Origin of the sequence: Granulicoccus phenolivorans DSM 17626 = NBRC 107789 = JCM 15570 (genome assembly GCF_000423085.1) — a bacterium.
Classification (GTDB): Bacteria; Actinomycetota; Actinomycetes; order Propionibacteriales; family Propionibacteriaceae; genus Granulicoccus; species Granulicoccus phenolivorans.
Window position 1 is genome coordinate 1 of record NZ_AUHH01000013.1, and the last position, 56503, is coordinate 56503.

55 protein-coding genes and 1 tRNA gene (1 of these 56 cut by a window edge) are annotated in these 56503 nt (G+C 69.1%); 38 read left to right on the forward strand and 18 right to left on the reverse strand.

Annotation, left to right across the window (positions count from 1 at the left end; all coding sequences use genetic code 11):
* The first annotated feature begins 424 nt into the window (after positions 1-424).
* From G531_RS0106690 to serA, 7 genes are all read left to right on the forward strand, one after another.
* Positions 425-1930, forward strand: a complete 1506-nt coding sequence (locus tag G531_RS0106690; RefSeq protein WP_026926653.1) for an ABC transporter substrate-binding protein — start codon at positions 425-427, stop codon at positions 1928-1930.
* Positions 1931-1937: 7 nt separating this feature from the next.
* Positions 1938-2957 (forward strand): ABC transporter permease, encoded by a 1020-nt coding sequence (locus tag G531_RS0106695; protein ID WP_081683895.1) that lies wholly within the window; start codon positions 1938-1940, stop codon positions 2955-2957.
* Entirely contained in the window at positions 2954-3766 is an 813-nt protein-coding gene (locus G531_RS0106700) for an ABC transporter permease (protein ID WP_026926655.1), read from the forward strand. The genes G531_RS0106695 and G531_RS0106700 overlap by 4 nt, the downstream gene beginning before the upstream one ends.
* Positions 3763-4617 (forward strand): ABC transporter ATP-binding protein, encoded by an 855-nt coding sequence (locus G531_RS20980; protein ID WP_035758012.1) that lies wholly within the window; start codon positions 3763-3765, stop codon positions 4615-4617. The genes G531_RS0106700 and G531_RS20980 overlap by 4 nt, the downstream gene beginning before the upstream one ends.
* Positions 4614-5441 (forward strand): ABC transporter ATP-binding protein, encoded by an 828-nt coding sequence (locus G531_RS0106710; protein ID WP_051215162.1) that lies wholly within the window; start codon positions 4614-4616, stop codon positions 5439-5441. The genes G531_RS20980 and G531_RS0106710 overlap by 4 nt, the downstream gene beginning before the upstream one ends.
* Before the next feature lie 28 nt (positions 5442-5469).
* The gene (locus G531_RS24415; RefSeq protein ID WP_162143153.1) at positions 5470-6114 is read left to right on the forward strand and encodes an alpha/beta fold hydrolase; all 645 of its coding nucleotides are present in this window, start codon (positions 5470-5472) and stop codon (positions 6112-6114) included.
* Between the two features lie 96 nt (positions 6115-6210).
* Positions 6211-7413, forward strand: coding sequence for a phosphoglycerate dehydrogenase (gene serA / locus G531_RS0106720; RefSeq protein WP_026926657.1), 1203 nt, complete (start codon positions 6211-6213; stop codon positions 7411-7413).
* Between the two features lie 81 nt (positions 7414-7494).
* Here serA and G531_RS20990 read toward each other — a convergent pair whose 3' ends face one another.
* The 4 genes from G531_RS20990 to G531_RS20995 are packed head-to-tail and all read right to left on the reverse strand — an operon-like array spanning position 7495 to position 11295.
* Positions 7495-8319: an inositol monophosphatase family protein gene (locus tag G531_RS20990; RefSeq protein ID WP_051215164.1), complete on the reverse strand. Its 825-nt coding sequence runs from the start codon at positions 8317-8319 to the stop codon at positions 7495-7497.
* Positions 8316-9359 carry a ribosome small subunit-dependent GTPase A gene (rsgA, locus tag G531_RS0106730; RefSeq protein WP_081683897.1) on the reverse strand — a complete coding sequence of 348 codons (1044 nt, stop codon included), beginning with the start codon at positions 9357-9359 and terminating at the stop codon, positions 8316-8318. The genes G531_RS20990 and rsgA overlap by 4 nt, the downstream gene beginning before the upstream one ends.
* Positions 9356-10717 (reverse strand): 3-phosphoshikimate 1-carboxyvinyltransferase, encoded by a 1362-nt coding sequence (gene aroA, locus G531_RS0106735; protein WP_035758015.1) that lies wholly within the window; start codon positions 10715-10717, stop codon positions 9356-9358. The genes rsgA and aroA overlap by 4 nt, the downstream gene beginning before the upstream one ends.
* Positions 10717-11295 carry a DoxX family membrane protein gene (locus G531_RS20995; protein WP_051215165.1) on the reverse strand — a complete coding sequence of 193 codons (579 nt, stop codon included), beginning with the start codon at positions 11293-11295 and terminating at the stop codon, positions 10717-10719. Before G531_RS20995 ends, aroA begins: the two co-directional genes overlap by 1 nt.
* A 97-nt stretch (positions 11296-11392) precedes the next feature.
* On the opposite strand from G531_RS20995, the gene G531_RS0106745 reads away from it, so the two are divergent.
* From G531_RS0106745 to rsrA, 3 genes are all read left to right on the forward strand, one after another.
* Complete coding sequence (locus G531_RS0106745) at positions 11393-12136, forward strand: SOS response-associated peptidase (protein ID WP_026926660.1); 744 nt, start codon at positions 11393-11395, stop codon at positions 12134-12136.
* Between the two features lie 143 nt (positions 12137-12279).
* Positions 12280-12954 carry a sigma-70 family RNA polymerase sigma factor gene (locus G531_RS0106750; RefSeq protein ID WP_035758018.1) on the forward strand — a complete coding sequence of 225 codons (675 nt, stop codon included), beginning with the start codon at positions 12280-12282 and terminating at the stop codon, positions 12952-12954.
* A complete protein-coding gene (rsrA, locus tag G531_RS0106755; protein WP_026926662.1) occupies positions 12951-13205 on the forward strand; it encodes a mycothiol system anti-sigma-R factor in 255 nt (84 codons plus the stop codon). Before G531_RS0106750 ends, rsrA begins: the two co-directional genes overlap by 4 nt.
* Positions 13206-13278: 73 nt before the next feature.
* Here the strand turns inward: rsrA and G531_RS27085 are convergent, their stop codons facing one another.
* On the reverse strand, positions 13279-13353 hold the full coding sequence (locus tag G531_RS27085) for a 50S ribosomal protein bL37 (protein WP_369797015.1): 75 nt from the start codon (positions 13351-13353) through the stop codon (positions 13279-13281).
* 186 nt (positions 13354-13539) lie between these two features.
* Here G531_RS27085 and G531_RS21005 point away from each other — a divergent pair, with 186 nt between their 5' ends.
* Positions 13540-15054, forward strand: a complete 1515-nt coding sequence (locus G531_RS21005; protein WP_051215166.1) for a sensor histidine kinase — start codon at positions 13540-13542, stop codon at positions 15052-15054.
* 88 nt (positions 15055-15142) lie between these two features.
* Here the strand turns inward: G531_RS21005 and G531_RS0106770 are convergent, their stop codons facing one another.
* On the reverse strand, positions 15143-15394 hold the full coding sequence (locus G531_RS0106770; protein WP_026926663.1) for a WhiB family transcriptional regulator: 252 nt from the start codon (positions 15392-15394) through the stop codon (positions 15143-15145).
* Positions 15395-15557: 163 nt separating this feature from the next.
* Between G531_RS0106770 and G531_RS21010 the strand changes: the two genes are divergently transcribed.
* Complete coding sequence (locus G531_RS21010) at positions 15558-15977, forward strand: hypothetical protein (protein ID WP_145978688.1); 420 nt, start codon at positions 15558-15560, stop codon at positions 15975-15977.
* 140 nt (positions 15978-16117) lie between these two features.
* Here G531_RS21010 and G531_RS0106780 read toward each other — a convergent pair whose 3' ends face one another.
* The 3 genes from G531_RS0106780 to G531_RS0106790 form a co-directional block, all read right to left on the reverse strand.
* Positions 16118-16297 (reverse strand): DUF6104 family protein, encoded by a 180-nt coding sequence (locus G531_RS0106780; protein WP_026926664.1) that lies wholly within the window; start codon positions 16295-16297, stop codon positions 16118-16120.
* A 26-nt stretch (positions 16298-16323) separates the two neighbouring features.
* Positions 16324-20127 carry a multifunctional oxoglutarate decarboxylase/oxoglutarate dehydrogenase thiamine pyrophosphate-binding subunit/dihydrolipoyllysine-residue succinyltransferase subunit gene (locus tag G531_RS0106785; RefSeq protein WP_026926665.1) on the reverse strand — a complete coding sequence of 1268 codons (3804 nt, stop codon included), beginning with the start codon at positions 20125-20127 and terminating at the stop codon, positions 16324-16326.
* 247 nt (positions 20128-20374) lie between these two features.
* Positions 20375-20446, reverse strand: a tRNA-Arg gene (locus tag G531_RS0106790).
* 121 nt (positions 20447-20567) lie between these two features.
* Between G531_RS0106790 and lysA the strand changes: the two genes are divergently transcribed.
* The 4 genes from lysA (at position 20568) to rho (ending at position 27044) form a co-directional block, all read left to right on the forward strand.
* Positions 20568-21968, forward strand: coding sequence for a diaminopimelate decarboxylase (gene lysA / locus G531_RS0106795; protein WP_026926666.1), 1401 nt, complete (start codon positions 20568-20570; stop codon positions 21966-21968).
* A 139-nt stretch (positions 21969-22107) separates the two neighbouring features.
* Positions 22108-23442, forward strand: a complete 1335-nt coding sequence (locus G531_RS0106800; RefSeq protein ID WP_081683898.1) for a homoserine dehydrogenase — start codon at positions 22108-22110, stop codon at positions 23440-23442.
* Positions 23442-24404 (forward strand): homoserine kinase, encoded by a 963-nt coding sequence (thrB, locus tag G531_RS0106805; RefSeq protein ID WP_081683899.1) that lies wholly within the window; start codon positions 23442-23444, stop codon positions 24402-24404. The genes G531_RS0106800 and thrB overlap by 1 nt, the downstream gene beginning before the upstream one ends.
* A gap of 453 nt (positions 24405-24857) precedes the next feature.
* Positions 24858-27044, forward strand: a complete 2187-nt coding sequence (rho, locus tag G531_RS0106810; RefSeq protein ID WP_026926669.1) for a transcription termination factor Rho — start codon at positions 24858-24860, stop codon at positions 27042-27044.
* A 101-nt stretch (positions 27045-27145) separates the two neighbouring features.
* Here rho and G531_RS21015 read toward each other — a convergent pair whose 3' ends face one another.
* Entirely contained in the window at positions 27146-29152 is a 2007-nt protein-coding gene (locus G531_RS21015) for a DUF6541 family protein (protein WP_035758025.1), read from the reverse strand.
* Positions 29153-29351: 199 nt separating this feature from the next.
* On the opposite strand from G531_RS21015, the gene rpmE reads away from it, so the two are divergent.
* From rpmE to G531_RS0106895, 16 genes are all read left to right on the forward strand, one after another.
* The gene (rpmE, locus tag G531_RS0106820) at positions 29352-29600 is read left to right on the forward strand and encodes a 50S ribosomal protein L31 (protein ID WP_026926670.1); all 249 of its coding nucleotides are present in this window, start codon (positions 29352-29354) and stop codon (positions 29598-29600) included.
* Entirely contained in the window at positions 29601-30674 is a 1074-nt protein-coding gene (gene prfA, locus G531_RS0106825) for a peptide chain release factor 1 (RefSeq protein ID WP_026926671.1), read from the forward strand.
* Positions 30667-31584 carry a peptide chain release factor N(5)-glutamine methyltransferase gene (prmC, locus tag G531_RS0106830; RefSeq protein WP_245630485.1) on the forward strand — a complete coding sequence of 306 codons (918 nt, stop codon included), beginning with the start codon at positions 30667-30669 and terminating at the stop codon, positions 31582-31584. The genes prfA and prmC overlap by 8 nt, the downstream gene beginning before the upstream one ends.
* 67 nt (positions 31585-31651) lie before the next feature.
* The gene (locus G531_RS21020) at positions 31652-32644 is read left to right on the forward strand and encodes an L-threonylcarbamoyladenylate synthase (protein WP_051215169.1); all 993 of its coding nucleotides are present in this window, start codon (positions 31652-31654) and stop codon (positions 32642-32644) included.
* A 9-nt stretch (positions 32645-32653) separates the two neighbouring features.
* On the forward strand, positions 32654-33811 hold the full coding sequence (locus G531_RS21025) for an MraY family glycosyltransferase (RefSeq protein WP_145978691.1): 1158 nt from the start codon (positions 32654-32656) through the stop codon (positions 33809-33811).
* A gap of 215 nt (positions 33812-34026) precedes the next feature.
* The gene (locus G531_RS0106845) at positions 34027-34563 is read left to right on the forward strand and encodes a Cg1360 family ATP-synthase-associated protein (RefSeq protein ID WP_026926673.1); all 537 of its coding nucleotides are present in this window, start codon (positions 34027-34029) and stop codon (positions 34561-34563) included.
* An 80-nt stretch (positions 34564-34643) separates the two neighbouring features.
* On the forward strand, positions 34644-34922 hold the full coding sequence (locus G531_RS26415; protein WP_035758028.1) for an AtpZ/AtpI family protein: 279 nt from the start codon (positions 34644-34646) through the stop codon (positions 34920-34922).
* Positions 34885-35730 carry a F0F1 ATP synthase subunit A gene (gene atpB, locus G531_RS0106855; protein ID WP_373277312.1) on the forward strand — a complete coding sequence of 282 codons (846 nt, stop codon included), beginning with the start codon at positions 34885-34887 and terminating at the stop codon, positions 35728-35730. The genes G531_RS26415 and atpB overlap by 38 nt, the downstream gene beginning before the upstream one ends.
* A 76-nt stretch (positions 35731-35806) precedes the next feature.
* Positions 35807-36019 (forward strand): ATP synthase F0 subunit C, encoded by a 213-nt coding sequence (gene atpE, locus G531_RS0106860; protein ID WP_145978700.1) that lies wholly within the window; start codon positions 35807-35809, stop codon positions 36017-36019.
* A 7-nt stretch (positions 36020-36026) separates the two neighbouring features.
* Entirely contained in the window at positions 36027-36575 is a 549-nt protein-coding gene (locus G531_RS0106865) for a F0F1 ATP synthase subunit B (RefSeq protein WP_035758033.1), read from the forward strand.
* Positions 36572-37378 (forward strand): F0F1 ATP synthase subunit delta, encoded by an 807-nt coding sequence (locus G531_RS0106870; RefSeq protein ID WP_051215170.1) that lies wholly within the window; start codon positions 36572-36574, stop codon positions 37376-37378. The genes G531_RS0106865 and G531_RS0106870 overlap by 4 nt, the downstream gene beginning before the upstream one ends.
* A 42-nt stretch (positions 37379-37420) precedes the next feature.
* Positions 37421-39055 (forward strand): F0F1 ATP synthase subunit alpha, encoded by a 1635-nt coding sequence (gene atpA / locus G531_RS0106875; RefSeq protein WP_026926678.1) that lies wholly within the window; start codon positions 37421-37423, stop codon positions 39053-39055.
* Positions 39056-39059: 4 nt separating this feature from the next.
* Positions 39060-39959 (forward strand): F0F1 ATP synthase subunit gamma, encoded by a 900-nt coding sequence (locus G531_RS0106880; RefSeq protein ID WP_026926679.1) that lies wholly within the window; start codon positions 39060-39062, stop codon positions 39957-39959.
* Between the two features lie 17 nt (positions 39960-39976).
* The gene (gene atpD, locus G531_RS0106885) at positions 39977-41425 is read left to right on the forward strand and encodes a F0F1 ATP synthase subunit beta (protein WP_026926680.1); all 1449 of its coding nucleotides are present in this window, start codon (positions 39977-39979) and stop codon (positions 41423-41425) included.
* Positions 41426-41427: 2 nt separating this feature from the next.
* Complete coding sequence (locus G531_RS0106890) at positions 41428-41850, forward strand: F0F1 ATP synthase subunit epsilon (protein WP_026926681.1); 423 nt, start codon at positions 41428-41430, stop codon at positions 41848-41850.
* Between the two features lie 150 nt (positions 41851-42000).
* Complete coding sequence (locus G531_RS0106895) at positions 42001-42459, forward strand: DUF2550 domain-containing protein (protein WP_051215171.1); 459 nt, start codon at positions 42001-42003, stop codon at positions 42457-42459.
* A gap of 13 nt (positions 42460-42472) precedes the next feature.
* Here G531_RS0106895 and G531_RS21035 read toward each other — a convergent pair whose 3' ends face one another.
* On the reverse strand, positions 42473-43171 hold the full coding sequence (locus G531_RS21035; RefSeq protein ID WP_081683900.1) for a cob(I)yrinic acid a,c-diamide adenosyltransferase: 699 nt from the start codon (positions 43169-43171) through the stop codon (positions 42473-42475).
* Between the two features lie 44 nt (positions 43172-43215).
* Between G531_RS21035 and G531_RS21040 the strand changes: the two genes are divergently transcribed.
* Positions 43216-43878, forward strand: coding sequence for a peptidylprolyl isomerase (locus tag G531_RS21040; protein WP_081683901.1), 663 nt, complete (start codon positions 43216-43218; stop codon positions 43876-43878).
* Between the two features lie 1476 nt (positions 43879-45354).
* Here the strand turns inward: G531_RS21040 and G531_RS0106925 are convergent.
* The 3 genes from G531_RS0106925 to G531_RS26095 all read right to left on the reverse strand — a co-directional run bounded on the left by G531_RS0106925 (position 45355) and on the right by G531_RS26095 (position 48704).
* Positions 45355-46122, reverse strand: a complete 768-nt coding sequence (locus tag G531_RS0106925; RefSeq protein WP_051215173.1) for an alpha/beta fold hydrolase — start codon at positions 46120-46122, stop codon at positions 45355-45357.
* Between the two features lie 362 nt (positions 46123-46484).
* Complete coding sequence (locus G531_RS21045; RefSeq protein WP_081683904.1) at positions 46485-47687, reverse strand: 3-hydroxyacyl-CoA dehydrogenase; 1203 nt, start codon at positions 47685-47687, stop codon at positions 46485-46487.
* 78 nt (positions 47688-47765) lie between these two features.
* On the reverse strand, positions 47766-48704 hold the full coding sequence (locus G531_RS26095) for a DUF1501 domain-containing protein (RefSeq protein ID WP_051215175.1): 939 nt from the start codon (positions 48702-48704) through the stop codon (positions 47766-47768).
* A gap of 96 nt (positions 48705-48800) precedes the next feature.
* Between G531_RS26095 and G531_RS26100 the strand changes: the two genes are divergently transcribed.
* Positions 48801-49340: a hypothetical protein gene (locus G531_RS26100; protein WP_026926684.1), complete on the forward strand. Its 540-nt coding sequence runs from the start codon at positions 48801-48803 to the stop codon at positions 49338-49340.
* A 69-nt stretch (positions 49341-49409) separates the two neighbouring features.
* Complete coding sequence (nucS, locus tag G531_RS0106945; RefSeq protein ID WP_026926685.1) at positions 49410-50120, forward strand: endonuclease NucS; 711 nt, start codon at positions 49410-49412, stop codon at positions 50118-50120.
* Between the two features lie 68 nt (positions 50121-50188).
* On the opposite strand, the gene G531_RS21055 is transcribed toward nucS, so the two are convergent.
* From G531_RS21055 to mce, 3 genes are all read right to left on the reverse strand, one after another.
* A complete protein-coding gene (locus G531_RS21055) occupies positions 50189-51592 on the reverse strand; it encodes an AI-2E family transporter (protein ID WP_051215176.1) in 1404 nt (467 codons plus the stop codon).
* The gene (locus G531_RS0106955; protein ID WP_026926686.1) at positions 51589-52848 is read right to left on the reverse strand and encodes a DivIVA domain-containing protein; all 1260 of its coding nucleotides are present in this window, start codon (positions 52846-52848) and stop codon (positions 51589-51591) included. Before G531_RS0106955 ends, G531_RS21055 begins: the two co-directional genes overlap by 4 nt.
* A 101-nt stretch (positions 52849-52949) precedes the next feature.
* Entirely contained in the window at positions 52950-53399 is a 450-nt protein-coding gene (gene mce / locus G531_RS0106960) for a methylmalonyl-CoA epimerase (protein WP_026926687.1), read from the reverse strand.
* Between the two features lie 228 nt (positions 53400-53627).
* Between mce and G531_RS26275 the strand changes: the two genes are divergently transcribed.
* From G531_RS26275 to G531_RS21060, 3 genes are read left to right on the forward strand one after another with little or no spacing between them, the layout of a single operon-like run.
* A complete protein-coding gene (locus G531_RS26275) occupies positions 53628-53786 on the forward strand; it encodes a hypothetical protein (protein WP_169515873.1) in 159 nt (52 codons plus the stop codon).
* A 9-nt stretch (positions 53787-53795) separates the two neighbouring features.
* Positions 53796-54329 carry a PH domain-containing protein gene (locus tag G531_RS0106970; RefSeq protein WP_026926688.1) on the forward strand — a complete coding sequence of 178 codons (534 nt, stop codon included), beginning with the start codon at positions 53796-53798 and terminating at the stop codon, positions 54327-54329.
* On the forward strand, positions 54326-55531 hold the full coding sequence (locus G531_RS21060) for a DUF6716 putative glycosyltransferase (RefSeq protein WP_051215177.1): 1206 nt from the start codon (positions 54326-54328) through the stop codon (positions 55529-55531). The genes G531_RS0106970 and G531_RS21060 overlap by 4 nt, the downstream gene beginning before the upstream one ends.
* Positions 55532-55541: 10 nt before the next feature.
* On the opposite strand, the gene G531_RS21065 is transcribed toward G531_RS21060, so the two are convergent.
* Positions 55542-56503, reverse strand: the 3' portion of a protein-coding gene (locus tag G531_RS21065) for an acylneuraminate cytidylyltransferase (protein ID WP_081683907.1). 289 nt of this gene lie beyond the right edge of the window; the window shows 962 of its 1251 coding nt (coding positions 290-1251); the start codon falls outside the window, past its right edge — the gene reads right to left on this strand; its stop codon occupies positions 55542-55544.

A 56503-nucleotide genomic window follows, 5' to 3' on the forward strand; every position in this document is an offset into this window, starting at 1 on the left:
GAAAACCATGTGAGGCACGACCCCCACCATCCGGGGGAAAACCACGTGAGGCACGACCCCCACCATCCGGGGACTTGCATGTGAGGCACCACGATCGACGCGTTGACTCAGCCACCATGTCCGCGTGGGGTGCTTCGTTGCCTCAGCTCAGAGTGCCCGCGTGTGGGGGCTCCCGGAGCTGTTTCGGGGGATCGAGCTGCGGTTCGGTCAGGCAGCGTCACCGTTGGGTGGGCAGCTTCGGTGCGCCGTGACGCTGGGTTTCCCAGGGTGACGTTGGGTGGGGTGAACGCGAGCGGTTCACGGTTTCCCACCGATGGTGCGTCGCCCGGATTTCGATACGGGTGAGTAGCCCGCCAGTGGCGCAGATCACGCATTAGACTCCTTCCCCGATGGCGTCAGATCGGCGCTGGAGGGGGATTCACCTATGAAGCGTCGGGTACGCAATGCGCTGCTGGCGGTACTGACACTGGCCATGCTGGCGGCCACCGGCTGCACCAGCGGGACTCAGAGTCAGCAGGGTGCACAGCGGCAGCTGGTGATCGGGGCCACGGCGTCCCCGCCCACGATGGACCCCACGGCCAATGATGCCGCCGCCATCCCCCAGGTCCTGCTGTACAACGTGTACGAGACCCTGGTGAAGATGGACAGCACCGGCCAGTTGCGTCCGCTGCTGGCCCAGCGCTGGGACCTGTCCACCGATCGGCTCACCTACACCTTCCTGCTGGATCCGGGCGCGAAGTTCGCCTCGGGGCGTCCGGTGACCGCGGCCGACGTCGTCTGGAGCATCCAGCGGGCCAAGAACGATGTCGCCAGCACGACGATCAAGCGCCAGATGGCCCTGGTGGAGTCCGCGACCGCGACCGGCGAGCGGACGGTGGAGGTGAAGCTCACCCGGCCCAGCAACGGCTGGCTGTTCGACATGTCCTCCACCGCCGGCATCGTGATCGATTCCCAGGCCCAGGTCGACCTGGCCAGCCAGCCCGCCGGTTCCGGCCCGTTCAAGCTCAAGCAGTGGACCCAGGGCAGCGCGGTGACCCTGGAGCAGAACACCAACTACTGGGGCACCCCGGGACGCTTCAGCGAGGTCACCTTCCGCTACTTCAGCGATGCCAACGCGATGAATGCGGCGATGCTGTCCGGCGACCTCGACATCATTTCCAACGTGGCGGCGCCGGCCTCGCTGAACCAGTTCAACGACCGGTCGCGCTACAACGTGATCGAGGGCACCACCAACGCTGAGGTGGTGCTGTCGATGAACAACACCGCCCCGCACCTGAACGACGTGCGGGTCCGCCAGGCCATCCGGTACGCGATCGACCGCAAGGCGCTGCGCGACACCGTCTGGGCGGGCAAGGGGACCCTGATCGGCTCGATGGTGCCGCCGACCGACCCGTGGTACGAGGACCTCAGCGGTGAGTACGCCTTCAACCCCGACAAGGCCCGGCAGTTGCTGCAGGAGGCCGGGGCGACCGGGATCACTCTGCGGCTGCGACTCCCGAGCCTGCCGTACGCCACCGCCGCCGGTCCGTTCGTGGCCAGCCAGCTCAAGGACGTCGGGATCAATGTGGTGATCGACCAGCTCGAGTTCCCGGCCAGCTGGATCGACACGGTGCTCACCAAGGGTGACTACGACATGTCGATCGTGGCGCACGTCGAGCCGCGCGACATCGTCCGCTTCGCCAACCCCGATTACTATTTCCACTACCAGTCGGAGAAGTTCCGCACCCTGATCGCCGAGGCCGATGCCGGGACCTCCGATGAGTACATCGCGAAGATGAAGGAAGCCGCGAAGCTGCTGTCCGACGATGCCGCCGCGGACTGGCTGTTCCTGCTGCCGAACCTGATCGTGACCAAGCCGAACATCACCGGGGTGGCCCCGAACGCAACCAGCCTCTCCTTCGATGTGACCACGATTTCCGCGGGTCGCTGAGCCCCGGATGGCAGGATCCGGCACGGCAACCGGCAGCGCCCCCGCGGTGCGCGGGGGAACGGCTTCCCGGCGCGGGGGCGTCCTCGTCCGGATCCTGATCCGGCTCGGGGTCTTCCTGGCCAGCCTGCTGGTTGCCTCGCTGATCATCTTCTGGGTCTGCAACGCGCTGCCCGGCAATGTCGCCCAGGCGATGCTCGGGCAGAGCGCGGACCCGGCCGCCGTCCGCGCGCTGGAGGAGCAACTCGGGCTGAACCGGCCCTTCTTCGTGCGCTACGGCGAGTGGATCGGCGGGATGCTCACCGGGGACATGGGCACGTCCTACCTGACCCACCAGCAGGTGGGCGTCCAGATCGCCGAGAAGTTCGGGGTGACCGCCTGGTTGGTCGGTTTCGCGATGGTGCTGGCGCTGCTGATCGCCGTCCCGGTCGGGACCTTCGCGGCGCTGCGACGGCGGCACTGGGCCGGGTTCGTCACCTCCGGGCTGTCCCAGCTCGGCCTGGCCATCCCCGCCTTCTGGGCCGGGATCATGGCGGTGTGGCTGTTCGGGGTCTGGTTGCGCTGGTTCCCGGCCAACGGCTATGTGCCGCTCACCGAGGATCCGGCGCAATGGCTGGCCCACCTGGTCCTGCCGGTCTGCTCGCTGGCTCTGGTGCAGTCCGCCGTGCTGGTCCGCTATGTCCGCTCGGCCACCATCGAGGTGCTCTCGGAGGACTATTACCGCACCGCCCGGGCCGTCGGGTGGCGGGAGATCCCCGCGCTGCTGCGGCACGGCCTGCGCAATGCGTCGCTGTCGGTGGTCACCGTGCTCGGGCTGCAGTTGACCACGCTGCTGGTCGGGGCGATCGTGATCGAGCAGGTGTTCGCGCTGCCCGGCCTGGGCAGCCTGCTGCTGCAGGCGGTGGCCCAGCGGGACCTGGTCATGGTCCAGGGGACCGTGCTGGTTCTGGTGCTGGCCGTGTTGCTGGTGAACTTCCTGGTCGACCTGTCCTATCTGTTGCTCGATCCCCGGCTGCGGGAGCGGCGATGAAGCGCGCCTCACTGTGGACCGGCGTCGTGCTGGTCGGGATCGTGCTGGTGGCCGGGCTGGTCTCGCTGGTGTGGACCCCCTTCGATCCGAATCGGGTCTTCCCCGGGGCTGCCCTGCAGGGGCCCCAGGGTGCCCACATCCTCGGCTTCGACCAACTGGGCCGCGATCTGTTCAGCCGGGTCCTCGCCGGGTCCCAGATCTGCCTGATCGTCGGGGTCATCTCGGTCTCGATCGCCGCGCTGATCGGCGTACCGTGGGGGATCGCGGCGGGGATGCTGAAGGGCTGGCCGAGCGAGCTGTTGATGCGGGTGGCCGACATTCTGTACGCCTTCCCGGCGCTGCTGCTGGCGATCCTGTTCGCCGCGGCCCGGGGATCCTCCACCTGGTCGGCGATGACCGCGATCGGGATCGCGACCATCCCGGCCTTCGCCCGGGTGGCCCGGGCCGCCACGCTGAGTGTGATGAGTTCGGACTACATCCTGGCCGCCCGGGCGTCCGGGACGCCGTACCTGATGTCGGCGGTACGCCACGTGCTGCCCAACATCGCCCCGGTCCTCGGGGTCCAGGCCTCGGTGTCGTTCGGGATGGCGATCCTCGCCGAGGCCGCGCTGAGCTACCTGGGCCTGGGCAGCCCGCCGCTGGTGGTCACCTGGGGTCGGATGCTGCGCGAGGCGCAGACCTACATGTTCAACGATCCGGCGCTCGCGCTGTGGCCGGGGCTGGCGATCGCCGGCGCCGTGCTGGGCTTCAATCTGCTCGGCGACGGCCTGCGGGACCTGCTCGATCCCCGCCTGCGGGAGGCGGTATGAGTCTGCTCGAGGTGCGCAATCTCAGCGTGGCCTTCGGGCGCCGGCCACCGACCCTCACCGGGATCGACTTCACCATCGACGCCGGTGCCCGGGTCGGCCTGATCGGCCAATCCGGGTCCGGTAAGTCGGTGACCGCGCTGGCGGTGATGGGCCTGCTGCCGGAGTACGCCACCGCGACCGGGTCGATCCGGCTGGGCGGCACCGAACTGATCGGCCGCCCGGATGCGTTGTTCGCCCCGATGCGCGGCAACGACCTGTCGATGGTCTTCCAGGAACCGATGACCGCGCTCGACCCGACGATGAAAGTCGGCCGGCAGGTGGCGGAGGTGGTGCGGCTGCACCGCAAGTCGAGCCGCGAGCAGGCGCGGGCACTGACCCTGGACATGCTGGAGCAGGTGGATCTGCCCGATCCCGAACAGGTCTATGACGCGTTCGCCCACCAGCTCTCCGGCGGGCAGCGGCAGCGCGTCGTCCTGGCGATGGCCCTGATCAACCAGCCCGACCTGGTGATCTGCGACGAACCCACCACCGCGCTCGATGTGACGGTGCAGCAACAGGTGCTCCGGGTGCTGCGGCACAATCTGGATGCCGTGGGCGCGGCGTGCCTGTTCATCACCCACGACCTGGCGGTGCTCTCCCAGGTGTGCGATCAGGTGCTGGTGATGCTGGACGGGGCGATCGTCGAGGCCGGGGAACTAAAGTCGGTGTTCACCGATCCGCAGCATCCCTACACCCGGGGCCTGCTGGCGACCGCCCGGCTGGATCAGGTCGCCCCCGGCAGCCGCCTGCCGACGGTGGCCGACTTCTACCGGCGGCCGGAGCGTACGCCGGGCACGGAGGTCGCCGGATGAGCGACCCGAGCACCCCCGACCCGAGCACCCCCGACGACCCGGCACCGGTCTATGCGGTGCGCGACCTCACCCGGGTCTACCCCGGGTCCCGCACCGTGGTCGCGGTCGACAACGTCTCACTGACCGTACGCCGCGGCCAGCGCCTGGGCATCGTGGGGGAGTCCGGGTCGGGGAAGTCCACCCTGATCCGGATGCTGGCCGCGCTGGATCGCCCCACCGCCGGGGACATCCGGTTGCACGGACGCTCGATCATCGGCGTACCGGAACGGCGGCTGGGCTTCCTGCGCAGCGCGGTCCAACTGGTCTTCCAGGATCCCCGGTCCTCACTGGATCCACGGATGCGGGTGGGGGACATCATCACCGAACCGTTGCGCTCGCGGATGATGCGGCACCGCAGCGACGTGCCCGACGATCATGCGGCCCGGCTGACGGAGGTGCTCGAGGCCGTCGGGCTGCCGGCCGACTCCGCCCGCCGGTTCCCGCACGAGTTCTCCGGCGGCCAGCGCCAGCGGATCGCGATCGCCCGGGCGCTGGCGCCCCGGCCGGAGGTGCTGATCGCCGACGAACCGGTGTCCGCCCTCGATGTGTCGGTCCGCGCCCAGGTCCTCAACCTGCTCAACGACCTGGTCGACCGGATGGGACTGACCATGATTTTCGTCTCCCACGATCTGTTGGTGGTCCGCCACGTCTGCGACTCGGTTGCGGTTATGCGGGGCGGACGTATCGTGGAGGCCGGAACGACCGAGCAGGTCTATCAACGACCCCAGGAGCCCTACACGCAGGCACTCCTGGCGGCGATCCCGACCATCCGGTTCGAGCGCTGAATCCGGGCAACCAACAAAGGAGACACCGGTGTCCAGAAGCGAGTTGCTCGTTCTGCTGCACGGCCTCGGCCAGACCCCCCAGACCTTCCAGGACCAGGTACGCGACCTGCCGCCGGACCTGCCGGCGGCCGCTCCCTGGCTGTCCGGCCTGCGCCCGGGTGACGCCGAGTCCTTCGAACTGGATCGGGCCGCGAACCAGGTGAGCACCGAACTGACCAGCTACGGGGCCGCCCGGGCGTACCTGGTGGGCATCTCGTTGGGTGCCATGGTCGCGTTGCGGGTGGCCGCCACCGATCCGCGGGTGGGGGCCCTGGTCCTGGTCGCGCCGCAGATCGCGCCGCCGAAGATGGTGATGAAGGCCCAACGCGCCGCGCTGCGCTTCGTGCCCGAGCGCCGGCTGGCGTCCCAGGGAATCAGCAAGAAGCGGGTGCTGCAGGTGCTGGACTCGATGCTCGAGATGGATCTGAGTGGTGACCTGGAGCGGATCGATGTCCCCACCCTGGTCCTGCTCGGGGATACCGATCGGGTCAACCGGGCCGCCGGGCACCAACTGACCGAACGGATGAGTGACGCCAAGCTGACCACCCTGCACGGCGGGCAGGAGCTCAATATCGACAGTCCGGACGAGTTCAACGTCGAGATGTATCGCTTCATCGGGGAACACCGCGCCTGAGCCCCGTCCGGCCGTGCCCGAGTGCCGGTTCCGACGACCGTTCCGCCCCCGCGTACGGCCCGCCGATTCCGGGTATATAGGCGTACACTCCACGCTGTGAAAGCGCTGCTCCTGGAAAACATCCATCCGGACGCCGAACGGATCCTGACCGACGGCGGCTTCGAGGTGACCACCGTCAAGGGTGCTCTGGACGAGCCCGAACTGATCGAAGCGCTGCAGGGCGTCTCCCTGCTCGGGATCCGGTCCAAGACCCAGGTGACCGCCAAGGTGCTGGACCAGGCCAAGGACCTGATGGCGGTGGGTGCTTTCTGCATCGGCACCAACCAGATCGACCTGGCCACCGCCGCGGCCAGCGGCACCGTCGTGTTCAACGCGCCGTTCTCCAACACCCGGTCGGTCGTCGAACTGGTGATCGGCGAGATCATCGCGATGGCCCGGCGGCTCACCGAGAAGAACGCCAAGGCGCACGCCGGTGAGTGGGACAAGTCGGCGACCGGCTCCCATGAGGTACGCGGCCGCAAGCTCGGCATCGTCGGCTACGGCAACATCGGCAGCCAGCTCTCGGTGATCGCCGAGGCCCTGGGCATGCACGTGTACTTCTACGATGTCGCCGACAAGCTCGCCCTGGGCAATGCGCAGCGGTGCAACTCGATGGAGGAGCTGCTCAGCAAGGTCGAGGTGGTCACCCTGCACGTCGACGGGCGTCCGGAGAACCGGAAGGCCTTCACCGCCGAGCACTTCGCGATGATGCGACCGCGCAGCCTGTTTCTGAACCTGAGCCGCGGTTTCATCGTCGACGTCGAGGCACTGCGGGAGAACATCCTGTCCGGCCACATCGCCGGTGCCGCGGTCGACGTGTTCCCCGAGGAGCCCAAGCGGGCCGGGGAGAAGTTCGTCTCGCCGCTGCAGGGGCTGCCGAACGTGATCCTGACCCCGCACGTCGGCGGCTCGACCCAGGAGGCCCAGCAGGACATCGGCTTCTACGTGGCCGGCAAGCTGGTCGACTTCTGGCAGACCGGGACCACCAGCATGTCGGTGAACCTGCCCGAGGTGCCCACCGACAACAACGTGCACGGGGTCCGACTGCTGTACGTGCACAAGAACGTCCCCGGGGTGCTGGCCAAGGTGAACCAGCTGATCGCCGAGCACGGGGTCAACATCGACCGGCAGTCGCTGTCCACCAAGGGCGAGCTGGGGTACGCCGTCACCGAGGTGTCCGGGGAGAACGTGCGCTCCCTCGCCGCCGCGATCCGGGAACTGCCGGAGACCGTCCGGCTGCGTGCGGTGATCGCGGAGTGATCGGCCGCTAGCGCCGCCGACGTCGCGACCCCGGAGCCCGCCGGCTCCGGGGTCGTCGCTTTTCGGCCGAGAGGTGCGGGCTCAGTTCTCCGGACCGTCGTAGGGCTGCAGCGCCGGATAGAGTTCGCCGGCCATGTGCTGCAGCACCGTGTCGTGGAGTACGCCGTTGGTCGCCAGGGCGCCCGGGCCGACCGGCCCCGGCGTACCCTCCACGTTGGTGAACCGGCCCCCGGCCTCGGTGACGACGATCGAGCAGGCGGCCATGTCGTGCAGCGCCAGCTCCGGCTCCAGGGCGAGATCGACCGCACCCTCGGCGACCAGCATGTAGTTCCAGAAATCGCCGTACGCCCGGGTCCGCCAGCAGGCCCGCATCAGGTCGACGAACGGCTGGCCGTAGTCGGTCTTCACCCAGCCGACCATCGAGGAGTAGGACATCGAGGCATCCTCGATCCGGGCGACCCGGGAGACCGAGATCGGGGTGGCCCGGTCCAGGGAACGTCCGGTGTAGGCCCCGCCGCCCAGGCTGGCCCACCAGCGGCGGTTCAGCGCGGGCGCGGAGACCACCCCGACGACGACCCGGTCGTCCTCGGCCAGGGCGATCAGGGTGGCCCACACCGGGACCCCCCGGACGAAGTTCGAGGTGCCGTCGATCGGGTCGACGATCCAGGCGCGCGGACCGGAGCCGGTCCGGCCCCCCTCCTCACCGATGATGGCGTCGCGTTTGCGAGCGGTGTTCAGGGTGTTCCGGATGGTTTCCTCCACCGCCAGGTCGGCTTCGCTCACCACCGAACGGTCCGGTTTGCGACTGACCCGCAGCTCCTGGGACTTGAAGCGGTCCATGGTGAGGGCATCGGCCTGGTCGGCCAGCATGTGGGCCAGCCGCAGGTCGTCGTGGTAGTCGCTCATTGCTGGTCTCCTCTGCTGCGTGCGGACATCATGCGCCGGAAGGATTCGACCCGGCGGGCCAGTGGTCCCCCGAGTTCCAGCGCTCGGTCCAGGCCACATCCGGGCACCCCGAGCTCGTGCGTACAGCCTCGCGGGCACTGATCGGTCCAGGACGCCAGGTCCGGGAAGGCCGAAATCACCTTATCCGGTGTGACGTGGCTGAGTCCGAAGGAGCGTACGCCCGGGGTGTCGATCACCCAGCCGGTGTGCGGTTCGGGCAGCTGCAGCGCGATCGCGGAGGTGGAGGTGTGCCGCCCCCGGCCGGTGACCTCGTTCACGTCGCCGGTGGCCCGGCCCGCATCCGGGATCAGCGTATTGATCAGGGTCGACTTGCCGACGCCGGAATGCCCGATCAGGACGCTGGAGCGCCCCTCCAGCAGTTCCCAGAGGTCCGTCAACGGGGCGCCGGGCCGGGTCACCACGATGGGGACACCCAGGGGCTCGTACGCCGCGATCAGCTCATCGGGCGCGGCCAGATCGGCCTTGGTCAGGCACAACAGCGGATCCAGCCCGGCATCGTAGGCGGCGACCAGGATCCGGTCGATCATCCCGGTCCGCGGCGGGGGATCGGCCAGCGCGGTCACGATCACCAGTTGATCGGCGTTCGCCACGATCGGGCGTTCATAGGGGTCGTCGTCATCGGCGGTACGACGCAGCACGGTGGTCCGCTCCATCGCTTCCACGATCCGGGCCAGCGTCCCCTCCGCGCCGGAGGTGTCCCCGTCCAGCCGGACCCGGTCGCCGACGATGATCGCCTTGCGGCCCAGGGTCCGGGCCTTCATGCAGATCACCTCGTGCCGGCCGACCCCGTCGGCGTCCAGCAACAGGCAGCGGTAGCGACCGCGGTCGATGGTCACCACCAGGCCGAGCGGCAGCTCGGAATAGTCCGGACGCTCCTTGGTCCGGGGCCGGGTGCGGCGCCGCGGTCGTTCGAACTGCGCATGGGAGTCGGTGAGAATGGACTCGCGGAAGTTGTCGACGTTGCTGCGCCGAGGGCTCAAGAGTCCTGACCCTGGGCCTGGGCGTCGGCCCCGGACTGGCCGAAGGCGTACTCGGCCGACTGATCCAGCATGTCGTCCCACAGCGCGGAGAAGCCGGTCATGGTCTTGCTGGTACACGAAATGTCGTCCAGCACCACCCCGTCCACGATCAGCCCGAGCACCGCCCCGGCATGGGCCATCCGATGATCGGCGTAGGTGGCGAAGTCACCGCCGTGCAGCACCCGGGGCCGGAAGCTCAGCCCGTCGCTCTCCTCCCGGACGTGGGCGCCCAGTTGGTTCAGCTCGGTGGCCAGCGCCTTGAGCCGGTCGGTCTCGTGGCCGCGGATGTGCGCCACTCCGCGGATCCGGCAGGGCTCGGGGGTGATCGCGGCCAGGGCGGCGACCACCGGGGTCAGTTCCGAGCAGTCGTGCAGATCCAGATCGACACCCTGCAACGGGTACTGCCCGGTGACCACCAGACCGGCCGGGGTCAACTCCACCCGGGAGCCGAACTCGGTCAGGATTCGTCGGATGTGATCGCCCGGCTGATCGGTCACCGTCGGCCAGTCCGGCACGGTCACCGAACCCATCGTGATCACCCCGGCGGCCAGGAACGGCGCGGCATTGGACAGATCCGGTGCGATGGTGACGTCCTTCGCCCGGATCGGGCCGGGCGCGACGATCCACCGGTCGGGCGCGGACAACTCCACGTGGACGCCCCGCTCACGCAGCATCGAGATGGTCATGTCGATGTTGGGCCGGCTGGGCACCGTGGTCGCACCCCGGTGCCGGATGTCGATCCCGTTGCGGTACCGCGCCCCGGCCAGCAGCAACCCGGAGATGTACTGGCTGGAGGTGGAGGCATCCACGATCAGCGGGCCGCCGGCGACCTCCCCGGTGCCGGTGAGCCGGAACGGCAGGCCGGTCGCCTGTACCGGATCCAGGCCGACCCCCAGGTCGTACAGTGCGTCCAGCAGCGGACCCATCGGGCGTACCTCGGCGGCCGCGTCGCCGGTGAACTCGACGGTGCCGTCGGTCAGCGCGGCGATCGGGGGCACGAACCGCATCACGGTCCCGGCCAGACCACAGTCGATCGTCCCGGACCCGCTGAAGCGGGCCGGGGGAGTGACCCGCCACACCCCGGCGTCGCTGTCGTCGATCGTCACGCCGAGCACGCGCAGGGCGTCCCGCATCAACCGGGTGTCCCGGGCCTCCAGGCCGTTGCGAATCTGCGAGGGACCGTCACTGAGCGCGGCCAGCACCAGGGCGCGATTGGTCTCCGACTTCGATCCGGGCAGGCGCACGGTCGCATGGACCGGTTCGGCGGCAACCGGTGCGGCCCACGGACCCGACTCCAGGGCACGGCGGGGGATGACCATCAGCGCAGGCTCTGCTTCAGCTCGAGGCCGGCGTTCTCGGCGTCTGCCATCGCCTTCTCCACATTGGCCCGGGCGAGTTTCGCCTCATAGGCCAGCTGCTTGCGGGTCTGCTCCGCGCCCGCCTGGAGTTTCTTGCCGGTGTCCTTGGCCCGCCAGGTCAGTCCCGGCTTGCCCTCGGTGTCCTGCGCGGCGATCAGCACCCCACCGAGCAGGGCCAGGTCGGTCAGGAAGGAGTTCCGGGTCGGGCCGGTATCGCCCTCGAACGGGTTGTGCGCGATCAACTGCGGCACCAGCGACGCGGCCAGCAGGCCGGCGCCCAGCCGGCGACCCTTGCCGGTGGCCAGGGCGAGGCCGCCGAGCAACTGCAACCCGCCGCTGATCCGGACCAGCGTGGTCGTCTCGGTGGGGATCTTGTCGGCGACGTCGCTGGGGGCAACCTTCTGCGCCAGCGGGATCGCGGTATCGGCAAAACGCTCCGCCTCGGAGGCGAATTCCTGGGGCTCGCGCAGGGCCTTCTGGCCACGGAAGACGAAGTAGCCGGCGAGCATGGTGCGGGATGCGAGTCGCAGCAGATTCATGTGTCATGTCTATCGTGTCCGGGCCGCCGATTCCACCGGTACCGAACATCTGGGGGCGCCACGCCGGGGAACTTTTCCTGCGCCCTATCGTGGGGACATGTGTGGTCGTTACGCCGCCGCCGCGAATACCGATGAGCTGGTGGAAATCTTCGAGATCGACGAGGTCACCGACCCGGCTCCGCCCCCGGCGTACAACATCGCCCCGACCGACCCGGTCGCCGCGGTGGTGGAGCGGATTCCCCGCGACCACTCCGACGAGCCCGGGGCGCCCGGCGTACGCAAACTCGTGCAGTTGCGCTGGGGGCTGGTGCCGAGCTGGTCGAAGAACGCCACCGGGGGCGCCCGGATGATCAATGCGCGCTTCGAGACCGTCGCCGACAAGCCCGCCTTCCGCAAGGCCTTCCGCAGCCGGCGCTGTCTGTTGCCGGCGGCCGGCTACTACGAGTGGTACGACACCGGCGCGACCGGCCCGCGCGGTAAGCCGGTGAAACAGCCCTACTTCATTCATCGCGCCGACTCGGAACTACTGGTGATGGCCGGACTCTACGAGTTCTGGCGGGATCCGGCCCGCAGCCAGGAGGCCGACGGCGGCTGGTTGGCCACCTGCACCATCATCACCACCGAAGCCACCGATGCGGTGGGACATCTGCACGACCGGATGCCGATGGTGGTCAGCGCCGACCGGTGGGACGCCTGGCTGGATCCGCGGGCCACCGACGCCGAGGTCGCCCATCACCTGCTGGCGGTGACCCCACCGCAGGATCTGGCGGCCTATCCGGTGTCCACCGCGGTCAACCAGGTTCGCAACGACGGGCCGGAACTGATCCGCCCACTGGAGTGAATCGGAATAGTCCCGGCGCCGAGCGCGTTGTGCTGCACATGATGGCAACCCAGTGTGATGTGTCGGAGTACCGGCGCGGGGCAACCCCGCTGCCGACCCCGACCTCCCCGGGAAGCCCGGTGTCTCCGGTATTGTCGGCTCTGATGACCCTTCCTGACACCGATCCGGACGCCGTCGGGGACACCGATGGCGCCGACGCCACCATTGATCTGCGGGCCGAGGAGACCGAGGCCGAGCGCACCGAACGTTTCGAGCGCGACGCGATGGCCTACCTCGACCAGCTCTACGGTGCCGCGCTGCGGATGACCCGAAACCCCAGTGACGCCGAGGACCTGGTCCAGGAGGCGTACGCCAAGGCGTACGCGTCGTTCCACCAGTTCCGGCCCGGGACGAATCTGAAGGCCTGGCTGTACCGGATTCTGACCAATACCTATATCAACATCTATCGCAAGCAGCAGCGCTCGCCGAAGGTCGCCGACACCCCCGAGGTGGAGGACTGGCAGGAGGCGCGCGAAGCGTCGCACACCGCGCGCGGGCTGCGGTCCGCGGAGACCGAGGCGCTGGAACGGATGCCGGACAGCGTGGTCACCGAAGCGTTGGCCGACCTCTCGCCGGACTTCCGGCTGGCGGTCATTCTGGCCGATGTCGAAGGCTTCTCCTACAAGGAGATCGCCGAGATCATGGGGACCCCGATCGGCACGGTGATGTCGCGACTGAATCGGGCCCGTAAGCAACTGCGCTCGAAGCTGGCCGACTATGCCCGGGAAACCGGCATGCTGCGCAGCCCCGACGCCCCACATGAGGAGGGTGGGCGATGAGCGAGCACCGCCTGGAGGATTGCGACCTGGTCCTGAGCCGGGTCCACGAGTTCCTGGACAACGAGCTGGACACCGCGACGGCCGATCAGATCCGGGAGCACCTGCTGGCCTGTGAGGAGTGCGTTGAGCACTTCGACGCCGAGGCGGCGATGCGCGCACTGATTTCGCGCTGTTGCCAGGCCCGCGCCCCCCAACACTTGCGGATGGCCGTCATCGCGCGGATCCGGACGATTCAGATCGAGCGCGGCTGAGCGGTTCCCCGGCCCACAACGTCAGCAGCTCCGAACCCAGGGTTCGGAGCTGCTGGTGTCTGTGGACCACGACTCAGGCGTTGGGACGCTTGCCGTGGTTCGCGCCCTTTTTGCGACGTGCGCGGCGCTTGCGACCGGTCTTCCCCATGAGAGCCTCCTGTTCGGTGCCGATTCTGCGGAACCCGCCCGGGGCTCGTCGGCAAATCCACTGCCGACCCGGGTCCGGGCGCGACAGGGCCACCGGTTGATGGCCAAGAGGTAAGTGTAATCATCTGCCCGGTTCCAGAAAAGCTGGTCCATCCGGGCGGGTCGCCCCCGTCGGTAGAGTGGTCCCATGGAGGCGATGCAACGGCTCATGGAGGATCACGGCGATCTGTCCGCCGAGGACAAGGCGTGGTTGATGCGTCTGGTCGGGGAGTGGCAGTTGGTGGCCGATCTGTCCTTCTCCGACCTGGTGCTGTGGATCCGGGATGAGGATCCACATGTGTTCTGGGCGGTGGCGCAGGTGCGGCCGACCACCGGCCCGACCGCCCTGGAAGAGGATGTGGTCGGTGACAACATCGCCTACAACTCCGATCACGGCGTCGCGGTCGCCTACCTCAGTGGCAGCACGGTGCGCGCCAGTGATCACCAACTGCAGTTGGGGATCCCGGCCGGGGTCAGCTCGATCCCGATCCGCCGCAACGGGCAGGTGATCGCGGTGGTGGAGCGGCACACCAATCAGTTCGGGGTCCGGGCGCCGGGGTCGCTGGAGGACAATTACCTGCAGATCTCCGAGCAGCTCGCCTCGATGCTCGCCAACGGCGAGTTCCCGCCCGAGGGCGAGCCCAGTCACCCCGAGCGCAGCCCCAGCGTCGGCGACGGGTTGATCCGGCTGGATGCGCACGGCGATGTCATGTACGCCACCCCGAACGCGGTCAGCGCGTACCGCCGGATGGGCCTGGTCGGCGATCTGGAGGACGAGAACCTCACCATGCTGACCCTGGCGGTGATGGCCCCGGCCGGAGCCGGCGGCGACCCGGAGGACCTGCGCGCCCTGATCAGCAGCACCACCGCCCGGGAGCGGATGATCTCGGTCGGGATGATCTCGATCCGGATGCGGATCCTGCCGTTGCACAGCGCGCTGTGGCCGGGGGAGACCCTGGTGCTGATCCGGGACGTGACCGAGCTGAACAAGCGCGAGCGGGCCCTGGTCACCAAGGACGCCACGATCCGGGAGATCCATCACCGGGTCAAGAACAACCTGCAGACCGTCGCGGCGCTGTTGCGGATGCAGGCCCGCCGGATCGATTCCGCGGAGGGCAAGGCGGCGCTGACCGAGGCGGTCTCCCGGGTCAGTGCCATCGCGGTGGTGCACGAAACGCTGTCCCAGGCCTTCGACGAGGTCGTCGAGTTCGACGGGGTCGCCGACCGGGTGCTGCAGATGGTCAGTTCGGTGGCCGGGTTCAGTCGTTCCCGGGCCCGGCGGGAGGGCACTTTCGGGCTGGTGGCGGCGGAGAATGCGACCAGTCTGTCCCTGGTGATGACCGAGTTGTGCCAGAACGCCTTTGAGCACGGCCTGGCCGGTCACCCGGAGGGAACCGTGCGGGTGCGTCCGCTGGCCGAGCCGGGACGCCTGCGGGTGGATGTGGTCGACGACGGAGCCGGCCTGGCCGAGGGGTTCAGTCTGGAGAAGTCGCCGAGCCTGGGGCTGTCGATCGTGAAGACGCTGATGGCCGATCTGGGCGGCACCTTCGAGTTGACGAACAATCCGGACGGGCCCGGTGCCCGGGCACGGATCCGGATGCCGATGCGGGATCCGCACGAAGCCTCGCCGGACCCCGAGTACTCCCTGTCCCCGCAGGGGTAGCTCCCGGTCCCACTGGGGTGCGGGCAGGCGTACGCGGGCACCAGACAGTCCCCGCAGCTTCGGCTGCGGGGGTGGTCGGTGATTCGATTCAGGCGGAGCGGAGTCGGGAGCGGGCCGCCCGACGCTTCATGGCGCGTCGCTCGTCCTCGGACAGACCGCCCCATACGCCGTGGTCCTGACCGGCTTCCAGGGCCCACTGGAGGCAAGCCTCCCGGACCGTGCATCGCTTGCAGACCTGTTTGGCCTCTTCGATCTGCATCAGGGCCGGGCCGGTGTTCCCGATCGGGAAGAAAAGCTCTGGATCTTCGTCCAAGCAGGCTGCCTCGTGGCGCCAATCCATGGCGGAAAACCACCCCTTTGACTAAAGCCGCCTTGTGAGCGGCGTGTTTCAACGTCCCAAGATTGGCAACTACTTCACCTGAAAACAAGACTTGACACGAGTGGAGCCATCCCTGGGGTGGTTTCATTCGGCCAACCCCGCCCACGTGGCGTAGAGTTGCCGGGTGCCCAACACTACCGAGGATCAACCCAGTTTGCGCAAGGTTTCGATTCCTCGGACCCTTCGGATTGCGGCCGTGGTCCTGGCGATCCAGGCCCTCGGGTTCGCCGCGTTCGCGGTGGTCGAGCTCACCAGCACCAATCCTACCCGGCTTGCGGTAGGAGTGGGTGCGTCGGTGTTCCTGCTGGTCTACGCCGCGCTGCTGGCCCTGTCGGGCTGGGGGCTGTGGCGGGGACGCCGCCTGGCCCGGGGCTTCGCGGTGACCGCCCAGGTGATCCACCTGTTCGTGGGCTATTCCTTCGTCTCCGGCCAACCCGGCCTCGGGTCGCTGCTGACCGGGGTTGTGATGATGGTCACCGCGATCGTGGTCGGGGTCTGCGTACTGCTGCCCTCCTCGACCAAGCGGCTGATCGGCCAGGACTGATCGCTCGGGCCGACCCACCGGCCCGGTGCTCCGGGCGCCGACCCATCGGGGGCTGAGTCCCCACCCAGGACGCAACGAGCCGGCCCGGGCCTCAGGCCCGGACCGGCTTCGTGCGTCTCATCCGATGGAAGGGGCGGCGCTCAGTCGTCGTCCTCGTCATCCAGGCGGGCCAGGTAGGTGGCCAGCCGTTCGATCGGGGTCTCGAACTCCGGATTCAGGTCGACGAAGTGCCGCAGTTCCTCCGCGAGCCAGGAGAAGGTGACCTCCTCCTGGCCGCGGCGGTTGTCCAGCTCTTCGATCCCGCGATCAGTGAAATACATCGCGCTGAACTCCGAACCGGTGCTGATCAGACCGCGACGGCGCGGTTGATCAGCTCCTTCTGCTGCTCTTCGTGCACGTGGTGCAGACCGACCGCGGGAGCCGAGGACGCCGGCCGGGTGATCGGGGTCAGCGCGAGCTCCCGATCCGGCAGGTACGCCGCCAACGCCTCCGGCAGGTTCGCGTGGATGAACGGCCACGGACCCTGGTTCTCCGGCTCGTCCTGCACCCACCGGATGTCGGTGACATGCTCGTAGCCGCGCAGCGCCTCCGCCAGTTCCTCCGCCGGCAGCGGGTAGAGCCGCTCGAAGGCGAAGATCGCAACCTCGTCGGCGCGACCGTCGGCCTCCAGCCGGTTCACCAGGTCCCAGCGGACCTTGCCGGAGCAAAAGATCAGCGTCTTCACCTTCGACTTGTCGGTGATCGAGTCATCGGAGATCAGCGGCCGCCAGTGTCCGGCGGTGAAGTCCTCCGGCATCGAGGTGGCGCGCTTGTTGCGCAGCATCGACTTCGGGGTCGCGATGATCAGCGGCCGGTGCCAGTTCACGTACGCGTGGGTGCGCAGCAGGTGGAAATGGCTGGCCGGGGTCGACGGCTGGCAGACCGCCATCGCGTCCTCGGCGCACAGCTGCAGCCAGCGCTCGATCCGGGCCGAGGAGTGGTCCGGGCCCTGGCCCTCGTAGCCGTGGGGGAGCAGCAGCACGATACCGGACTTCTGGCCCCACTTGGCCTGACCCGAGGAGATGAACTCATCGGCGATGGTCTGGGCGCCGTTGACGAAGTCACCGAACTGGGCCTCCCACAGCACCAGTGCCTCGGGCCGGGCCACGGAGTAGCCGTACTCGAAGCCGAGGGCGGCGTACTCCGACAGGAAGGAGTCGAAGACCTGGAACTGCGCCTGGCCCTTCTGCATGTTGCGCAGCGGCACCCACGGATCGCCGGTGACCCGGTCGGCCGTGGCGGCGAAGCGCTGGGAGAAGGTGCCGCGGCGGGAATCCTGCCCGCTGAGGCGGACCGGGCGGCCCTCCAGCAGCAGCGACCCGAGCGCCAGGATCTCCCCGGTGGCCCAGTCGATCGGGCCCTCGAGGATCTGCTTGGCGCGACGCTCGAGCTGCGGCTTGACCTTGCGGTGCAGGTGGAACCCGTCGGGGGCGTTGATGTGCGCGTCGGAGATGATCTTCATCGCCTCCGGGCTGATCGCGGTCGGATCCTGGCGGCCCCGCTTCTGCGGGTAGCGCGGAACCCGGACGTAGTCGTCGGGGACCTGGTCGTCGTCACGCACTTCCTTGAACACCTCTTCGAGGCGGTGCTGGAACTTCCGCATCGCGGCATCGGCGTCGTCGGTGGTGATGTCGCCGCGGCCGATCAGGGCCTCGGTGTACAGCTTGCGGGTCGAGCGCTTCTTGTCGATCAGGTCGTACATCAGCGGCTGGGTGAAGCTGGGATCGTCACCCTCGTTGTGCCCGCGGCGGCGGTAGCAGACCACGTCGATCACCACGTCCTTGTTGAATTCCTGGCGGAACTCGAAGGCCAACCGGGCCACCCGGACCACGGCCTCGGGATCGTCCCCGTTCACGTGGAAGATCGGCGCGCCGATCGACTTGGCCACATCGGTGCAGTACACCGAGGAGCGGCTGAACTCCGGAGAGGTGGTGAAACCGATCTGGTTGTTGACCACCACATGGATGGTGCCACCCACGCGGAAGCCGCGCAGCTGGGACATCTGCAGCGTCTCGTAGACCACGCCCTGACCGGAGAAGGCCGCGTCGCCGTGCATCAGGATCGGCAGCACGGGGAACTCGTTGCCCCGGTTGACGATGTCCTCCTTGGCCCGGGCGATGCCCTCCAGGACCGGATTGACCGCTTCCAGGTGGGACGGATTCGCCGCGACCGAGGTCTTGATGGTGTTGCCCGACAGCGCCTTGAACTCACCCTCGGCGCCGAGGTGGTACTTCACGTCCCCGGAGCCCTGGACCGCGCGCGGGTCGATGTTGCCCTCGAACTCCCGGAAGATCTGGCCGTAGGACTTGCCGACGATGTTGGCCAGCACGTTCAGCCGGCCGCGGTGCGGCATGCCGATGACGACCTCGTCCATGTCGTCGTTGGCCGCCATCTCGCACAGCTCGTCCAGCAGCACGATCGCGGACTCGCCGCCCTCCAGGGAGAACCGCTTCTGACCGACGAACTTGGTCTGCAGGAAGGTCTCGAAGATCTCGGCCTCGTTCAGCTTGTCCAGGATCCGCAGGTGTTCCTCGCGCGGCAGCCGGTCGGCCTTGCGCTCCACCGCCCGCTGCATCCATTCGCGCTGATCGCGGTCGGGCATGTGCATGTACTCGATGCCGACGGTGCGACAGTAGGAGTCGCGCAGCACGTCGAGGATGTCGCGCAGGCGCATGAACGGCTGCGGGCCGCCGAAGGAGCCGGTGGCGAAGGGGCGGTCCAGGTCCCACAGGGTCAACCCGTGGGTCTGCACGTCGAGATCCTCGTGGCTGCGCTGCACGTACTCCAGCGGATCGATGTCGGCCATGAAGTGGCCGGAGGTCCGGTAGGCGTTGATCAGCTCGAACACCCGGGCCTGCTTGCCGACCTGGGCCTCGTGGTCGATCGAGGAGTCCACCGCCCAGCGCGAGGGGGCGTACGGGATGCGCAGGGCCCGGAAGATCTCGTCGTAGAAGCCGTCCTCACCGATCAGCAGCTGGTGCAGCTTGCGCAGGAACTCCCCGGACTGGGCGCCCTGGATCACCCGGTGGTCGTAGGTGGAGGTGAAAGTCATCACCTTCGACACCCCCAGATCGACCAGCCGCTCGCGGTCCACGCCCTGGTACTCCGGTGGGTAGTCGATGCTGCCGATCCCGATGATCGTGCCCTGACCGTTCATCAGGCGGGGGATCGAATGCTGCGTACCCAGACCGCCCGGATTGGTCAGGGTGATGGTGGTGCCCTGGAAGTCGGACACCTGCAGCTTGTTGTCCCGCGCCTTCTCGACGATCTCCTCGTAGGCGGCCCAGAACTGGGTGAAGTTCAGATCCTCCGCGCCCTTGACCGAGGGGACCACCAGCTGGCGGGTGCCGTCGGCCTTCTGAAGGTCGACCGCCAACCCGAAGCCGATCGAGGACGGCTCGACCAGGTTCGGCTTGCCGTCGATCTCCTCGAAGGAGTTGTTCATCGCCGGGATCGCCTTGAGCGCCTGCACCATGGCGTACCCGATGATGTGGGTGAAGGAGACCTTGCCACCGCGGGTCCGACGCAGGTGCTCGTTGATCGCGGTGCGATTCTCGATCACCAACTGCATCGGGACGGTGCGGACGCTGGTGGCGACCGGAATGGTCAGCGACCCGTCCATGTTCTTCGCCGTACGCCCGGGCGCACCACGCATCACGGTCTTCTTGGCCGCACCCTTGTCGCTGACCGGGCGTACGGTCGGGTTCGGCGGGTCGGCGGGCAGACCACCGGGGTTGCCCGACCTGGCCGGACGCGCGTCCCGGACGATGTTCGGCTTCTCCACGGTGGCCCGGGGGGCGCCGGCCGAGGGGGTCGGCGCGGCGGGCTGGTGGCCGTTGGGCTGCTCGCCCCGGGGCTGGCCGGTGGGGGCCGCGGCCGGAGTCGCCGGCTTGGTGGCGGTGGCAGCCGGAGTGGTCGGCTGGTTCGAGCGGGCGACTGCCGTGGCCGAGCCGGTCGCCGCAGGGGCGGTCAGACCGTGGTCGCGGAAGTACTGAACCCAACTCGCATCCACCGACGTGGGATCAGCCTGGTACTGCTCGAACATTTCTTCGGCGAGCCAGTCATTGGCGCCGAAGCTGGGCTGGTTTTGGTCGGGCGCGGGGGCCACAATCGCCTTCTTCCGGGTTGACGAACGATGTGCGGCAGGTTGTGAAACTGCTCGCGTCGAGCCTACCCAAAGAATTTCGCGTCCGGCATGGCGTACACCCTGATGGAACGAAGTGGGACACCCGTGGTCGGGCCGCATTTGCCCGGTGTTCGCCAGCAGCGAAACGGAGCCATAACTCAGAGATGAGAAAACAATAAGGCCCGGCACTCGGGCCCGCCACAAATGTGGTCGGGCCCGGTGGCCCCAAGGGCGCCCCCGCGAGGATTCGAACCTCGGCTCCCGCCTCCGGAGGGCGGTGCTCTATCCCCTGAGCTACGGGGGCCTGGCTGCAGTTCAGCGGTTTTCCTTGCTGTCTCGCGGCCGTCGTACACACTAACAGGTTCATTGCCCTGTTGGCGAACCGAGGTGCTCCCGGCGCGTCGGATCTGGCAAAGTCTATGGCTATGACGCACATGCATGTGGCCGGCTCGATCCACGCCGACGCCGTGACCCCCGCCCCCAAGTGGCTGCGCGAACCGGACGATGTGAATGCCCTGATGCCGGGGCTGTGGAGCCAAACGGTCGAACGCGGCGCCGACGGGGCGCTGCGGGTCGGTGGGGTGGATGTGCGCACCATCGCCGCGGAGGTCGGCACGCCGGCCTACATCATGGACGAGGTCGATTTCCGGGCCCGGGCCCGGGCGTACGCCACGGCCTTCGCCGGCTGGGAGGTCTACTACGCGGCCAAGTCGTTCTGTTCGATCGCCGCCTGCCGCTGGGCCGCCGAGGAGGGCCTCGGGGTGGACGTGTGCAGTGGTGGCGAACTCACCGTCGCGCTGCGCGCCGGGGTGAACCCCGCCACCATCGGCCTGCACGGCAACAACAAGACGATCGAGGAACTCGAACTGGCGATCACCGCCGGGGTCGGCCGGATCGTGATCGACTCCTTCATCGAGATCGATCGGATCATCGAGCTGGCCCGGACCCATGGGCGCACCGTGCCGGTGATGGTCCGGGTGACCGCCGGGGTGGAGGCGCACACCCATGAGTACATCGCCACCGCCCACGAGGACCAGAAGTTCGGCCTGTCGATCGCGACCGGGGAGGCGCTGATCGCGCTGGAGCGCTGCCAGGCCGCCCCGGAACTGGACCTGCGGGGGATCCACTCCCACATCGGTTCGCAGATCTTCGACACCGCCGGCTTCGAGGTGGCCGTACGCCGGACCCTCGGGCTGCATGCCGAGCTCGCCCGCGCCACCGGGCAACAGATGCCGGAACTGGACCTCGGCGGCGGCTTCGGCATCCGCTACACCGCCCAGGATCAGCCGATCCCGCCGGCGGAGCTGGCCGCCCAGCTCAACGAGATCGTCGACCACGAGTGCCGGGCGCTGGAGATCACCCGGCCCGGACTGTCGATCGAACCGGGTCGCTCGATCAGCGGCCCGGCCGGGATGGCGCTGTATGAGGTCGGCACGGTCAAGGACGTCACCCTGGACGGGGGAGCGCACCGCTGCTACATCTCCGTGGACGGCGGGATGAGCGACAACATCCGGCCCGCGCTGTACGGGGCGGAGTACTCCGCCACCCTGGCCGATCGGCGGTCGGCCGGGCTGCCGCGGCTGTCCCGGGTGGTGGGCAAGCACTGCGAGTCCGGCGACATCCTGGTCCGCGATGAGTTCCTGCCCGATGACGTCACCCCCGGGGACCTGATCGCGGTGCCGGCCTCGGGGGCGTACTCGCGGGCGATGGCGAACAACTACAACCATGCGCTGCGGCCCCCGGTGATCGCGGTCGCCGACGGGAAGTGGCGCACGCTGATCCGGCGGGAGACCCTCGAGGACCTGCTCGGGCTCGACCAGGGGTAGTCCCGGCGCCACGGTGTTCGGGGGCCGCGGCCCCGATCCCCTAGGATGGGGCGGCGGGGTGCCCGCGTCCCTCCGGCGTGAGTTCCCGGCGCGCACGTCCCGCACCGATCAGCCAGTCCCACAGATGAGGTTCCGCTCCATGACCATGTCCCCCAATCCTGCTGGTCAGCGACGCGCGTCCGGGGACCGGACCCCGGTCCGGGTGGCCCAGCTCGGCTGCGGAGTCGTCGGCGGCGCGGTGGCGCGCCTGCTGGTCGCCCGCGGGGACGAGCTGTCCGCCCGGGTGGGAGCCCCGCTGGACCTGGTCGGGATCGCGGTGCGCCGTCCGGACGTGGTGCGGGAGGGGATCGATCCTGCCTTGTTCACCACCGACGCCCCCGCGCTGGTGGCCCGCGACGATGTGGACATCGTGGTCGAGGTGATCGGCGGGATCGAACCGGCCCGGACGCTGATCCTGGCCGCCCTGGAATCGGGCAAATCGGTGGTCACCGCCAACAAGGCCCTGCTCGCCGAGGACGGCGCCACGCTGTACGCCGCAGCGGAGGCGAACAATGTCGACCTCTACTACGAGGCGGCGGTGGCGGGGGCGATCCCGATCGTTCGGCCGCTGCGGGAATCGCTGGTCGGCGACGAGATCAACGCGGTGATCGGCATCGTGAACGGCACCACCAACTTCATCCTGGACAAGATGCACGCGGAGAAGTCCGGGTTCGACGACGTCCTCGCCGAGGCCCAGGCCCTGGGGTACGCAGAGGCGGACCCGACCGCGGACGTGGAGGGCTTCGATGCCGCGGCCAAGGCGGCGATCCTGGCCGGGCTGGCCTTCCACACCGACGTTGCCGCCCTGGATGTCTACCGCGAGGGCATCACCGAGGTGACCAGCTCCGACATCGCCGCGGCCGAGGAGATGGGCCATGTGGTGAAACTGCTGGCGATCTGCCGGTTGGCCGGCGACCGGGTCTCGGCCCGGGTGCATCCGGCGATGATTCCGGCCGAGCATCCGCTGGCGACCGTCGGCGGCGCCTTCAATGCCGTTTTCGTCGAATCGGCCAGCGCCGGGGAGCTGATGTTCTACGGGCCCGGCGCCGGGGGCGAACCGACCGCGGCGGCGGTCCTGGGGGATCTGGTCACCGTCGCCCGGCACCGGATCGCCGGGTCGACCGGGCCGAAACGGACCACCCATTCCAACCGGCAGGCGATCGCGATCGGCGACATCGAGACCCGGTACTTCATCAATGTCGAGGTCAACGACCGGCCCGGCGTACTGGCCGCGCTGGCGACCCGGTTCGCCGAACACGGCGTCTCGGTGCAGACGCTGCGCCAGGTCTCCTCGATCTCCAACCGGCCCGATACCGCCCGCCTGGTCGTGGTGACCCACCGCGCCAAGGAATCGGCCCTGGCCGCGACGGTGGCGGCGATCAAGGAACTGCCCGACGTGCATGAGGTGCTCAGCTTCATGCGGGTCGAAGCCTGATGGTCGGCCTGGCCGGGCTGCGGTCCGGACGCCCCGGCGGGGTGCCGGTGCCGGTCGGGACCAGGGTCCGGGTCCGGGTCCCGGCGACCAGTGCCAACCTGGGCCCCGGCTTCGACGCGCTCGGGCTGGCCCTGGACTGGGTCGACGAGCTCGAGTTCGAGGTGATCGAGGACGGGGTGCGGGTCGAGGTGACCGGCGAGGGTGCCGACAGTCTGCCCCGTGACGAGTCGCACCTGATCGTGTCCACCCTGCGCAACGGGCTGGCCGCGCTGCACGCCGAGGCGCCGGGGCTGGTGCTGCGGGCGCACAACACCATCCCGCACAGTCGTGGCCTGGGCTCCTCGGCCGCCGCGATCGTGGCCGGGCTGGCCGGCGCGTGGGCCCTGGCCCGGCGGGACGAATCCGCCGCTGGGCGGGTAGGGGACCGGCGGGGGCTGGACCGGCAGTGGCTGCTGGAACAGGCCACCGCGATCGAGGGGCATGCCGACAACGTGGCCGCCGCGGTGCTCGGGGGGTTCGTGATCAGTTGGACCGTTCCCGGGGTCCGCGCCGTCACCGCCCGGGTGGATCCGGGCGTACGGGCGATGGCGTACGTCCCGGCGCGGCCGGTCTCGACGCGCTCGGCGCGCGGGGCGCTGCCGAAGCTGGTCCCGCACGCTGAGGCGGCGCTCAACTCCGGGCGCGCCGCGCTGTTGGTGCACGCCCTGGCCGCGGCGCCGGAGCTGTTGCTGCCGGCCACCCAGGAATGGTTGCACCAGGGGTATCGGGCGGACCTGATGCCGGAGTCCACCGAGTTGATCGGCCGGTTGCGGGCCGCCGGGCATGCCGCGGTGGTCAGCGGCGCCGGTCCCACCGTGCTGGTGCTGGGGACCGAGGCCGAGATCGCCGCCCTCGAGCCGGAGCCGGGCTTCCGGGAGTACCGGTTGCGGCCCGGCGCCGGGGTGTCCCTGGTGCGCGACTGAGCGCCGCTCGCCGCACCCAGCGTCACCTTCGGTAACCGAACGTCCCGGCGCACCGAAGCTGCCTGCCCAAAGGTGACGCTGCCCGACCGAACCGAAGCCCGATCCTGCCGACGGATCCGGGCACCCCGCGCGGGCATTCGGGAAGAGTCGCCGCGTCGATTTGCGCGTTTGTGGGACGGGGTTGGTATGGTGGTTGGTGCGTGGAGTTCTTCCCGCCCACCGACCAACTGTGGTCAGGCCTCGTTGCAGACAAGCACCGCTGTTTCCTGCAAACATCGCTGCTCACCTGCTCGGTTCCCAGCAAAGATCATTCCGTCGATTCGAGAACCGACCCGAATGATCCGAGTACCTCCGAGGATGCGCTCGTGCTGAGTCGCCGGTACCGGGGTTCCGAGCAGCCGCGCCGGGGCGCTGCCACGCACTCTCGAACAACGGTCCCCCGAAAGGACACACGTGACCGAAGTAACCGAACCCACTGCGGGCCAGCCGGCCGACGCCACGACGGCAGCGCCGGACTCGGACAACCGCACGGCCCCTCGCACCGGGCGCCGGGGTGAGGGCCTGGACGCCATGGTTCTGCCCGATCTGCGCAAGCTGGCGACCTCGCTGGGGCTGCGGCGTACCGCAGGGATGCGCAAGGGCGAGCTCATCGAGGCCATCAAGCAGGCCCAGTCCTCGGGTTCCTCCCCGCGCTCGGGTGCACCCGCAGCGGCGCCGGACCGTGCCTCCGGCGCTGCGGAACTGCCCACCGGGTCCGCCGCGCCCACCGAGTCACCCGCACCCGCCGCGGCGGGCACGAACGGCAGCGGCTCCGCCCCCGAACCGGAGGCTGCGACCCGCCCCGAGCGCGCGGACCGACCGGCCGGCGAGCAGCACGCCGCGGCCGAGTCCGGTGCCGCCGAGGAGTCCACCGGTACGCCGGGCGGCACCACCCGGACCGGGGACCGCGAGTCGGCGCACGAGGCCCGCGAACCGCGCAACCGCCGCGATCGACCGCGCCGCGACCGGCGCGACGCCGAGGCCGAACCTGCCGTGGATTCCGACATGGCCCGCGAGATCAGCCGTCGGCTGGAGGCCGAGCGCCGCAACTTCGCCGGCGACCGCGCCGAGTCCCAGCACGGCGAGGATGCCGGCGAGCGGAACCGGCGCGAGGGCCGCGACAACCGCTTCGATCGCGAGAACAACAACCGCGCCGAGCGCGACCACAACCGGAACGACCGCGATACCAACCGGAACGACCGCGACGCCAACCGGAACGACCGCGACGCCAACCGGAACGACCGGGGCGAGCGCAACGACCGGAACGAACGCAATGACCGGAACGACCGGAATGAGCGCACCGACCGGAACGAGCGGGAGAACGATCGCAACTCCGCTCGCTACGACGATGACGACAACGGGCCCGGGAACCGGCGCAACCGTCGCCGGCGCAGCCGGGACCGGCAGAATCGGCGCCCCCGCAGTGGCGGGATGGGCAACCTGGAGACCGAGCCGACCATCGCCGACGACGACGTCCTGCTCCAGGTGTCGGGCATTCTCGACATCCCGGACAACTACGCCTTCGTCCGCACCACCGGCTACCTGCCCGGGCCGAACGACGTCTACGTCTCCCAGTCGATGGTGAAGAAGTACGGACTGCGCAAGGGTGACGTCGTCGCCGGAGTGGTCCGCCAGCCGCGCGAGGGCGAACGCAAGGAGAAGTTCAATCCGCTGGTCCGGATCGAGTCGATCAACGGCGACGAGCCGGAGAAGGCCAAGGACCGGCCGGAATTCGGCAAGCTGACGCCGCTGTACCCGCAGGAGCGGCTGCGCCTGGAGACCACGCCGAACCAGATGACCACCCGGATCATCGACATCGTCTCCCCGATCGGCAAGGGGCAGCGCGGCCTGATCGTGTCCCCGCCGAAGGCCGGCAAGACGATGGTCCTGCAGTCGATCGCCAACGCCATCACCACCAACAACCCCGAGGTCCACCTGATGGTGGTGCTGGTCGATGAGCGTCCCGAAGAGGTCACCGACATGCAGCGCACCGTCGACGGGGAAGTGATCGCCTCCACCTTCGACCGGCCGGCCGATGACCACACCACCGTCGCCGAGCTGGCGATCGAGCGGGCCAAGCGCCTGGTCGAACTCGGCATGGATGTGGTGGTCCTGCTGGACTCGATCACCCGGCTGGGCCGGGCGTACAACATCGCCGCACCGGCGTCGGGCCGGATCCTGTCCGGTGGTGTCGACTCCGCCGCGCTCTATCCGCCGAAGAAGTTCTTCGGTGCCGCCCGCAACATCGAGAACGGTGGTTCGCTGACCATCCTGGCGACCGCGCTGATCGAGACCGGCTCGAAGATGGACGAGGTGATCTTCGAGGAGTTCAAGGGCACCGGCAACATGGAGTTGCGGCTGCGGCGGGAGTTCGCCGACAAGCGGATCTTCCCCGCCATCGATGTGGACGCCTCCGGCACCCGGCGCGAGGAGTTGCTGCTCAGCCAGGCCGAACTCGCCATCATCTGGGGCCTGCGGCGGGCGCTGTCGGGCATGGATGGCCAAGGCGCGCTGGAAATGCTGCTCAAGCAGATGCGCAAGACAAAGTCGAATGCGGAGTTCCTGATGGTGATCTCCAAGACCACCCCGGGTCGCGACTGAGCTCCGGACTGCTCCGGTCAACCGGCCCCGCGGACGCTCGGCGTCCGCGGGGCCGCTTTGTCTGCAACCGGTGCGGAAGACCAGGGGTCCGACGACGGGCGTCAGCGGCAGGCGGTGACCTGGTACAGCGCGGCCTCGCCGCGGCGCTCCACCAGCCGGAAGCCCTCGGCCCGGTCCAGGTGTTCCAGCCCCGGATAATCGTGGTTCTCCCCGAACACTCCGCGGGTGCCGAAGTCCAGGACGTAGCCGACGCGCAGGTGGTGGACCGCCGGACACACCGCGGGGTCGGTGGTAGCGTCCCGCAGCCGCTCCCGGATCACCGCGGCGGCCGGGGAGTCGGTGCCGTTGATGTGCGGCCGGGTGACCCGGCGGCCGGTGTAGGCGTACACCAGGGAGGCGCCGGTCCACGGATTCACCGCGATCGTTTCATCGGCGGGAACCTGCTGGGCGGCCACGTCGAACAGCGCCAGCTCGTCGGGATCCACCAGCCGGGCCTGCTCCTTCATCTTGTACGGGGCAGCGATCTGCCGGGCATTCTGGTTCCACCAGGGCATCGGCAGCGTCAGGGCCAGCAGGACCAGGGCGGTGCCGACCGCGATTCCGGAGCCGAGCAGTTGTCGTCCGCGCCGGGTGCCGGGGGTGGGGGCGTACCGGCGCAGCCCGAGCCGGATCCAGTGCACCAGTTCGCGTACGCCCAGCACGGCCAGCGGAATCGCGGTGATCGGCAACAGCGCGGCCAAGCGCCAGTAGTCGTTGAACCAGACTCCGGTGATCAGTCGGCGCAGCCACTCGATCGGCAGCGCGATCGCCACCACCCAGCAGAACAGGTAGCCCAGATGGGCGACCACCAGCCAGCGATAGCGACGGTGCCGGAACACGCTGACCGCGCCGGCCGCGGTCAGCACCACCAGGGTCCAGGGCACCGCCGGATTGTCCGGGCGCAGCAGCAGCCCCTGGATCAGGGCCGTGCCCATCCCGAGCTTGGGGAAGGCCAACGTCGCCTCGGGTGCCGGGCGGACCAGCACCCAGCACACGACCGTGGCCACCGTGGTCACCCCGAGGGTGATCCAGCGATACCGCATCGACTCCACCGGGGTGGTGGTCAGCCGGGCGTCCAGGGCCCAGCCGAACAGCATCGGCAGCACCACGATCATCGCCGACAGCAGCGCGCTGGGATGGGTCAGGCCGACCCCGGCGATCACCAGCAGCAGGACCGCGCCGGTGCCCAGCTTCGATTCCGGGCCGCGCGGCACCCGGTTGAAGAACATCGCCACCAGGATCAGCAGGGTCGGCAGCAGGGTCATCGCCAGCAGGCTCGGGTACAGCGGTCCGGTCGACATCGGCCGGTACGGCAGGCTGGGGAAGAAGCAGGCGAGCACCGCCACCGCGAGCAGGGCGACCGGGCTGCGCGGGACGAGGATCCGGATCACCAGGACCCAGCCGACGCTCCACACCACCGCGCCGACGGCCAGGATCACCGCGTTCTGGGCGATCAGGAGTTGCTGCGTCCCGGTGAGCTGGGCGACCAGGGCGACCAGATCGTGCCAGGCCGCCGGATAGGGCTGCGGCGGGTTCGGGCCGGAGATCATCGATTCCACGGTGAAGGTGGAACCGTCGCCGGTGTCGAGGATCCAGCGCACCACATTCAGGTGGAAGATGCTGTCGAAGTCCTGGGCGATCGCGGTGGGGGAGCCGATCACCCGCACGATATTGCGCACCATCAGGACCATCGCGAGCACGGTGGCGACCACCGGCCACCCGGCCCCGTCGACCGCGAACGGGTTGCCGCGCCGACGGCGGCGCCGCCGCGTCGGCGAGTCCACCCAGTGACCGACCAGGGTGCCCCGGACCAGCCGGGTGAGATAGCGTGCCCCGAGCAGGGTCACCGCGGTGGCGATCACGGTGGAGACCACCACCGGCAGCAGACTGAAGCGCAGTTCCACCGCCGAGGCCCAGATCGCCGATACCGACAGCACCAACAGCGAGATCGCCGGGGCAACGGCCAGGCGCAGTTGCGGGCGCAGTCGGATGCCCGCGCTGACCAGCAGCCCGGGGAGATACAGCAGGGCCACGGCAACCAGGAATGCGGGGATCAGAGGCAGCCACATCACAAGCTGCACCTTTGCACACCGAGCCTGCCGAGGCACCTCGGCCGGCCGGATTTGGCCGTTGCCGAGGGGTGCGGAATAATAGGCGGGCAGTGCCGGTTCACGTCATCGGAACCGAACCGCCGGCTGGCCCGATACGGGTGCGCGGGAAGCGCGAACAGGGCGGGACGACCCGGCACCAGATATCAGGAGATGCGTCATGCAACAGGGTATTCACCCCGCTTACGGCCAGACCCGCGTGGTCTGCACCTGTGGCAACACCTTTGTCACCAACAGCACCGCCGAGGGCGGCATCATCCGCGCCGAAGTCTGCGCCAACTGCCACCCCTTCTACACCGGCCGGCAGAAGATTCTCGACACCGGTGGTCGGGTCGCCCGCTTCGAGAAGCGGTACGCCCAGATGAGCGCCGGGGGCACCAAGAAGAACAAGAAGAACAAGAACAAGTAATTGTTCGAGGCCGCTGCACCGCTGCGGGCCGAGTTCCGGGAGCTGGAAGAAGCCCTGGCCGACCCCGGCCTTCATGCCGACCCGGCGCGTTCGCGTCGGGTCGGTCGTCGTTATGCCGAACTCACCGGTGTGGTGAAGGCCCTCGACGAGTACGACCGGCTGACCGAGGATCTGGCGGCCGCCCGTGAGTTGGGGGCCGAGGACGCCGCCTTCGCTGCCGAGGCCGAGACGCTCAGCGCCGAACTCGACACCGTCACCCAGCGGCTGACCCGCCTGCTCGCGCCGCGGGATCCGAACGATTCCAGCGACGCGCTGATGGAGATCAAGTCCGGCGAGGGCGGGGAGGAATCGGCCCTGTTCGCCGGGGACCTGCTGCGGATGTACACCAAGTACGCCGAGTCCCGCGGCTGGAAGGTCGAGCTGCTCGATGCCCAGGAGACCGATCTGGGCGGCTACAAGTCGGTCACCGTCGCGATCAAGGCCCCGGCGGCCGCCGATCCCGACGCGATGCCCTACGGGGTGCTCAAGTTCGAGGGTGGCGTACACCGGGTGCAGCGCATCCCGGTCACCGAATCCCAGGGCCGGGTGCATACCTCCGCCGCGGGCGTCCTGGTGATGCCGGAGGTCGAGGCGACCGAGGTCGAGATCGACGAGAACGATCTGCGCATCGATGTGTTCCGCTCCTCGGGGCCCGGCGGCCAGGGGGTCAACACCACCGACTCCGCGGTCCGGGTGACCCACCTCCCCTCCGGAATCGTGGTCTCCTCGCAGAACGAGCGATCCCAGCTGCAGAACAAGGACCAGGCGATGCGGGTGCTGCGCTCCCGGCTGGTCGCCCTGGCCGAGGAACAGGCGGCCTCGGCGGCCTCGCAGGCCCGCAAGTCCCAGGTGCGGACGGTGGACCGCAGCGAGCGGATCCGGACCTACAACTTCCCGGAGAACCGGATCGCCGACCACCGGATCGGGTTCAAGGCGCACAATCTGGACCAGGTCCTGGGCGGAGAACTGCAGCCGGTGATCACTGCCCTGCAGGAGGCCGACCTGGCCGAGCGGCTGGGGCACCTGGGTGAGTGAGTCCGTCCCGGGCGAGGCGTTCGTGCCGAATCCCTCGACCGGCTTCAGCGCCGATACGGTCAGCGCCGCCGACCTGATCCGGGAGTCGGTGCGTACGCTGGCCGCGGTCGGCGCGCCGAGCCCGGTGGCCGATGCGCGGACTCTGGTCGGGCTCGTCCTCGGCCTGACCCCGACGCAACTGCTCACCGCGGGCAACCCGACCGGCCCGCAACTGCGTCGGGTCCGCGAGTTGGTCAGCCGACGCGCCGCAGGAGTCCCGCTGCAGCACCTGACCCGGGAGGCGTGGTTCCGCACCGTCCGGCTCACCGTCGGCCCGGGGGTGTTCGTGCCCCGCCCGGAGACCGAGGTGATGACCGGCTGGGCGCTGGCGCGGCTGGCCGAGCTGCCGGCGCCGGCGACCGTGGTCGAGCTGTGTGCCGGGTCCGGGGCGATCAGTCTGGCCCTGGTCACCGAGGCCCCCGAGCATCATTACTACGCGGTGGAGAAGTCGCCCACGGCGTACGCCTATGCCGCCACCAACCTGGCCGGCACCGGCGTTGACCTGCGTGAGGGGGACATGGCCGACGCCTTCGCCGACCTCACCGGCCGGGTCGACCTGGTGGTGGTCAACCCGCCGTACATCCCGCTGACCGCCTACGAGCAGGTCGCCGAGGAGGTCCGCCGGCACGAGCCGGAACTGGCGTTGTTCAGCGGCGACGACGGCCTGGATGCCACCCGCCAGGTCGCCCGGATCGGGCAGCGGCTGTTGCGGCCCGGCGGCCGGATCTGTTCGGAGCATGCCGAGGTCCAGGGGGAGTCCGCCCCGGCGATCTTCGTCGCGGCCGGCTATGACCAGGTCCGCGACCATCCGGACCTGACCCGACGGCCCCGGTTCGTCACTGCCCGGCGCCCCGGTCCGGCCGGCGCGTGATCCCCGGCGGGTGTCCCGCGCAGGCGCGTATGCCGGTCGGGGCGCGGCACCGTGGCAGGATTGCCCCGTGACTGAACGGATCGTGGACGGACGCAAGGATCGAACACTGGCGGTCGTCTCGGCCCGAGCGGCGATCAACGCCGGGGAATGCATCGTGCTGCCGACCGACACGGTGTACGGCATCGGCGCCGACGCCTTCTCCGCCGCGGCGGTGCAGCGGCTGCTGGACGCCAAGGGGCGCGGCCGGGACATGCCGCCGCCGGTGCTGATCAGCGATCGTTCCGTGCTCGACGCGCTGGCCCGGGACGTCCCGAAGGCCGCGGTGACCCTCAGCGAACGCTTCTGGCCCGGCCCGCTCACGCTGATCCTGTGGGCCCAGCAGAGCCTGCGGATGGATCTGGGCGAGACCCGCGGCACGATCGCGGTCCGGGTGCCCGACCACGAGATCGCGATCGACGTGCTGCAGGCGACCGGGCCGATGGCGGTCTCCAGCGCGAACCGGTCCGGGTCCCCGGCGGCCAGCGACGTGCAGGATGCGTACGCCCAACTGGGTGACTCGGTCTCGGTCTATCTCGATGGGGGCCCGACTCCGGGGGGCCAGCCATCCACGATCGTCGACTTCACCGCCAGTGAGCAGGGCACCGTGGTCCGCCTGGGCGCGCTGTCGATGGCGATGCTGCGCGAGGTGGTGCCCGGGATCCAGGGGCCGGGAGACGATGCCGCCGACGATGCCGCTTCCGCGGAGCCGGCTGCGGCCGGCGCCACCGACGCTGTTGGCACAGCCGCTCCTGAGGCAGCAGCTTCGCTCGCTACTTCCGCCACCGCGAACTCCGCCACCGCGACCGCCACCACGGGGATCGGCAGCGACCCCGCCGCCGGCGACCCCACGATCGACGATCTGCCGGGTACCGAGGTGGTGGAAGATCCCAGCGGCGACTACGCGTACGCCCGCCCCCGCCCGGTGGCGCCGCTGGTCGTGGAGGATCCCGACGGCGATTATGCGTACGTGCGCGACCCCGTCCGGCCGCACGCGCGGGATCGGCGCGGTCCGCGCCGCTAGGTTGGCTCCGTGCGTGAGTATCTGCTGGTCCTGGGGATCGCCGCCGGCGTCACCTATCTGGTGTGCGGGCTGGCCCGGACCATTGCGCTGCGCGTGAAGGCGGTGGCCCAGGTCCGGGACCGGGACGTGCACGCGGTCCCGATTCCCTACTTCGGCGGTGCCGCCATGTTCGTCGGGGTCGCGGCGGCCATGCTGATCGCCAGCCACCTGCCGAACATGGGCCGCAACCCGCTGATCCAGCACGACTTCACCGCGGTGCTGATCGCCGGGGGCGTGATCTGTGCCGTCGGCGTCCTGGACGACCTCGTGGAACTGAACGCGATCGCCAAACTCGCCGGGCAGGTCCTGGCCGCCGGTCTGGTGGTGGCCAACGGGGTGAAGATGCTGTGGATTCCGCTGCCGAACCAGATCATCTCGCTGGATGATTCCGCCTCGATCGCGATCACGGTGTTCGTGATCGTGCTGTGTACCAACGCGGTCAACTACGTCGACGGGCTGGACGGGCTGGCCGCCGGGGTGGTGGCGATCGGCGCCTTCGCCTTCTTCGTCTACTCCTACACCCTGGTGGCCTTCCAGGACCTGCCCCGGGCCACCACGGCCTCGCTGATCACCGTGGCGATCGTCGGGGTCTGCCTGGGCTTCCTGCCGCACAACGTGTTCCCGGCCCGGATGTTCATGGGCGACTCCGGGTCGATGCTGCTCGGCCTGTTGCTGGCCACCTCGACGATCTCGCTGACCGGCCAGATCGACTCCGCCCCGCTGCAGGCCAATGCCCGCAGCCTGATCCCCACCGTGCTGCCCCTGGTGCTGCCGCTGGCGATCATGGCGATTCCGATCGCCGACTTCGTCCTGGCCTTCCTGCGGCGGACCGCGGCCGGGAAGTGGTTCTGGGTCGCCGACAAGCGCCACCTGCATCACCGCCTGCTGGCCCGCGGGCACAGCCAGCGCCGCGCGGTGTGGGTGATGTACGGCTGGACCGCCCTGATCTCCTTCGGGGCGGTTTCCTTCGGGATGACCGAGTCACTGTGGGTGCTGTTGGCGGCCGCGGTGCTGGCGCTCGTCTTCGCCTGGTTCACCTTCGGTCCCGGCACCCGGAAGCGGTCCCTGGCCGAGGGGCTGCGGCGCGATCGGGAGACCGAAGCCGCCCAGCACGAGCGCCTCGGCTGACCGGCCGCCCGGGCGTACCGGTGCTGGCGTACGCCGGTCGCCGCCGGCGCGACGGCGTGGGCTGACAAGCCCGAATGTCCCTGTTCGCGTTGTCACCGGATCGTGATCAGGGTCACCTGTCGGGGATCGCGGCGGGGAACTGTTTGTGCTAAGTTTCACAAGCGCGGCCGGGTGGCCGCGCAAGCCCCCGAAACCACCTCGAGTGAAGCGAGACCATGACGATCGTGACCGGTTCCGAGAGCTCCTCGCAACCCGCCGACGACGCCATGTCGACGCGTGCGGGAAAGCGGGTCAACCCGCTGGTCGTGGCCATGCGGCAGATGCTGGTGCAGGGCTTCGTCTGGTGTCACGTGGTCGCCCTGATCTGCGTCGGCCTGCTGCTGGCCGTGCGTGGTCCGTTGGCGGCGATCTCGGCGGCGCTGACCGCCGCGGTGGTCGTGCTCTTCTACACCATCGGGACCGTCGTGGTGCTGTCGAATGCGCGGACCGATCCGCGTTGGCTGCTGATCGTGGCGCTGGGCTCCTACGTGGCCCGCGTCGGGACGCTGGGCGGTCTGCTCGCGGTCTACCTCGCCACTCCGACCTGGCACGTGCTGGACACCCCGGCGGTGGTGATCACCGTTGTGGCCTGCACGCTGGCCTGGGTCGGCGGCGAGCTGTTCGCCTTCAAGCGGGCCCGGATCACCTACTACGACCAGCCCGGGGATTTCCCCGACGACGGCTCGGCTCCGGGGCACGGTGAGACCGCATGACCGGTTCGGGGACTGCTAGAGTCCGTGGCGCCATGACTCAAAGCACGCGGGCTCAAAGCACGCGGACTCGAGGTACGCGCATGTTCGAGCGCACGGACAGGAGCCAACGGATGGGGCACGTCGGGGGAGAGGACGGCTATGCCGTGATCTCCTACGTGCTCGCCGGGCTGTTGTTCTACGGCGGTGCCGGCTGGCTGGCGGACCACTTCCTGCACACCAACTTCCTGCTGCCCGTCGGCATCATCGTCGGCACCGTGGCGGCTTTCTACATGATCATCAAGCGCTACGGTCACCTGGCCAGCACTGCGGAGAGGAGTCACGATGGGATGGACGAGTCTGATCCCCATGGCGGGCGATGAGGTCGGCTACCACGCGCCCGGCGTCCAGAGCTTCCACTACACGGATCCGGGCTGGACGTTCTTCGCCCAGGGTAGCTGGCTGAACACCTGGATCAACAAGTCCACGCTCCAGGCGCTGATCGCCGCGATCCTGGTGATCGTGTTCTGGCTGGTCGCCTCGCGCAAGCTCAAGATCGTCCCGACCAAGGGGCAGTTCTTCAGCGAGTACGTCTACGACTTCGTCCGCAACGGCATCGCCCGGGACATCCTCGGCCCGGACTACCGCCGCTACACCGGGTACCTGGTCGGCCTGTTCAGCTTCCTGCTGATCAACAACTGGTTCGGTGAGACGTTCATCTTCATGTACCCGACGTTCTCCAACATCGGGTACGCCTACGCCCTGGCCATCATGACCTGGGTCATCTACATCGGCGCCGGCATCGCCCGGCACGGCTTCGGCAAGTTCATGAAGAAGTCGCTGTTGCCGCCGGGGGTCCCGCCGTACCTGTGGATCCTGATCATCCCGCTGGAGTTCTTGTCGAACTTCATCACCCGGCCGATCACGCTGGCCCTGCGTCTGTTCGCCAACCTGTTCGCCGGCCACCTGGTGGTGCTGGTGTTCGTGGTGGGCGGCTGGTTCCTGATGACCTACCCGTCCCAGTCGGCGGCGACCGAGATGAATCTCGGCTACAACATCGCCGGTGTGATCTCGATCGTCTTCAGCTTCGCCATCCTGGCGCTGGAGCTGTTCATCGGCGCCCTGCAGGCCTACATCTTCACCGTACTGACCGCTCAATACGTGCACTCGTCGCTGGCCGACGACCACTGATCGGTTCCCCGACAACCCATAGCGACCTTCCCCTCAACCGGGGCAGGAGAACACGAAAGGAAACACCATGACCCTCATGGAACTGAACGGCTCGATCAACATGATCGGCTACGGCATCGCCACCCTGGGCCCGGCCATCGGTGTGGGCTGGATCTTCGCCTCGGTCATCAACGGAACCGCTCGTAACCCCGAGACCCGTGGCGCGATGATGAGCACCGCGTTCATCGGCTTCGCCGTGGTCGAGGCCCTCGCCATCATCGGCATCGCTCTCGCCTTCGTCCTGGGCTGAGTCCAGCGTGCTCGTCACACTGGCATCGAGCCCGGCAGAACTGCTGGGCCCCCTTTGGCCCCACCAATGGTCGGAGTTCATCGTCGGCGTAGTGCTGATGCTGATCATCTGGATCGTGGTGGCGAAGAAGGTCGTCCCCGCCTTCGAGAAGATGTACGCCGAGCGATCCGACCAGATCGCCGGAGGTATCGAGCGGGCGGAGAAGGCCCAGGCCGAGGCCGAGGCTTCCAAGCAGGAGTATCAGCAGCTCCTCGCGGAGGCACGGCAGGAGGCCGCCAAGATTCGGGAGGACGCCAAGAACGAAGGCGCCCGGATCAAGTCCGATATGCGGGAGCAGGCCGAGGCCGACGCTGCGCGGATCGTCGCCCAGGCACATGCGCAGGTCGAGGCCGAGCGCAGCCAGGTCGTCCATCAGCTGCGCAACGAGGTCGGTGGCATGGCGTTGACCCTGTCGGGTCGCATCGTCGGGGAGTCCCTCGACAATGACGACCGGGCGCGGCGTACCGTCGATCGCTTCCTGTCCGAACTCGAATCCCAGGGGTCGGTGCACTCATGAGCAAGGGAATCAGCGCCACACAGGAGGCACGGCTGAACTCCCTGGACCGGGTCCTGGATTCCCAGGAGCCGGCCGCGGGACTGGCCGACGAACTCTTCGCAGTGGTCGACACGTTGGATGCCCAGTCGGCGCTGCGTCGCAGCTTCACCGACCCGGCCCTGTCCGACGACGACCGGAAGACCCTGGTCGGTCGGATCCTGGGTGGGAAGATCTCCGCCCCGGCCGTCCGGATCGTCCAGGAGGCCGCTGGGCTGCGTTTTACCAGCGGGCGTTCGATGGCCGACGCGCTCGAGCGGCAGGGCATCCGGGCGCAACTGCGAGCGGCGCTGACCCAGGGGCTCCTGGAATCGACCGCAGAGCAACTGTTCCGGTTCGCTCGTACGGTCGAGAGCACCCCGGAGCTGGCCACAGCTCTGGGGAACCGCAACACGGCCGTGGAGCAGCGCCAGCAGCTGATCGCGCGCCTGACCGATGGAAAGGTCGGCGCGGCGACGTCGGCGTTGCTCAGGCGTGCGGTCTCCGCTCGCAAGCGCAACTACATCGACACCGTCGATGAGTACGTGAGCATGGCGGCCGAGTTGCGGAACCGCGCTCTGGCCACCGTCACCGTCTCCCGTCCGCTCACCACCGAGCAGAAGGCCCGCCTGCAGGCGATCCTGAACAAGCAGTCCGGCCGTGCGGTCGAACTGCTCGAGGTGGTCGACCCCGAGGTCATCGGCGGCGTGCGGGTCCAGATCGGCGACGAAGTGATCGAAGGAACGGTGGCCGGGCGCCTGGAAGATGCCCGCGGCACGTTCCAGTAACCCGGAACAGAACAGCTAGAAAACGAGAGCAGGGACGCAACGATGGCGGAACTCACGATTCGTCCGGAGGAGATCCGGACCGCACTGGACGAGTTCGTCCAGAACTACTCCCCGGCTGCCACTTCCCGGGCGGAGGTCGGCACCGTGGTCACCTCCGGTGACGGTATCGCCCGCGTTGAGGGCCTGCCGTCGTGCATGGCCAACGAGCTGCTGAAGTTCGAGAACGGCACGCTCGGGATTGCCCAGAACCTCGAGGAGCGCGAGATCGGCGTGGTCGTTCTCGGGGACTCCGAGGGCATCGACGAAGGTTCGATCGTCCACGCCACCGGTGAGGTGCTGTCGGTTCCGGTCGGCGACGGCTTCCTCGGGCGTACCGTGAACGCGATGGGCGAGCCGATCGACGGCCTGGGCGAGATCACCCCGATCGCCGGACGCCGCGCCCTGGAGCTCCAGGCCGCCGGCGTGATGGATCGCCAGGAGGTCCGCGAGCCGCTGCAGACCGGGCTCAAGGCGATCGACGCGATGATCCCGATCGGCCGGGGCCAGCGTCAGCTGATCATCGGCGACCGCAAGACCGGCAAGACCGCGATCGCGATCGACACGATCATCAACCAGAAGGCGAACTGGGAGTCCGGCGACCCGAAGAAGCAGGTCCGCTGCATCTACGTCGGCGTCGGTCAGAAGGGGTCGACCATCGCCGAGGTGCGGGGCACCCTGGAGAAGGCCGGCGCCATGGAGTACACCACCATCGTGCACTCCCCGGCCTCCGACCCGGCCGGCTACAAGTACATCGCCCCGTACGCCGGCTCGGCCATCGGCCAGCACTGGATGTATGAGGGCAAGCACGTCCTGATCATTTTCGACGACCTGTCGAAGCAGGCCGAGGCGTACCGCGCGATCTCCCTGCTGCTGCGTCGTCCGCCGGGCCGCGAGGCGTACCCCGGTGACGTGTTCTACCTCCACTCCCGGCTGCTGGAGCGCTGCGCCAAGCTGTCCGACGAATTGGGCGGCGGCTCGATGACCGGGCTGCCGATCATCGAGACCAAGGCCAACGACGTCTCCGCGTTCATCCCGACCAACGTGATCTCGATCACCGACGGTCAGATCTTCCTGCAGTCCGACCTGTTCAACGCCAACCAGCGCCCGGCCGTCGACGTCGGTATCTCGGTGTCGCGCGTGGGTGGTGCGGCGCAGACCAAGCCGATCAAGAAGATCTCCGGTTCGCTCAAGATCGACCTGGCCCAGTACCGCGACATGCAGGCGTTCGCGATGTTCGCCTCCGACCTGGATGCCGCCACCCGGCAGCAGCTGGAGCGGGGCTCCCGGCTCACCGAGCTGCTGCGCCAGCCGCAGTACCACCCGTACTCGGTGGGCGAGCAGACCGCGAGCATCTGGGCCGGTACCACCGGTCAGCTGGACGAGGTTCCGGTCCAGGACGTGCTGCGCTTCGAGCGGGAGTTCATCGACTACCTGAAGCACAACACCCCGATCCTGACCACGATCGAGGAGACCCTGGCCTGGGACGACGACACCCAGCAGGCGCTCAAGTCGGCGATCGAGGCCTTCAAGCCGACCTTCCAGACCTCCGAGGGGCTGCCGCTGGGCAGCAAGGAGACCGAGGCGCTGGAGGCCGACGAAGTGGGTCAGGAGCAGATCCGCAAGCAGAAGCGGAGCTGACCCGATGGCTGCCACATTGCGTGAGTTGCGGCAGCGCAGAAACTCCGTCGCAACCACTCAGAAGATCACCCGGGCCATGGAACTGGTGGCCGCCTCGCGGATCATCAAGGCCCAGCAGGCGGCGAACCGGGCGACCCCGTACGCCCGGGAGCTGACCCGCGCGGTGAGCGCCCTGGTGAGCTTCGGTGGGGACGTCAAGCACCCGCTGATCACCGAACGGGAGCAGCCGCGCCGCTCGGCGCTGCTGCTGCTCGGGCCCGACCGCGGTCTGGCCGGCGCGTACCCGTCGAACGTGGTCAAGGAGGGTGAGGCGCTGACCGAACACCTGCGCGCGCAGGGCCGGGAGGTCATCCCCTTCGTGGTCGGCAACCGGCCGCGGGCGTTCTACAAGTTCCGGGGCCGCCAGATCGAGCGGTTCTGGTCCGGGTTCACCGAGGCGCCCAGCTACGCCAACGCGCGCGAGATCGCCGACGAGCTGATCCCGCGGTTCCTGAATCCTGATGCCGAGGGCGGTGTCGACGAGATCCATGTCGTCTACACCCGGTTCCACTCGATGCTGACCCAGCGTGCGGAGGCCTTCCGGCTGCTGCCGATCGAGGTCGTGGAATCCGATGAGCCGGTCGAGGCCGAGGACATCCTCCCGCTGTACGAGTTCGAGCCGGACGCGCAGACCGTGCTGGACACCCTGCTGCCGCTGTACGTCGCCAGCCGGATCCAGTTCTGTCTGCTGCAGTCGGCGGCCTCGGAGCTGGCCAGCCGGCAGCGGGCGATGAAGTCGGCGACCGACAACGCGCAGCAACTGATCGAGCAGCTGGGCCGGGAAGCGAACCAGGCCCGCCAGGCGCAGATCACCCAGGAAATCACCGAAATCGTGGGTGGCGCTGACGCGCTGGCCGACGCCTGAGAATGAGTGAGTGAGATATGACTGCCACAGTTAACGACAACAAGCAGGACAAGGTGGCCGGCGTCGGGCGAGTCGCGCGGGTCATCGGCCCGGTGGTCGACATCGAGTTCCCGCCGGACCAGGTCCCCGAGATCTACAGTGCGCTGCACGTCGATGTCGACATGGGCGACCATGTCCGCACGATGACCCTCGAGGTGGAGCTGCAGATCGGTGACAACACCGTGCGCGCCATCGCGATGAAGCCGACCGACGGCCTGCGGCGTGGTCAGGAGGTCCGCGACACCGGATCTCCGATCACCGTCCCGGTGGGTGACGTCACCAAGCACCACGTGTGGAACGTGACCGGCGATGTGCTGAACGCCGATCCGGCCAGCCTGGAGATCACCGAGCGCTGGCCGATCCACCGCGATCCGCCCCCCTTCGACCAGCTGGAGTCGAAGACCGAGATGCTGGAGACCGGCATCAAGGTGCTCGACCTGCTGACCCCGTACGTGAAGGGCGGCAAGATCGGCCTGTTCGGCGGCGCCGGCGTGGGCAAGACCGTGCTGATCCAGGAGATGATCTTCCGTATCGCGCACAACCACCAGGGCACCTCGGTGTTCGCCGGCGTGGGGGAGCGTACGCGTGAGGGCAACGACCTGATCAACGAGATGGAAGAGGCCGGGGTGTTCAAGGACACCGCCCTGGTCTTCGGCCAGATGGACGAGCCGCCGGGCACCCGGCTGCGCGTGGCGCTGAGCGGTCTGACCATGGCGGAGTACTTCCGCGATGTGCAGAACCAGGACGTGCTGCTGTTCATCGACAACATCTTCCGGTTCACCCAGGCCGGCTCGGAGGTCTCCACCCTGCTGGGCCGGATGCCGTCCGCGGTGGGTTACCAGCCCACCCTGGCCGACGAGATGGGTGCGCTGCAGGAGCGGATCACCTCGGTGCGGGGCCACTCGATCACCTCGATGCAGGCCATCTACGTGCCCGCGGACGACTACACCGACCCGGCGCCGGCGACCACCTTCGCCCACCTGGACGCGACCACCGAGCTCTCCCGCTCGATCGCCTCGCGTGGTCTGTACCCCGCGGTGGACCCGCTGACCTCGTCCTCGCGCATCCTCGACCCGCAGTACGTGGGTCAGGAGCACTACGACGTGGCCACCCAGGTCAAGCAGATCCTGCAGCGCAACAAGGAACTGCAGGACATCATCGCGATCCTCGGTATCGACGAACTCCCCGAGGAGGACAAGATCCTCGTCGGTCGGGCCCGTCGGATCCAGCAGTTCCTCTCCCAGAACACCTACACCGCCGAGAAGTTCACAGGCGTGGTCGGGTCGACGGTGAGCATGGCCGACTGCATCGAGGGCTTCAAGATGATCTGCGACGGCGAGGTCGACCACATCCCCGAGCAGGCGTTCTTCAACGTCGGCAACATGGACATGGTCATGGAGGCCCACAGCAAGATGAAGAAGGGCTGATCATGGCTTCCGCTCCACTGAAGGTGGAAGTCGTCTCCGCTGACCGGCTGCTCTGGTCGGGAGAGGCCGACCAGGTGATCGCCCGGACCACCGAGGGCGACATCGGTATCCTGCCGGACCACACCCCGCTGCTGGCGGTGCTGGTCCCGGCCGGAATCGAGGTCTTCGGCGTGGACGGGAACCGTGAGGTCATCGCGGTGGACGGCGGCTTCATCTCCGTCGACCACAACCAGGTCCGGATCCTCAGCGAGTTCGCCCAGATGGCCGGGGAGATCTCGCTGAGCGATGCCGAGAACGACCGGGAGGCGGCGGTGAAGCTGCTCGACGCGGGAGCCGAGGACGAGGCCACCCGGCGACGCTTCCTGCGCGCCGATGCCCAGGTCAAGGCCGCCCGCAAGCACGGCAGCGAGCACGCGGGCTTCTGATCCCGCACGCCGCTCGTGCCCCGCAGTACGCCGCCGGAGTTCCGGCGGCGTACTGCATTTTCGGGCCGCGGCGGGGCTCGGGCCGGTCGCTGCGCACCGGGGTTGAGTCGATTCTTGGACAGTCCGCACAAGTGTCGGTAGGTTCAGTTCATGGGATGGATCGGGGCAACGTGGATCGTTGTCGTGGTGGTGCTGGTCTGTTCCCTTGCGCCATTGGTCTGGCTGTTCTGGCGGCGGCGGTGGCTGTCGCGGCTGGGCAGTACGTTCGAGTGTGCGGTGCGGCTGAATCCCGGTGCCGCCGGCGGTGGCTGGGTGCTGGGCCTGGCCCGGATCGAGGGGGAGTACCTCGAGTGGTTCCGGGTGTTTTCCCTGAGCCTGACCCCCCGGCTGCGGTTCCGGCGTACCTCCACCGCTGCGTTGGGCAGCCGGGACCCGACCCAGGCCGAGGCGGTCGTGCTGTACCAGGGTGAGCGGGTGGTGGATCTGCGGGCCACCTCCGATTTCGACGATGAGCGGATCTGGGAACTCGCGATGCCGCGGGACAACCTGACCGCCCTGCTCAGTTGGCTGGAGGCGGCTCCGCCGAGTCTGGACCGGTTCCGGTCCTGATGTTCGGCTCCGCTCAGGCGGGGGTTTCGGGCGTGGCGGAGTCGGGGGCGTCGGCGGAGTCGGGGGCGTCGGCGGGGGCGTCGGCGGGGGATCCGGGCGCGTCGGCGGCCCGGTCGGTGCCGGGCACCCAGAGAATCTCCGCGGCGGTACCGTTGACCGCCCGCGAGCAGATGAACAGCAGGTCCGACAGCCGGTTCAGGTAGGTCACGGCAATCGGATTGACCCCACCCGGCGTGGCCGAATTCTTCGCGGCGGTGTCGGTGCCGTACGCCTCGACCGCGACCCAGGCGGCCCGTTCGGCGCGTCGGCAGACCGTCCGGGCCAGGTGCAGCCCGGCGCCGGCGGGCGTACCCCCGGGCAGGATGAACGAGCGCAACTTCGGCAGGCCCTCCCCGAACTGGTCGCACCAGTGCTCCAGCCGGTCCACCGAGGACTGGACCACGCGCAGCGGCGGGTACTTGGGGTCGGCGGTCAGCGGGTTGGACAGGTCGGCGCCGAGGTCGAACAGTTCGCTCTGCACGATCCGTAGCGCCGCGAACATCTCCGGGCCGAGCTCGCCGGTCGCCAGGACCGTCCCGATCACCGAGTTGGTCTCATCGACCGTGCCGTACGCCTCCACCCGCGGATCGGTCTTGCGGGTCAGCGACATGTCGGACAGGCGGGTCAGGCCTCCGTCGCCGGTGCGGGTGTAGATCTTGTTGAGTACGACCATGGCGGCAACAGTAGTCGCTGCCCGGCGGCCGCTAGAGTGGCCCGGTGCGTTCTGTTGCTGTGCTGTTTGCTGCCGGGCTGTTGGTGCTGTCGCTGAGCGGCTGTGCGCCCCGCGCCGGGCGTTCGGGTGGGGAGGGTGCGCAGAACGCCGCCGGATGCGTGTACAACCCGTCAGGGACCCCGGCCAAGGTGGTGGATCCGCCGCCGACCGGGGATGTTCCGACGAGCGGGCAGGTGCTGTTCACGCTGACCACCAATCAGGGCGATCTGCGGATCACCGCCGACCGCGGGCGTACGCCGTGCACGGTGAATTCGTTCTCCTCGCTGGTGCAGCAGGGCTTCTACGACGACACGCAGTGCCACCGGCTGGTCGACATGGGGATCTTCGTGCTGCAGTGCGGGGATCCGACCGGGACCGGCACCGGCGGCCCCGGCTACCGATTCGCCGATGAGACCCGGCCCGAGGACACCTACCCCGCGGGGACGGTGGCCATGGCCAACGCGGGGCCGAACACCAATGGCTCGCAGTTCTTCCTGGTGTACGAAGACTCCGTATTGCCGCCCAATTACACGGTGCTGGGCCGGATGGACGCCGAGTCCACCGGGGTAGTGGCCCGGATCGCAGCCGAGGGGCACGGTGGGCAGCCGGGGGAGGGCGTACCGAACAACGAGGCGCGGATCATTCGGGCGACCCAGACCCCGCTGTGATTCGGAATCAGCGGTAGGGCCGACTCCCGGCGGGGCTGGCTGGAGTCCCGGTGGGGCTGGAGTCCCTGGCGGCCTGGGTTCCGGCGGGGACTCCCGGGTATGCGCGACCGTGCAGTTGTCGGGGGTATCGGACACTTCCACCGGTGCGTGGGCTCTGTCATCGCGTAGGTGGGCCGATCCTGCCACCAGGAGCTCGGAATCCGGCATTTTTGGGCTGGTGGGGTCATCTGGCGGCAGGATCCGCCCACCTGTCCCAGCGCACCACTGCAGCAGTGGCCCATCGCGATGGTGCGGGCGCCGATCCGGGCCACCGAGCAGGCCTGGTCGCCGTGGGGATGGGTGACTGTGGTGGGTTGGGCGCGGTCAAGTCCGGTGGGTTGGGTCGCTGTGGTGGGCTGGGTGGCGGGGCGGGTTGAGGCACGGCAGAAGGAACGAGCGAAGGGCCATGTCGGGGAGCGAGTACTGCTGAGATCGCTCCTGGGGCTGACTCTTCGCTCGTTTGGTTGACCCTTCGCCGCCCGACCAGGAATCCTCGCCGTCCGACCACAGATCGTCGCCGCCCAGCCAGGAATCCTCGCTGCCCGGCTACGTGGCTTCGCTGCTGGGCCTGCTCCGGCTGCTGCCTGGCGTCGTCCCCTCGCTGCACGTCCTGGAGCGCGTGCGGGGCCATCAGTCCGGGAACGAGCGAAGGGCCATGTCGGGGAGCGAGTGCTGCTGAGATCGCTCCCCGGCCTGAATCTTCGCTGGTCGGTTCCCCCTTCGCTGCCCGACCACAGATCGTCGCCGCCCGACCACAGATCGTCGCCGCCCGACCAGGAACCCTCGCTGCCCGGCTACGTGGCTTCGCTGCTGGGCCTGCTCCGGCTGCTGCATGGCGTGGTCCCCTCGCCGCGCGTCCTGGAGCGCGTGCGGGGCCATCAGAGCGGGGACGAGCGAAGGGTCATAGCGGGGAGCGAGTGCTGCTGAGATCGCTCCCCGGGCTGAATCTTCGCTGGTCGGTTCCCCCTTTCGCTGCCTCACTACAGATGGTCGCCGCCCAGCCACGAATCGTCGCCGCCGGCTATGTGCCTTCGCTGCTGGGCCTGCTCCGGGTGCTGCGTCGCGTGGTCCCCTCGCTGCACGTCCGGGAGCGCGTGCGGGGCCATCAGTCCGGGAACGAGCGAAGGGCCATGTCGGGGAGCGAGTACTGCTGAGATCGCTCCCCGGGCTGAATCTTCGCTCGTTTGATCCAGCTTCGCCGCCCGACCAGGAATCCTCGACGCCCGCCCACTAATCGTCGCTGCCCGACCAGGAGCCCCCGCTGCCCGACCAGGAGCCCCCGCCGCCCGGCCAGGAGCCCTCGCCGGCCGACCAGAAATCCTCGCCGCCCGAGCAGGAATCCTCGCCGCCCGAGCAGGAATCCTCGCGGCCCGGTCACGGAGCCAGTCCAGAGCCCAAGACCCTCCCTGACCGGGCCCCGGCGTACAGGATGCCCGCTCAGGCCTCCAGGAAGGCCTTCAGAGCCTTGGTGAACAACTCCGGCTGATCGGAGTGGACCCAGTGCCGGGCACCCGGGATCAGGATCTTCTCGGCGTTCGGGAACAGCCGGTACAGGGCCTCGTCGTATTCGGGCAGGACATAGTCCGACTCGGCGCCGCCGATCAGCAGGGTCGGCTTGGTGAAGGGCTCCTCAGTGACCTCGGGGAAGGCCCGGACCACATTCATCCGGCGCGCGAGCAGGTCCAGATTCATGTGCCAGGACCAGGTCCCGGTCTTGGGGTCGCGGTGCAGATTCTGCAGCAGGAACTGCCGGACCGCATTGCTGTGCACGCCCTGGCTCTCGAGCCAGTCCTCGGCGTCGCGGCGTCGTTCCAGCGCGTCCAGATCCATGCTCTGCATCGCCGCGATCATCACATCGAAGTCCCGCCCGGGCGGGTAGGTGACCGGCTCGGAGTCGACCAGGACCAGCTTGTGGATCATCTCGGGGTGGCGCAGGGCGATCAGCATCGCGTTCTTGGCACCCATCGAATGCCCGACCAGGTCGATCGGGGCCCACTGCTCGAGGAACTCCGCGATCTGGTCGGACATCGAGATGTAGGTGAAGTCCTCGGTCCAGGACGAGCGGCCGTGGTTGGGGGCATCGACCAGGACGGTGTGCCGGCTGAGCGCTCGCGCGGGCGAGGTCCAGTTCCGCCCCTGCCCGAACACGCCGTGCAGGAAGGCGACCGTGGGTGTCCCGTGCCCGTACTCGGTGTAGTGAATCAACTCGACTCCCGTCGTCGCAGGTGATGGTTCAGCGCTTGCGGTCCCAGCACCAGCTGTGCCAGTGGCGGCGGTAATCCATGGCCGAAGATGCACCGATCGGCGGGATCCGGGGCCACACGACCACGTGTGCCAGACCAGGAGCAATATTGCCCCCACAACCGGGGCACAGATAGGCCTTCTCAGATCGGCCGACGGGAATCGGCCGCACCAACCACTCACCGTCCGAGCGGGTCACCGCTGCAGGGTGCCCGCCGGACAGTGGTCGATGCGGCCGAGTGTGTTTGCTCGGGCGTTTGCGGCCCATGGAAGAAGTGTGCCCCGGGGGCGGAAACCGGCGCCGTGCCGGACCACCCCCGAGCGGCTCAGGTCCAGTCGCGGATGTCCTGGACGGCCGAGGCCGGGGCCAGGGCGTACGCCAGCTGCTCGAGCAACCGGACCGGCTTGTCACCGGGCTCGGCGGTCTCGGCGAAGACGGCCTGCTGCGCGGTGAGCACTTCCTTCGGACCGATCTCGGCGAGCATCTGGAACGGTCCGGGCATCCGACAGCCGAGCTGCATGCCGGTGTCGATGTCGTTCGGGATGGCGTAGCCGGTCTGCACCATCCGCAGCGCCTCGTTGAGGTACGGCGCGACCAGGCGCAGCGGGAGCTCGTCACCGCGGGTCTGCCGCGGCAGCGAGACCGGGCCCGGGTCGTCGGTGGCGCCCTTCTCGTCATAGGTGTAGAAGCCGCGGCCGGACTTGTTGCCCAGCAGACCGGCCTCGACCATCGAGGTGAGCAGCGCCGGCGGAGCGTTGCGGCGGTCCTTGGTCTCCTCGTACATCCGCTCCAGCACCGCGAGCGCGACGTCATTGCCGACCAGGTCACACAGCTGCAGCGGGCCCATCGGGTACCCGGCCTGCTCGACCATCGCCGAGTCCAGTTCCTCGCGGGTGCAGTAGTGCTCCTCGTAGAGCCGGACCGCATTGCTGAGGTAGGGGATCAGCAGGGCGTTGACGATGAAGCCGGCCCGGTCGCGGCACAGGATCGGCTCCTTGCCCAGCGAGCGCAGCAGCCCAATGAGGCGATCGACGTGCTCGTCTGCGGTGTGCAGGGTCCGGATCACCTCGACCAGCTTCTGCACCGGCGCCGGGTTGAAGAAGTGCACCCCCACCACGCGGGAGGGATTCTTCGTCACCGCCGCGATCGCGGTGATCGACAGCGAGGAGGTGTTGGTCGCCAGGATGGCATGTTCCGGAGCCGCCTCATCGATCACCCGGAAGATGCTGGCCTTCAGCTCCGGGTTCTCGTTGACAGCCTCGATGACGAGGTCGCAGTCGGACACGTCGGTGTTGTCCGTGGAGAACTGGATCCGTCCGATCAGCGCGGCGGCGTCCTCTTCGGACATCTTGCCCCGCTTGACGGCACGACCGGTCGACTTCTGCAGGATGGCGCGTCCCCGGTCGAGGGCAGCATCGTTGTACTCGATACCGCGGACGGCGTAGCCGCCCTTGGCGAATACCTCGGCAATGCCGGCACCCATGGTGCCCAGACCGATGACAGCGACCTTCGAGATCTCTTTAGTCACGGGTGGCAGTCTTGCACAGTGCGGGCCGGATCACGGAACCCGCGACGAGGGTGGAATGTGACCTGAATCACCTGTCGGTCACGCGGTCGATTGCCCGACCCAGAAGCCGTCGGGCAACCGGAGTCGGGGCGCCACGACCCGGGCCAGAACCTCCCGCAGATCAATACTGCACGGCAGCCCGCCCTCGGCGGTCAGCGCCCCCGGCTGCAGCGAATCGATCCGGGTGCGCAGCTGGTACGCACCGGGTTCGGGCTCGCCGGGTCCCGGGTCGGCACCACCCGCGTCGCCGAACCCGCCGCCGGCCAGGAACATCGCGCTGGCCTGGCCGTGCTCGAGGCCGCCGCCGCTGTTCTGGGCCACCTGGCGGCCGAACTCGGTCACCGTCAGCACGGTGGTGCGCTGCCACTGGGCGCCCAGCGCGGCCGGCAACGCGGCGATCGTGGCGGCCAGCCGGGTCGCCCGGCGGCTGAACCAGCCCTGCGGGTCGGCGGAGTTGCCGGCGCTGTGGTGCATGTCCCAGTTGCCCAGGGTGAGTGAAGTCACGTGTACGCCGGCGGCCCGGACGCCGACGAGGTCCAGCGTGTCGGCCAGCCGGGCCCGTTCGGTGAAGTGCGAGCTCGACGGCTCGGGCAGGCCGACCCCGTGCACGATGCTCAGTTCCTGTCGCTGCCACAACGTCAGCAGGTCGGCGAGCCCCGGATGCAGGCCCCAGCGGGTCCCGAGCGGGGTCAACCGATCCCCGGGCAGGGCGAGGTCCGGCCGGGCCCGGCGGTAATCAGCGTCGTCCAACGGGGCCACCGCGGCGAGCCCGTCGAAGCCCCCGTCGAGAAACAACACGATCAGGTGGCTGGATTCCGGACCGTCGGGGAGACCGGCACCGGCGGGGGCGTCGGCGGCCCGGGCGGGCGCGGCCGCACCGAATACCGGTGCGGCGGCCAGCACTGCCCCCAGACCCGCGGCGGCGCCGAGGACGGAGCGTCGTGGCAGGCGGTACCCGGTTGTACTGGTGCTCGGCATCTGGCTCCTTCGACGACCCGGCCAGGGTCCCGGACGCATCCGAGGGCCCGGGCCCATTCTGCCCGAGCCCCGAAATCCGCCTCCTAGACTGGGTGCATGAGTCAGCCGGAGTACGCCGAGGAGCCACTGCGGGCCCGGCCCGCGCCGTGGGATCCCGAGGGCCCGGATCCGCTGGCGCACCTGTACGCCGGTCCCGGAGCCGGGCCGGCCGAGCGCCGCGGACCCACCCCCGCCGTCCCGGTGCCCCCCACCGACCCGTACGCCGATCTCCCCGAACCCGGCGTGCCGGCGTACCTGCTGCCCCCGGGGGCGCTGCCGCAGCAACTGCCGACGTCCGCGCCGGGGTCGACGGACCTGGTGCGGCCCGCGGCCGGCGTCCAGCCCTATCGACCGGAGGACCGCGAGCAGCATCCGCTGGCCGAGCGGGTGGCGATGCTGGGGTGGCTCAGTCTGGGGCTCTCGGTGACCGCGCCGCTGGCCTGGTACTGGGGAAGTCGGGCGCGGGCGGACTTTCGGCGGGAGCCGGACCGCTACGACACCACGCCGGTGAACCTGGGCTGGATGCTGGGCGTGGTCCAGACGATCGGCCTGGCGCTGGCCCTCGGGCTGCTCGGGGTCATCGTGCTGATGTCCTGACCCGCGGACCGGCCGACCGGACCCTGACGAGGGACCGCTCGGTGCGGCCGCCGGGGTAGAGTCTGCCCGGTGCGTTTGGTGATTGCTCGCTGTCAGGTCGACTATGCCGGAAGGCTCTCGGCCCATCTTCCGATGGCCACCCGGTTGATCATGGTGAAGGCCGATGGGGCGGTGTCGGTGCATGCCGATGACCGGGCGTACAAGCCGCTGAACTGGATGAGCGCGCCGTGCCGGCTGACCGTACGCCCGCCCAGTGCCGACGAGGCCGCCGTCACCGCCGAGCTGGAGGACCGGATTCAGGAGGTGTGGGAGGTCAAGGGCCGCGAGGAGGATCGACTGCAGATCTCGATCGCGGAGATCCTGCACGACCACACCCACGAACTCGGGGTGGATCCGGGGCTGCAGAAGGACGGGGTCGAGGCCCACCTGCAGCAACTGCTCGCCGAGAACCCCGCAGCGCTGGGCGCCGGCCTCACCCTGGTCCGCCGGGAGTACCCCACCGCGATCGGTCCGGTGGATCTGATGTGCCGCAACGACGCCGGCGGCTATGTCGCGATCGAGGTCAAGCGGCGCGGCGAGATCGACGGCGTGGAGCAACTCACCCGCTACCTGGAACTGTTGCGTCGCGACAGCCTGCTCGGGGAGGTCGAGGGGGTCTTCGCCGCCCAGCAGATCAAGCCGCAGGCCAAGGTCCTCGCCCACGATCGCGGGATCCGGTGCGTCACCGTCGACTACGACGCCCTGCGCGGACTCGACGATCCGCAGGACCGGTTGTTCTGACCCCCGGGTGCCGCGGCATTACGCGGCGGGAAACCTGCCGACGACGGCCGGTCAACGTACGCCGAGGCTCAGCTTCGGTCGAGCTTGGGGATCAACACCTCGCGGTAGAGCAGCAGCAGCGAGGCCGCGGTCGGGATGGCCAGCAGCGCGCCGACGATACCGAACAGCAGCCCACCGATGACCGCCGCGACGATCACCACCGCCCCGGGCACCTCGACCGAGCGCTTCATCACGTTCGGCTGCACGAAGTACGCCTCGAACTGCTGGTAGACCAGGAAGTACACCACCGTGATGATCGCCTGGGTGGGCCCGAGGTTCGCCAGCGCGACCAGGGCCACCAGCACCATCGAGATGTTGGTGCCCACCAGCGGGATGAAGGCGAACATGGCCACCATCACCGCGAGCGCCAGGGCGTACTGGCCCAGGCCGAGGATCATCATGAAAATGAACGAGCAGGTACCCGACAGGGTCACCACCACGAACATGCCGCTCAGGTAGCCGCCGATCCGTTCGAACATCTCATCGGCCAGGTACTTCGCCCGCGGCCGGCTCGAGGCCGGTGCCAGCCGGTAGATCACATTCTTGATCTGCGGCAGGGAGGCCAGGAAGTACAGGGTGAGGACCACCGTCAGGACGATCGAGACCACCGCGTTGGCCACCACCACGAAGCCGCCGTAGACGTTGTTGAGCACGGCGTCGGGGGAGAGCAGGCCGGTGAGGCTGTCGATGATCTTGTACTGGGCGTCCAGTCGGGCAAAGGTGTCCGAACTGCGGAAGCTGCTCAGGAAGGCCGGGGCATTGGTCACCAGCCGGGTGATCTGGTCCACGAAGACGGGGACGATCGCCCAGCCGGCCAGGACCAGGACGCCGAGTCCGACCAGGATGACCAGGATCAGCGCGAGGCCCCGTTTCACGCCACGGCGGACGAGCCATTCGACGATCGGATTCAGGCCGAGTGCGAGGAACAGCGAGAAGACCACCACGATCAGGATGTTCTTCACCTGGGTGGCCATGTCGGCCAGGGCCACGGCCAGGATGACCCCGAGGGCGCCGGTGAAGCCGATCGCGAACGGCGACATCTGCAGCAGCCGCGTCGGGATCCCGCGGTCGGGGGTGGGTGGGGCCTGCTCGGTGCCATCGGCCGGGGCCGGGGCGGCAGTCATTTCGGGATCGGGGAGTCGGTCCGGGTGCCGGTCGGGGCGTTTGGTGATCCGGCGCAGGCGGGCCAGCAGCGAGGGGCGGCCGGCCGGCTCGGTGGCCGCTGGGGCAGCCTCGGGGACGGGTCCGGTGCCGGAGGAAGCCGACGGGGCCGCCTCGCCCACGACCGGAGTGCTCTCGGCCGAGGTCTCGTCAGCGACCGCGGCGGAATCGCTCGCCGACGCCGGTCCGGCCGCGATCCGTTCGGCCCGGGTCGGTTCGCGCGACCCCTCCTCGCCCGGCCGGGGCGCTGCCTCCTCCGAGCGGTTGCTCATTTCGTCGGGGTGCCCTGCGCCGACGGCTTACGGTTCGCCTCGGCGCGCGACGGGCTGTGCGCCGCCTGCTTGGGGGCGTTGTGCGGCAACAGCGCGGTGGCCTCGCCGTCGTTGCCGGCCAGATGCTTGGGCTGGGATTCCCGCCCGGCCGCCGGGACCACCGGCCGCTGCGCGGTCTGTTCGGGGTCGGACCCGGGGCCCGGTTCGGCGGCCATGTCCTCCAGCGCCGGGTAGTCCGGGAAGTCGGTTGCGGTCTGCGTGGCGAAGCTGGACAGGTTGGCCAGCTGGGCCAAGATCGCCTGCTTGCGCTGCCCGAGCATCTCCATCTCCCGGTGCAGTTCCTCGGAGCGGAAGTTGGCCCGCTCGTCGGCCTTCCGGGTGGTTTCCGCGGCGGACTTCTGCGCGTTGGCCAGGGTCATCTCGGCCTCGCGGGTGGCCCGCAGCTTGGTGGCCTCGGCCTCCTGATGGGCCTCGGCCCGGACCCGGGCCGCGTTGGCGACCTCCTGGGCCAGCAGCTTCTGGGCCTCGGTGTGGTTCCGGGTGGCATCGCTGAGCAGCTTGTTGCTCTGCTCGGCGGCCTGATCGTGCTCGACCTTGAGTCGGCTGAGCAACTGCTCGCGCTCGCTGGCCGAGGCGGCACGGATGTCGGCGGCCTGCTTCTCGGCGGCCTGCCGGACCTGAGCGGCCTCCAGGCGGGCGGTTTCCAGCAGCGAGGCGGCCTTGCGCTGACCCTCGGCGTGGGCCGCGGCCGACTCCTTCTGGGCACCGGTGACCAGCTTCTCGGCCTCGGCCTTGGCCAGGGTCACCTGCTCCATCGCCTGGCGTTCGAGGTCGGCGCGGGTCTGGGCCATTTCCTTGGTGGCCGCCGTCTTCATGTCGGCGGCTTCCTTCTCACCGGCCTCGCGGGCCTGCTGCCCCTGCCGACGGCCCTCTTCCTTGACCCGCTCGGCCTCGGTGGCGGCCCGGTCGGTCAGTTCCCGGGCCTGCACCTGGGCCAGCCGGAGCATCTCGGTGGCATTGGAGCCGAGGTGGGTGTAGTCGGGATTCTGCGGCACCGGCGCCGGGCGGTTCTGCAGTTCGCGTACCCGCTGGTCCAGCATCGCCACGCGCTCGCGCAACTGGCGTCGGTCGTTCTCCAGCTGCAGCACGTACTCATCGACCGCCTGCCGGTCGTATCCACGGAAGGGCGCGGTGGGAAAACTCCCCGCTCGGCTGGCTGCGGAATCAAAGAGATTCAGACCGGATTCATCGGCCACGATGGCTCCTCCTCGGGGCAGGACGGCAGTCGGGTGCCGCAATCCGCGATGGACTGCGTGACCACAGTACCCGCACCGTGCAGCAGATGCGGGAACCGCGCTCAGTGAGCCGCGTCGACCGGCGGTTCGGTCAGTTCCAGCAGCACCCCGCCGACATCCTTGGGGTGGCAGAAGTTGATCCGGGCACCGCCGGTGCCGCGCCGCGCCTCGGGGTAGAGCAGGCGTACGCCCCGCTCCCGCAGCGTCGCCGAGACGGCGTCCAGGTCGGCGACCCGGTAGCACAGCTGCTGCATCCCCGGCCCCTTCTTGTCCAGGAACTTCGCGATCGTGGAGTCCTCGTTCAGCGGCGCCAGCAGCTGGATCTGGGCACTCTCGGGCAGCTGCGCGCCGGTGCCGATCATCGCCTCCTCCACCCCCTGGTCGAGGTTGCTCTCGCGGTGCAGCAGCCGGAAGCCCATGACTTCGGTGTGGAACTTGATCGCCTCGTCCAGGTCCGGGACCGCCAGGCCGACGTGATCGATGCAGACAAACAGGTCCGTGAGATTCTCCATGGGGCCAGCCTAGGGCCGGCATCGGCCGGAAAATCGGCGGGTGAGTCGGATGTGACGCGATCGGCAGCGCGTACACTCGGCCGGGTTGCGGCGCGGCCTCCGCGAAATGTCGGGGTCGTGCGGTACCAATGTCGTGATGTGTGATCGCGGGTGCGCGGTCATGGGTCGACACCCCGCCGGGTCCTCTTCCCCCACTTCGGTGCCCGGCCCGATCGGAGGTCCCCGACGATGAAGGACATCGGCAAGAAGGTTCTGTGGCTGCTGCTCATCGGCTTCGTGCTCTACTACCTGATCACCCAGCCGGCCGCGGCGGCCGCGTTCGTCCGCTCGATCGCCGACGGGATCGGGTCGATCTTCACCTTCTTCGGGTCGCTGGCAGCACCGTAGGCCGCGGTCATGGGTAATCCGTTCACCCGCTTCCTCGACCCACAGGTCGAGACGCACCTGATCAGCGACGAGGGCGAGGTCGTCATCGACGAGGTGGTCGCGCATCCGATGGCGATCCTACCGTCGGTCCTCGGGCTGCTGGTGACCATCGTGCTGTTCCTGGTCATGCCGTTCCTCGGCCAGTTCTTCTGGGTCGCGCTGGTGCTCGGGCTGGTGCTGTTCGGGGTGTGCCTGTTCAAGATCCATGAGCGGCACATGAACCGGTTCGTGGTCACCAATATGCGGGTCTTCCGGGTGACCGGGGTCTTCTCCCAGACGGTTGCGACCATGCCGATGCAGCGGATCCTGGACATTTCGGTGCGGCAGAGTTTCATCGGACGCCTGTTCGGCTACGGGCACTTCGTCTTCGAGTCCGCGGCCCGCGACCAGGGGCTGCGGGAGATCCGCTTCGTGGGTCATCCGACCGAGCGGGATCTGACCATCCAGCGGGTGATCCAGCGGGCCGGGATCCGCAAGGCGGCCCGGGCGGGGGAGTCCTGGTGAACGGGCCGGTGCGGGTGGTCGCGATCAGCGATGCCGATTCCTATCTGAAGTGGGCGTACGCCCTGCTGCGCGGCGCGCCGGCGCACTGGCGGGTCGAGCATGTGGTGCTGGCGAATCCGATCGCTCCCTCGGCCGCGCAGATCGCGGCAGCCACCGGGCTCCCGGCGGCGGGCGAGGCGGCGGTGGGTGCGTCGGCGCCGGGCGGCGGGGCGGCGGTCACCCGGGACTGGGCGCCCGCGCTGATCGCCCGGCTGCGTCGGCAGCGGCCGGACGTGCTGCTGGTCGCCTGCACCGGCCCGGCCCTGGACGCGGTGCTGACCCTGGGGACGGCGGCCGGGCTGTTCGGTGCGGGTCGACCGGTCCTGGTCACCGGGCTGCCGGGGATCTCCTGGCCGGCCAATGATCTGGCGGTGGAGTTCCGGGCGCCCTTCGACCTGATGGTGCTGCATTCCCGACGCGAGGTCGCGGCGTACGACTGGGTGGCGCAGCAACTGGGGGCCCGGGTGCGGCCGGTGCTGGCGCGGCTGCCGTTCCTGCCGACCGGCCGGGCCGAGGGTGGGACCGAGGTGGTGTTCGCCGCCCAGTCCCTGGTTCCGGCCCGACCGACCGAGCGGACCCGGATCCTGGCCGCGCTGAGCCGGGTGCCGGCGCCGCTGCAGCCGGTGGTCAAGGTACGGGCGCTGGCCGGGGAGCGGCAGGCGCACAACGAGGCCGCCCCGTACGCCGACCTGTACGCCGAACTGCGCCGGGAGCAGCCGGACACCGGGGCGGTGGAGTTCCGGGCCGGGTCGATGGCGGCGGCGCTGGAGCGGGCCCACGGGTTCGCGACGGTGTCCTCGACCGCGGTGCTGGAGGCGATCGCGTTGGGCGTACCGAGCCTGGTGCTCGACGAGTTCGGGGTGAATCGCGAGTTGATCAACCTGGTTTTCGCCGACTCCGGCCTGCTCGGCGGGCTGGACCGGCTGGCCTCGGGGAACTTCGCCCACCCCGATCCGGCCTGGTTGGACGCGAACTATTTCCATCCGCCGCAGGCCGATACCTGGATCCCGCGGATCGAGGAGCTGATCGCCGACCGCCGGGCCGGTCGGCTCGGCGCGCTGGATCGGGTCGCAACGGTCGGTCGGGCCGGCACGGGATCGGTGCTCGCCCGGGCCCGGCGGCTGCTGCGGGTGGTGCCGCCGCCGGCGCTGTGGCGGCGCTGAGCCCGCCGCCCTACGCCTGTTCGCCCTTCCCGCTCCGATCCGGCCCGCTCGTATCCGGCCCGCCGTGAGCCGACTCCGTGCGGGCGGCGAGCACCCGGTCGCAGACCTCTCGGACCGCACCCGCACCACCCGGGCGGGTGAGTACGACCCGGGCCGCGGCGAGCACCTCCGGGCGGGCGTCGGCGACCGCGATGGGCCAGCCGACCACGTCCATCGGGCCGAGGTCGTTCACATCGTTGCCCACGTACGCGATCCGCTGCGGGTCCAGCCCTCGCTCGGCGATCCAGGACCGCAGCGCGCTCGCCTTGTCGTCGATCGCCTGGGCCACCTCCACCTTCAGTTTGCCGGCCCGAGCGCTGACCACGGCATTGCGCTCCTTGGACAGGATCAGCAGCGGGATCCCGGCCTCCCGCAGTCGCTGCACCCCCATGCCGTCGGCGCGGGACAGGCGTACCGACTCCTGTCCGTACTGGTCCAGATAGAGGGTGTCGGGGGTGTGCACGCCGTCGAAATCGGTGACCACCGCGTCCACGTCGATGGGTCGGGGCCCGACCGCGGTCGCCGGACGATCCACCACCCCCGCGAACGCGTCGGCCAGCGCGAGTTCCTCGGCGGTGTCGATCTCCAGGGAGGCCAGTTCGGACACCGGCACGACCCGGGTCCGGCCGAAGAAGCGGTGCCGGGCCGCGAGGAAGCCGGGAACCGCCATCACGTAGAACGCGCCGGTCTCGCGATAGTCCGGGCGGCGGTCCTGGCGCCGGGGCCGGTAGCCGGCGTCGTGGTTCTGGCCGGTCATCACCCCGGTGCCCGGGGCGATGGTGTCATCGGCGTCGCGCCACAGGAACTCGTAGGTCTCCACCGCGGAGAACACCGAGTCGGCCTCCCCGGCGGTGATCATCCCGACCCCGCGATCGAGGTCCTGGCTGCGGATGAACGGCGAGGTGCACTGGACGAACACCAGCACCCGCGGAT

What these genes read in the sequence shown, in the direction of transcription:
- G531_RS0106780 (WP_026926664.1), bottom strand. Translation starts at nt 16,297, where the DNA reads ATGTATTTCACTGATCGCGGGATCGAAGAGCTGGACAACCGCCGCGGC.
- atpD (WP_026926680.1), top strand. Translation starts at nt 39,977, where the DNA reads ATGACTGCCACAGTTAACGACAACAAGCAGGACAAGGTGGCCGGCGTC.
- G531_RS0106845 (WP_026926673.1), top strand. Translation starts at nt 34,027, where the DNA reads ATGACGATCGTGACCGGTTCCGAGAGCTCCTCGCAACCCGCCGACGAC.
- G531_RS26095 (WP_051215175.1), bottom strand. Translation starts at nt 48,704, where the DNA reads ATGCCGAGCACCAGTACAACCGGGTACCGCCTGCCACGACGCTCCGTC.
- G531_RS0106695 (WP_081683895.1), top strand. Translation starts at nt 1,938, where the DNA reads ATGGCAGGATCCGGCACGGCAACCGGCAGCGCCCCCGCGGTGCGCGGG.
- G531_RS0106750 (WP_035758018.1), top strand. Translation starts at nt 12,280, where the DNA reads ATGACCCTTCCTGACACCGATCCGGACGCCGTCGGGGACACCGATGGC.
- thrB (WP_081683899.1), top strand. Translation starts at nt 23,442, where the DNA reads ATGGTCGGCCTGGCCGGGCTGCGGTCCGGACGCCCCGGCGGGGTGCCG.
- G531_RS0106800 (WP_081683898.1), top strand. Translation starts at nt 22,108, where the DNA reads ATGACCATGTCCCCCAATCCTGCTGGTCAGCGACGCGCGTCCGGGGAC.
- G531_RS0106770 (WP_026926663.1), bottom strand. Translation starts at nt 15,394, where the DNA reads ATGGATTGGCGCCACGAGGCAGCCTGCTTGGACGAAGATCCAGAGCTT.
- G531_RS21005 (WP_051215166.1), top strand. Translation starts at nt 13,540, where the DNA reads ATGGAGGCGATGCAACGGCTCATGGAGGATCACGGCGATCTGTCCGCC.
- G531_RS21055 (WP_051215176.1), bottom strand. Translation starts at nt 51,592, where the DNA reads ATGAGCAACCGCTCGGAGGAGGCAGCGCCCCGGCCGGGCGAGGAGGGG.
- G531_RS0106745 (WP_026926660.1), top strand. Translation starts at nt 11,393, where the DNA reads ATGTGTGGTCGTTACGCCGCCGCCGCGAATACCGATGAGCTGGTGGAA.
- G531_RS0106890 (WP_026926681.1), top strand. Translation starts at nt 41,428, where the DNA reads ATGGCTTCCGCTCCACTGAAGGTGGAAGTCGTCTCCGCTGACCGGCTG.
- rpmE (WP_026926670.1), top strand. Translation starts at nt 29,352, where the DNA reads ATGCAACAGGGTATTCACCCCGCTTACGGCCAGACCCGCGTGGTCTGC.
- G531_RS20980 (WP_035758012.1), top strand. Translation starts at nt 3,763, where the DNA reads ATGAGTCTGCTCGAGGTGCGCAATCTCAGCGTGGCCTTCGGGCGCCGG.
- atpB (WP_373277312.1), top strand. Translation starts at nt 34,885, where the DNA reads ATGGGATGGACGAGTCTGATCCCCATGGCGGGCGATGAGGTCGGCTAC.
- G531_RS26275 (WP_169515873.1), top strand. Translation starts at nt 53,628, where the DNA reads ATGAAGGACATCGGCAAGAAGGTTCTGTGGCTGCTGCTCATCGGCTTC.
- G531_RS26100 (WP_026926684.1), top strand. Translation starts at nt 48,801, where the DNA reads ATGAGTCAGCCGGAGTACGCCGAGGAGCCACTGCGGGCCCGGCCCGCG.
- rsrA (WP_026926662.1), top strand. Translation starts at nt 12,951, where the DNA reads ATGAGCGAGCACCGCCTGGAGGATTGCGACCTGGTCCTGAGCCGGGTC.
- G531_RS0106690 (WP_026926653.1), top strand. Translation starts at nt 425, where the DNA reads ATGAAGCGTCGGGTACGCAATGCGCTGCTGGCGGTACTGACACTGGCC.
- G531_RS0106895 (WP_051215171.1), top strand. Translation starts at nt 42,001, where the DNA reads ATGGGATGGATCGGGGCAACGTGGATCGTTGTCGTGGTGGTGCTGGTC.
- G531_RS0106700 (WP_026926655.1), top strand. Translation starts at nt 2,954, where the DNA reads ATGAAGCGCGCCTCACTGTGGACCGGCGTCGTGCTGGTCGGGATCGTG.
- G531_RS0106870 (WP_051215170.1), top strand. Translation starts at nt 36,572, where the DNA reads ATGAGCAAGGGAATCAGCGCCACACAGGAGGCACGGCTGAACTCCCTG.
- atpE (WP_145978700.1), top strand. Translation starts at nt 35,807, where the DNA reads ATGGAACTGAACGGCTCGATCAACATGATCGGCTACGGCATCGCCACC.
- G531_RS26415 (WP_035758028.1), top strand. Translation starts at nt 34,644, where the DNA reads ATGTTCGAGCGCACGGACAGGAGCCAACGGATGGGGCACGTCGGGGGA.
- G531_RS0106970 (WP_026926688.1), top strand. Translation starts at nt 53,796, where the DNA reads ATGGGTAATCCGTTCACCCGCTTCCTCGACCCACAGGTCGAGACGCAC.
- G531_RS0106880 (WP_026926679.1), top strand. Translation starts at nt 39,060, where the DNA reads ATGGCTGCCACATTGCGTGAGTTGCGGCAGCGCAGAAACTCCGTCGCA.
- G531_RS20990 (WP_051215164.1), bottom strand. Translation starts at nt 8,319, where the DNA reads ATGAGCGACTACCACGACGACCTGCGGCTGGCCCACATGCTGGCCGAC.
- lysA (WP_026926666.1), top strand. Translation starts at nt 20,568, where the DNA reads ATGACGCACATGCATGTGGCCGGCTCGATCCACGCCGACGCCGTGACC.
- aroA (WP_035758015.1), bottom strand. Translation starts at nt 10,717, where the DNA reads ATGGTCATCCCCCGCCGTGCCCTGGAGTCGGGTCCGTGGGCCGCACCG.
- G531_RS21035 (WP_081683900.1), bottom strand. Translation starts at nt 43,171, where the DNA reads ATGGTCGTACTCAACAAGATCTACACCCGCACCGGCGACGGAGGCCTG.
- G531_RS20995 (WP_051215165.1), bottom strand. Translation starts at nt 11,295, where the DNA reads ATGAATCTGCTGCGACTCGCATCCCGCACCATGCTCGCCGGCTACTTC.
- mce (WP_026926687.1), bottom strand. Translation starts at nt 53,399, where the DNA reads ATGGAGAATCTCACGGACCTGTTTGTCTGCATCGATCACGTCGGCCTG.
- G531_RS0106710 (WP_051215162.1), top strand. Translation starts at nt 4,614, where the DNA reads ATGAGCGACCCGAGCACCCCCGACCCGAGCACCCCCGACGACCCGGCA.
- G531_RS21015 (WP_035758025.1), bottom strand. Translation starts at nt 29,152, where the DNA reads ATGTGGCTGCCTCTGATCCCCGCATTCCTGGTTGCCGTGGCCCTGCTG.
- atpA (WP_026926678.1), top strand. Translation starts at nt 37,421, where the DNA reads ATGGCGGAACTCACGATTCGTCCGGAGGAGATCCGGACCGCACTGGAC.